We start from the raw sequence: 42027 nt of genomic DNA, 5'->3' as shown, positions 1-42027 counted from the left end.
CCCCCCCCCCCCCCCCCCCCCCCCCCCCCCCCCCCCCCCCCCCCCCCCCCCCCCCCCCCCCCCCCCCCCCCCCCCCCCCCCCCCCCCCCCCCCCCCTCCGGCCTTGTCCAGGGTCCCGCCCTGAGCCTGCGAAGGGTGGGGAGGACAGGGTCCTCTCTCAGAACGGGTAGACGGGCAGGTCGCCGCGGAGGGTGACCCACTGCGTCTCGGTGAAGGCCTCGATGTTGGCCTGCGGACCGCCGTGCCGGGACCCCGTGCCCGACGCCCCGACGCCGCCGAACGGGGCGACCGCCTCGTCGTTGACCGTCTGGTCGTTGATGTGCACCAGGCCCGAGGGGATCCGCTCGGCCAGCTGGAGGCCGGCGTACACGTCACGGGTGAGGATGCCCAGCGACAGGCCGTACTCGGTGCCCGCGGCGAGCTCGGCGACCTCGTCCAGCGACGAGAACGCGGTCACCGGGGCGACGGGGCCGAAGATCTCCTCCCGGTAGGCCGCGGCGTCGACCGGGACGTCGCCGAGCACGGTCGGCCGGTAGTACAGCCCCTCGAAGGTCCCTCCGGTGCGGACCGTGGCCCCGCCGTCCACCGACGCGGTGACCAGGCCGTGCACGCGGTCGCGCTGGGTGGCGTCGATCAGCGGGCCCAGCGCCACCTGCTCGCGGAACGGGTCGCCGACCGGCAGCTTCTCGACCTTCTCGGTGAGGACCGCCGTGTACTCCTCGGCGATCGACTCGTGCACCAGGTGCCGGGACGTCGCCATGCAGATCTGCCCGGAGTGGGAGAACGTGCCCCACGCGCCGACGCTCGCCGCCGCCGTGACGTCGACGTCGGGCAGGACGATCAGCGCGGAGTTGCCGCCCAGCTCCAGGTGCGCCCGCTTGAGGTGCTGTCCCGCCAGCGCCCCGACAGCGCGGCCGGCCTTCGTGGAGCCGGTGAAGGCGATGACCCGCACCGCGGGCTCGACGACCAGCGCCTCGCCGACGTCGGCACCACCGGGCAGCACCTGGAAGACGCCCTCCGGCAGGCCGGCCTCCTCGAAGACCCGCGCGAACACCGCACCGCCGCAGATCGCCGTCCGCGGGTCGGGCTTGAGGACGACCGCGTTGCCCAGCGCCAGCGCCGGCGCGATCGCCCGGATGGCGAGGATGGTCGGCACGTTGAACGGCGCGATCACACCGACCACCCCGGCCGGCACCCGGCGGGCGAAGGACAGCCGCGGGGCGCCGGTGCGCAGCAGCTCGCCGTACGGGTGCGACGGCAGGGCCGCGGCCTCGTAGCACTCCGCGGCGCTGGTGTGCACCTGGAAGTCACCGAAGGGCTGGATGGCGCCGGACTCCCGGGCCAGCCACCCCTTGATCTCCTCGGCGTTGGCCTCGAGGAGCTCGCCGGCGCGGCGCAGCACCCGGGCCCGCTCCTCGAACGGCGCCGCGGCCCACGCCCGCTGGGCCGCCACCGCCCGGACCGCCGCGGTGTGCACGTCCTCCGGGGTGGCCCGGCCCACCGTGCCGATCACGTCCCCGGTCGCCGGCTCCACGGCGTCGTAGGTGCCACCCGAGCCGTCGGTCCAGGACCCGGTCCAGACCTTCCCCTGCCACGCGCCGTCGTCCAGCAGTGCCATGCCACATCTCCCGTCCCGGCCGCCCTGCGCGGCCCGGCTCCGAGGTTACGCACGGGTAACCCGGCGGCTCGGGGGGCCCTCCGTGGCACTCCGCTGACCGACCGTGCCTGGCGCGCCGCCACTCCCCCAGGGACGGACCCCTCCGTCCCCACGGTTGGGGGCACCGGATCGGGTGAACGCGGAACTAGCTTCGGGCTCCGTCGCGGCCGCCACGGCCGCCCGCCCCGGCCGTCGAGGCCGAGGTCCACCTGAACACCGCCGATCCCCGCGAGCGGAGACCCCCATGCGCAGGACCATCATCGCCGCCGGCTCGTTCGCCCTCCTCCTGGGCAGCGCCACCGCGGCCGCCGCAGCTCCACCGGGCAGCGACCCGGTCGACCACGTGGTCGTCGTCGGCGACCTGGACAACCCCCGCCAGCTCTCCTGGTCGGACCGCACCCTGCTGATCGCGGAGAGCGGTCAGGGCGGGGAGGACTGCGCCCCGACCGCGGCCGAGGCACCGCCCGCCGAGGCGCCGGCCGCAGACACCCCGGCGACCGACCCCACCGCTCCCGACACGACCGCTCCTGACACGACGACCCCCGACACGACGGTCGCCGACGACACCGCGACGCCCGGCGACGACGGCACGGCCGACCAGGGCCCCGGCGACACCCCGGTCGCTCCGGACACGACGGACACCGCCACGGACGGCACGACCCCGCCCGACACCACCGTGACCGTGGACGACACCGTGACCGCCGACGACACCGTGACCGCCGACGACGCCGCCGCGGCCGCCGTCGAGGTCTGCGAGGGCCCGACCGGCGGCATCGCCGGGGTCGAGCGGCCCGGCCGGGTCGAGGAGGGCCAGGCCGAGGCGGTCGTCGAGGGCCTCTACTCGGTGGAGAGCCCCGAGGGGTCGGTCGGTCCGGCCGGCGTGGCCGCGACCGACCGCGACGACGTCCTGCTGATCGCCGAGGGCGAGCTCACCCCCGACGCGCTGGCCGCGGAGACCGACGACCCGGCGGCGGCCACGCAGGAGCACCTGCTGGTCAGTTCCGACGGCGAGGTCCGGCCGTGGGTGGACCTGGGCCAGGCCGAGGCCGACCAGGACCCCGACGGCAACGGCATCGCCGACAGCAACCCGAACGCGGTCCTCTTCGTCGACCCCGAGGGCAGCGACGAGGGCAGCGACGACGACGGCGACGACGGCGGCCGCGGCGACGACAGCGACGACGACGACGGCGACAGCGACGAGTACGCGCTGGTCGCCGACGCGGGCGCCAACGCCGTGTGGAAGGTGACCGCCGACTTCGACGCCCTGCGCGACGACGAGCTGCCCGACTACGAGGTGAGCGTCTTCGCCGCCTTCCCCTCCGAGGAGGGCGAGCCGCAGTTCGTGCCCAGCGCGATCACCCAGGACCCGGACGGCAACGTCTACGTCGGCGGCGTCGGCGGCGGTCTGGCCCCGGGCGGCGCCGAGGTCGTGCGCCTCGACGCCGACGGCGAGGAGACCGGCCGCTGGGGCGGGTTCACCGCCATCAACGGCATCGCCGTCTCCCCCAACGGCGAGCACGTGTTCGTCTCCCAGGTCTTCGGCAGCGAGGGTCCGGCCGGCGGCGGCACCGGCTCGGTCGTCCGGTTCGAGACCGAGGACTCCGACGAGGCGACCTACGTCGAGGCCGACGTCCCGTTCCCGGCCGGCCTGGCACTCGGCGGCAACGGCGCGGTCTACGTCGCGGCCTACAGCCTCTCCCCCGGCGACGCCGACGACCCGGCGACCGAGGACGCCGAGGGCGGCCAGCTGTGGCGGTTCTTCTTCCCCGAGGACGCCGACGAGCAGCTGCTGCCGGTGGTGGACACCGAGGCCACCGCACCGGCCGACGACGGCACCACCGTCCCCGCGGACGACGCCGCCACCGTCCCGGCCGACGACGGCACCGCGCTCCCCGACGACGACGGCACCCTCGACCAGGGCAGCGGTGACGTCACCGTCCCCGACGACACGGTGGTCACCGACGACGACACCCCCGACCAGGGCTCGGGCGACGTCGCACCCTGACGTCGTCCGCCGGACCGACCGTGCGGTGCCGCGGTGTGCCCCCGCCGCGGCACCGCACGGTCACGTCCCGGGTCAGTCGCCGCGCAGCTCCGCGAGGATCGGCCCGGCGACCTTGAACGCGTGGTTGGCCGCGGGCACGCCGGCGTAGACCGCGGAGTGCTGGATGACCTCGGCGATCTCCTCGTCGGTCAGCCCGTTGTTCTTGGCCGCGCGCACGTGCAGGGCGAACTCGTCCCAGTGCCGCAGGGCGATGGTGATCGACAGGGTCATCAGGCTGCGGTCCCGCCGGGCCAGGCCGGGCCGCTGCCAGATGTCGCCCCAGGCCACGCGGGTGATGAAGTCCTGGAAGTCGGCGGTGAACGGCGTCGTGTTCGCCACCGCGCGGTCGACCCACTCGTCGCCGAGGACCTGCCGGCGGGTCGCCATCCCCGCCTCGCGGCGGGCGTCGTCGGTGCTGGGCAGGTCGCTCATCGGGCGTCTCCGTCGAAGTGGGCGAGCAGCGCGCCGGTGACCTCCAGCGGCGACTCCAGATTGGCCAGGTGGGCGCCGGGGCTGACCGACACCAGTACGGCGCCCGCGATCCCGGCCGCGATGGCCTGCTGGTGGTCCGGCGGCAGCGCGGGGTCGTCGGCGCCGGACACCACCAGCGTCGGGGCGGTGATGCGGCCGAGGTCGTCGCGCAGGTCGAGGTGCGCGACGACCTCGGCGCAGGAGGCGTAACCCTCGTCGTCGGCCCCGGCCACCATCGCCTCGAGCCGGGCGACCAGGTCGGGGTTCCGGGCGGCGAACGGCGGCGTCAGCCAGCGACTGACCACGGCCGACGCCAGCGGGGCGGTGCCGCCGGACCGGGCGGCGGCCGCCCGGTCGAGGAACCCCTGCGGCTCGGTCTTCGCCGAGGTGCACAGCGCCGCGATCCGCCCCACCCGGCCGGGCTCGCGCGCGGCCAGCCGCATCGCGGTCATGCCGCCCAGCGACAGCCCGGCCACGTGCGCCCGCGGCACCGCGAGCCGGTCGAGCAGCGCGACGACGTCGTCCACCAGGTCGTCGAGGGTGTAGGGCCCCTGCGGCGCCGGCGAGCTGCCGTGCCCGCGGGTGTCGTAGGTGACCACGCGGAACCGCTCGGCCAGCGCCGGCACCTGCGGGTCCCACATGGCGCGGGTGGCGCCCAGGGAGTTGGAGAGGACGACGACCGGCGCGTCGCGCGGGCCCTCCTCGGTGTACGAGACCTCGACGGCTGTCACTGTTCCCCTTCGGTCAACTCGGCGTGCTCGGCCAGGGCGGCGTCCACCTGGGCTCCGGCCTCCCCGACGTCCGGCGCCGCGGCGGCCAGGACGGCCTGCGGGTCGACGTCGGTGCGGGCGGCGACCACCTCGGCGAGCGGGCGGCCGGCGTCGCGGGCCTCCCGGACGGCGGCGGCCGCGGCGTCGTGGGCCGGCCCCTTGCCCATGCTGTCGGTCAGGGCCTCGGCGAGCGCCCCGGCCAGCGGCCCCTCGTTGGCCGCGGCGACGGTCGCCGCCATGCGCGCGACGTCAGGGCGCAGGCCGCGCAGGCTCTCGGCGAGCCAGGCCGCGGCCGACCCGACCGTGGTGAGCAGCTCGGTCAGCGACGGCCACTCGCTGTGCCAGGCGCCGGCGGCCCGCTCGTGCTCCTGCTCCATGGCCGCGAACAGCGTGGCGACCAGGCCCGGCGCGCGGCGGGCGCAGGCCCGCGCGGAGATCGCCGCCACCGGGTTGCGCTTGTGCGGCATGGCCGACGAGCCGCCGCGCCCCTCCCCCACCTCGGCCACCTCGGCGACCTCGGACTGGGCGAGCAGGACGACGTCGACGGCGACCGTGGCCACCGCGCCGGCGGCCGCGCCGAGGGCCCCGGCGAGGTCGGCGATCGGCAGCCGCACGGTGTGCCACGCGACGGCGGTGGTGGCCAGCCCCAGTTCCTCGGCGAGCGCGGCGCGCACCGCCACCCCGGCCCCGTCGCTGGCCGCCAGCGTGCCGACCGCGCCGCCGTACTGCACCGGTAGCGAGGCGACCACCTCGGCCAGTCGCAACCGGGCACCGTCGAGCCCGGCCAGCCAGCCGGCCGCCTTCAGGCCGAACGTGGTGGGCAGGCCCTGCTGCATGAGGGTGCGGCCCATGACCACGTCGTCCCGGTGCGTGCGCGCCAGCCCCGCGGCGGTCTCCGCGGCCGCCGCCAGGTCGGCGTCGATCGCGGCGATCGCGTCGCGGGCGAGCAGCACCAGGGCGGTGTCGAGCACGTCCTGGCTGGTGCCGCCCACGTGGACGGCGACCGCGTCCCGCTCGCCCACGGCGTCCTGCACCGCCCGTACCAACGGCGGCACCGGGTTGCCGGCGTCGGCCGCCTTGGCCACGACGGTGGCCAGGTCCAGCCGGGAGGGGTCGGCGCAGGCGGCGGTGACCGCGTCGGCGGCCGTCGTCGGGACCAGGCCGGCGCGCGCCGCGGCGCGGGCCAGCGCCGCCTCGACGTCGAGCATCGCCCGGAACCAGGCGTCGTCGGAGACGGCGGCCGCCGCCGCGCCGCGGGCGAACGTGCCGGCGAACAGAGCTGTCACGGCGTCCTTCCTACCGTGGCCGCTCACACCGCGAAGAAGACCGTCTCCGCGTCGCCCTGCAGGTGCACGTCGAAGGAGTACCCGTCCTCGGTCCGCCGGGCGATCAGGGTCCCCCGCCGGTCCTCGGGCACCGACTTCAGCACGGCGTCCTCGGCGTTGGCCTCGGCCTCGTCCTCGAAGTAGATGCGGGTGACCACCCGGTCGAGCAGGCCGCGGGCGAAGACGTTGACGTCGATGTGCGGCGCCTGCAGCCCGCCCTCGCCGTCGGGCAGCCGGCCCGGCTTGAGCGTGTGGAGCGCGAACTCGCCGGGCGGGTGGATCGTCTGCACGCGGGCGTAGCCGCGGAAGCCCGGGTAGGACGACGCCCCGCGGGGGTCCTCGGGCGACGGGAGCCCGCCGCGCGGGTCGGCCTGCCAGGTCTCGATCATGGCGTCGGGGACGAGGTCACCGGCGCCGTCGAAGACCCGCCCGCGGATCCAGATGCCGCCCTCGGTGCCCTCGGCGGCAGCCCACGCGCCGTCCGGCCAGGTGAGCCCGATCGCCAGGTAGGGCCCGACGGTCGCGCTCGGCGTGGTGCCCAGCCGCAGCGGGCCGGTGAGGAAGCCGGTGCCGCGCTGCCCCGAGCGCGGCTGGAACGGCGTGGTGGGGTCCGGCGGGACGTCCAGGGGGTTCACGATCCGGGTCACGCGACATCTCCGTCGTCGTCGGTCTCGAACGGGGTCTGCTCCGTGCCGCGCAGCACGATGTCCCACTCGAAGGCCAGCGCCCAGTTGTCCTGGGTCCGCTCGAGGTCGTACCGGCTGATCGCCCGGTGGCGCGCCGCGGCCGGGATGGCGTTGTAGATCGGGTCCTGCTCGAACAGCGGGTCCCCGGGGAAGTACATCTGGGTGACCAGCCGCTGGGTGAAGGCCCGGCCGAACAGCGAGAAGTGGATGTGCGCCGGACGCCAGGCGTTGTGGTGGTTGCCCCACGGGTAGGCGCCGGGCTTGATCGTCAGGAACTCGTACCGGCCCAGGCTGTCGGTGATCACCCGCCCGAGCCCGTCGAAGTGCGGGTCCAGCGGCGCGGGCCAGTTGTCGACGACGTGCCGGTAGCGGCCGGCCGCGTTGGCCTGCCACACCTCGACCAGCGCGTCCGGCACCGGCCGGCCGTCGCTGTCGAGCACCCGCCCGTAGACGAGGATCCGCTGGCCCACCGCCTCGCCGCCGTTGCGGTAGGTCAGGTCGGCGTCCTGCGCCAGGACGCGGTCCTCGCCCAGCACCGGGCCGGTGACCTCGGTCAGCCGGTGCGGCAGGTCGATCGGCGTCCGCAGGGGGGCGCGGAGCGCGGTGCTCCGGTAGTCGGGGAAGCCCACGGGCGTGCGCACCGTGGCGTCCTCGCGCAGGTAGCGCGGCAGGTGCAGCCGGCTCTCGGATGTGGTCCCGGTCATGCAGGGAAGGTACGGCCGGCGGGCTAGGCTGCCCAAGCCGGGACTTCCGGCCAGCAGAAAGCAGGAGACGTGGCCGGTGGAGGTTCCAGGCCCGGGCGCTCGGTCACGTCGCGGGCTCTGGCGGTGCTCGACGCGTTCAGCAGCAGCACGCCGCGGCTGTCGCTGTCGGAGATCGCCGAGCGGTCCGGGACGCCGCTGTCGACGGCGCACCGGCTGCTGGGTGAGCTGACCGACTGGGGTGCGCTGGTGCGGCGGGCCGACGGCCGCTACGAGATCGGCCGCAAGCTGTGGGACCTCGGCCTGCTGGCGCCGGTGCAACTGGAGCTGCGGCAGGTGGCCGCCCCCTTCCTCCTCGACGTGCACACCGCCACCCGCGACACCGTCCACCTCGCTGTCCGCGAGGGGCGCAGCGCGCTCTACGTCGAGCGCATCTCCGGCCGGGAGTCGGTGCCGGTGGTCAGCCAGGTCGGCAGCCGGCTGCCGCTGCACGCCACCGGGGTCGGCAAGGTGCTGCTGGCCGCGGCGCCGGACGACGTGGTAGAGGGCGTCCTGCGCTCGCTGAACCGGGAGACCCGGCACACCGTCATCGACCCCGCCCGCCTGCGCCGCGAGCTCGCCGAGGTCCGCCGCCGCGGGTACTCGCGCACCGCGGAGGAGATGTCGCTGGGCACCCTCTCCGTCGCCGTCCCGGTGCACGCCGAGCGGGCCGGGACGCCGGTGGCCGTGGCCGCGCTCGGCGTCGTCGCACCCAGCCACCGGCGGGACCTCACCCGGCTGGTCCCCGTGCTGGAGGTGGCCGCGCGGGGCATCGGCCGCGAGCTGTCGCGGGCCGCCCACTTCCGCTGAGCGGGAGCGCGCAGTTCCCGGATCGGCGTACCGCCGGTCACACTCGCTGCCGTGCGTACTCAGGTGGGGATCATCGGCGCCGGCCCGGCCGGCCTGCTCCTGTCGCGGCTGCTGCACCTGCAGGGCATCGACTCCGTGGTGCTGGAGAACCGCTCGCGGGAGTACGTGGAGGCCCGCATCCGCGCGGGCATCCTCGAGCAGCACACCGTCGACACGTTGACCGCGGCCGGGGTCGGCGACCGGCTGCAGCGCGAGGGCCTGGAGCACCGCGGCATCTACCTGCAGTACCCGGGCACCCGGCACAAGCTGGACTTCCCGGAGCTGTGCGGGCGCACGGTGTGGGTGTACGGGCAGACCGAGGTCACCAAGGACCTCATCAAGGCCCAGCTCGACGGCGGCCCGCCGCTGCTGTTCGAGGTCTCCGACGTCCGGCCCGAGGACGTCGACACCGACAGCCCCCGGATCCGGTTCACCGACGCCGACGGCGCCGAGCAGGTGCTCGAGTGCGACGTCATCGCCGGCACCGACGGCTTCCACGGCGCCTCCCGCCCGGTCGTGCAGGCCGCCGGCGGGCAGGTGTGGGAGCGTACCTACCCCTACGCGTGGCTGGGCATCCTGGCCGACGCCGCCCCGGCGACCGACGAGCTCATCTACGCCTGGCACCCCGAGGGCTTCGCGCTGTACTCGATGCGCTCGCCGAAGGTGTCGCGGCTGTACCTGCAGGTCGACCCGAGCGAGAAGATCGAGGACTGGTCCGACGACCGGATCTGGGAGAACCTCGCGACCCGGTTCGCGCACGAGGGCTGGGAGATCAACACCGGGACGATCACCGAGAAGTCGGTCCTGCCGATGCGCTCGTTCGTCAGCGCCCCGATGCGCCGCGGCCGGCTGTTCCTCGCCGGGGACGCCGCGCACATCGTGCCGCCGACCGGCGCCAAGGGCCTCAACCTCGCCGTCGCCGACGTGACCCTGCTGGCCTCGGCGCTGGTGCGGCTGCTGCAGGAGAAGCAGAGCGACCTGGTCGACAGCTACTCCGACCGGGCGCTGGCCCGCGTCTGGCGGTGCACGCACTTCTCCTGGTTCATGACGTCGATGCTGCACCGCTCCGGGGACGACTTCGACGCCGAGCTGCAGCTGTCGCAGCTGCGCCGGATCGCCGCGTCCGAGCCCGCCGCCCGCGAGCTCGCGGAGAACTACACCGGCCTGCCGCTCGAACTCTGACCGCGGGAGCGCCTCAGGCGCAGGAGGCTCCGCACCCGTCGTGGGACGTGCCCACGTACGCACCGCCTCCTGTGCCTCGCCCCGGCACGCAGACGCCGCGGGTCAGCGGCCGGCGTCGAGCAGGGTGAGGACGGCGTCCGCGGTGCCCGGCGCGAGCGGCAGGTGCGGCAGGACGGCGGGCAGCTCGTCGGGCTCGAGCCCCTCGGCGACCAGCGCGGCGAGCACCCGGTCGGCCTCCCCCGGCGGCACCGGGCCGGCCAGCCCCGCCTGCGCCAGCGCCGCCCGCGCGAGGAAGACCGCACCCGAGGCGGCCGGGTCCTCCGCGCGCGCCGGTGGCTGGGCCGGCGCGGCCTCCCGGGTCAGCGCCTCGGCGGCGCGGACCAGCGACAGCGGCAGACCCTCGGCCTCCACCTCCAGCAGCGGGACGTCGGCCAGCGCCGCCAGCACGGCGAGCTCGGCCTCGGTCCGCAGCGGCGCCTCCCAGCCCCCGGCGCGGACCACGGCGACCAGGTCGCGGCCGTCCTCGCCGAGGTCGTCGAGCAGCTCGGCCCAGTCCGCCCGGCGGGTGGCCCGCGCCCGCTCGGCGGCCAGCACGCAGGTGGCCAGCACGAACGGCTCGACGACCTCGCTGTCGAAGCGGTCGGCGTAGACCACGCCCTCGGCGTCGACCGCGTTCAGTGCGTCGCGGAAGCTGCCCGGGCGGGCGTCGCCGAGCTCCAGCCGGCCGGCCTCCTCCCCACTGAGCGCCTGCCCGCGGGCGAGCCGGTCACCGTTGGTGCCGCCGGTCTCGACCAGCCGGCCCCGACGCCGCTCGTGGTGCGGCCGGTCGGAGATCCCGACGCTCCACGCGCAGGTCTCGGCGATCAGCGCGGGCACCCGCTCGCGCAGCACCTCCCGGGTCAGCTGGCCCATCCAGTCCACGTCGAACACGCCTCCGAGCGTCCCCCCGCGGGCGCCGCCGTGCACGTGCCGGGCGCACCGGGCAGGGACGTCAGCCGAACAGGCCGTCCAGGAAGGACTGCTTGCGCTTGGACCCGTGCCCGGACGAGGAGTGCTTCTTCCCCTGCACCTGGTTGAGCACCTCGCCGACGACCGCCCCCAGCCCGCCGGCGCCGGCTCCGTAGCCGCCGGAGCCCGATGGCGTCCCGGTCGGTGCGGCGTGCCCGGCGGTGGTGGTGTGCCCGGACGACGCCCGGCCGTGCCAGGCGTTCTCCGCGTCGACGAGCCGCTCGAGCTCACCCCGGTCGAGGAAGATGCCGCGGCAGTCCGAGCACTGGTCGACGTGCACGCCGTTGCGCTCGTAGGTGCGCATCGCGCCGTGGCACTTCGGGCAGGTCAGTTCCATGGCCCGGCAACGGGCGGTGGACCACCCGCGTTCCCCGCCGTGACCCGGGCCGACACGCGCCGAGCCGGCCGCGCCCCGAGAGCTACCGGCCGGTAGCACGTGTGGGATGGTCGGGGTCCCAACCTGCGAGACGGCGACGGCATGAAGGCGGCCGACGTCAGGAGAGAGGCCCGATGCGGTTGCAGCTGTCCCCGGAGCTGGAGGCGTTCCGGGAGGAGATGCGGACGTTCTTCACCACCGAGATCCCCCAGGAGATCCGCGACACCGTCGCCGCCCGCCGGCACCTCGGCAAGGACGACTACGTCCGGACCCAGCGGATCCTCAACCGCGCCGGGCTGGCCGTGCCGCACTGGCCGGTCGAGTGGGGCGGCAAGGACTGGACCCCGCTGCAGCGGCACATCTGGCGCGAGGAGATGCAGCTGGCCTGTGTGCCCGAGCCGCTGGCCTTCAACGCCAGCATGATCGGCCCGGTCATCGCCGCCTTCGGCAACCAGGAGCAGAAGGAGCGGTTCCTGCCGGCGACGGCGAACCTCGACATCTGGTGGTGCCAGGGCTTCTCCGAGCCCGACGCCGGCTCCGACCTGGCCAGCCTGCGCACCACCGCCGTCCGCGACGGCGACGACTGGGTCGTCAACGGCCAGAAGACGTGGACGACGCTGGGACAGCACGCCGACTGGATCTTCTGCCTGGTCCGCACCGACCCGACCGCCGAGAAGAAGCAGCGCGGCATCTCGATGCTGGTCTTCCCGATGGACTCCCCCGGCGTCACCCTGCGCCCGATCGAGCTGGTCGACGGCAGCTTCGAGGTCAACGAGGTCTTCTTCGAGGACGTCCGCGTCCCGGCGGAGAACCTCATCGGCGAGGAGAACCGCGGCTGGGACTACGCCAAGTTCCTCCTCGGCAACGAGCGCGTGGGCATCGCCCGCGTCGGCGCCACCAAGCGGCTGCTGGCCCAGGCCAAGGAGTACGCGCGGGAGGTCACCGTCGACGGCCGTCCGCTGACCGAGGACCCGCGGATGGCCGGCCGGATCGCCGAGCTGGAGAACGACCTGCTCGCGCTGGAGCTCACCGCGCTGCGCGTGGTCGCGCACTCCTCCGACGGCCGGCCGCACCCGGCGTCGTCCGTGCTCAAGCTCCGCGGCTCGGAGCTGCAGCAGGCCGCCACCGAGCTGGTCGTCGACATCGCCGGGCCGCTGTCGGTGGCCTCCTTCGCCGACGGCGGCTCCGACGTCCCCGACTGGGCCCGCGTGGCGACCCCGGAGTACCTGAACAACCGCAAGGTCTCCATCTACGGAGGCTCCAACGAGGTGCAGCGCACCATCATCGCCGGCACGATCCTGGGGCTGTGAGGTAACCGTGGACTTCACCTTCGACAGCGAGCAGAACGACCTGCGCGAGGCCGTGCGCGGCCTGCTGGATCGCGCCTACGGCGACAGCGAGGCCCGTCGCAAGGTCGTGGCCGGCGAGCCCGGCTACGACGAGAAGACCTGGTCGCGGATGGCGGAGATGGGCCTGCTGGGGCTGCCCTTCGCCGAGGAGCACGGCGGCATGGGCGCCGGGCCGATCGAGGTGGCGATCGTCGCCGAGGAGATCGGCCGGGTCCTCGCACCGGAGCCGTTCGTCGAGACGGTGGTGCTGGCCGGTGGGCTGGTCGCCGCCGTCGGCACCGACGCGCAGCGCAGCGAGGTGCTCGCCGGCATCGCCGAGGGCACGACCGTGGCCGCCGCGGCTCTCGCCGAGCCGGGCACCCGGTGGAGCCCGGCGGCGTCGGCGGTCACCGCGGCCCCGTCACCCGGCAGCGGGGACGGCGGCGGCTGGCGGCTGACCGGCGTCAAGGAGCCGGTCCCGCACGGCGCGCGGGCCGACGTCCTGGTGGTCAGCGCGGTGGTGGAGGGCGGCACGGCGCTGTTCCTCGTCCGTGGCGACGCCGAGGGCCTGACCCGCACCGGGTACCGCACCCACGACGGCGGCCGGGCGGCGCACCTGGCGTTCGACGGCACCCCCGCCGAGCTCCTCGGCGAGGGAGCCGGCGACCGGACGGCGGAGGTCGAGCAGGCGCTCGCGCTGGCCCGGATCGCCTACGCCCACGAGGCGGTCGGCGCGATGGACACCGCCCTGCGGACCACCGCCGAGTACCTCAAGACCCGCAAGCAGTTCGGCGTCACGCTGAACAAGTTCCAGGCGCTGACCTTCCGGGCCGCGGACATGTACGTCTCCCTGGAGCTGGCCCGCAGCACCGCGCTGTGGGCGGCGATGGTGGCCGACGCCGGCGGGGACGTCGTCACCGCCGCCGACCGCGTGCGGCTGCAGACCAGCCGCGCCGGCCGGCACATCGGCAAGGAGGCCGTCCAGCTGCACGGCGGCATCGGCGTGACCGCGGAGTACAAGGTCGGCCACTACACCAGCCGGCTGACCGCGATCGACCACCTGCTCGGCGACGGCGACTGGGCCCTGGCCCGGCTCGCCTCCGGCGTCACGGAGTACGAGACGGTCGACCCGCTCGGCGCGCCCTACAGGGGCTGAGCACGGCCGTGCGGCCGGCGTCCCCACCCGGGGCGCCGGCCGCTGTCGTCCGGCCCCTGGGGCGGAAATGGCCATTTCTGCCCCAGAGGCTCAGCCGAGCATCGCCAGGCGGAGCTCCTCGGCCTCGGCAGCGACCTTGTCGGCCACCGCGGCGACGGCGTCCTCCCGCAGCAGGCCGCCGGTGAGCTGCTCCACCGGCACCGGGCGGTAGCCCTCGGTGGTCACCCGCGAGGCGATCTCCAGCGCGGCGCGCAGCAGGGCGCCCTCCGCGGCGGCCGGGTCGTCGACGGCGGTGAGCGGGGCGACCATGCTCGGCGGGAAGCCCCACTGGTCCAGCGCCACCGCGGTCAGCCGGAAGGCGTGGATGCCGTACCGGTGCACCTCCGCGGCGCGGCGGCCGGCGGTGGTGGTCTCGGCGGCGGACAGCTCCGCGTAGCCCTCGGGGTCGTTGTGGTGCAGCAGGGCGATCCCCAGCGGCGCGAGCAGGCCCAGGCAGAGGGTGTCCTGCGGCCGCTCGCCGAACCGGGGGGCAAGCGTGGAGGCGGCCAGGGCGACGCTGGTGCTGCGCAGCCAGAAGTCGTCGGGCAGCCGCGACTCGTCGTCGAGGTCGGTCAGGGCGACGGTGGCCATGGTCCGCACGGTCGTGAAGCCGACGACGGTGACGGCGAACTGCAGCGAGGTCACCCGCCCGCGCATCCCGAAGTAGGCGGAGTTGGCCAGCTTCATCACCCGGCCGGCCAGGGCGACGTCGGCGGCGAGGATCTCCGCCAGCGCCTTCGCGCTCGTGTCGTCGGAGTTGGCCACCGACACGACCTGCGCGGCGACCGGCTTCTGCGCGGCCATGGTGTCGATGCTGGCGAGCACCGACTCCAGGTCGAAGGTCGGTGCGGCGGCCAGGGTGGCGGGCACGTCGGCTCCCGGGAGGTCGAGGCGGGCGGGGGTCACCGGGCGTGCGCGGCGAACCACGCGGCGGTCCGGTGGCCGGTCATCGGCGCGGCGAGGCTGAAGCCCTGCAGGAAGCCGGCCCCGAGGCGGGCCAGCTCCGCGGCCTGCTCCTCGGTCTCCACGCCCTCGGCGACGGTGGTGAGGTCCAGGTTCTTGGCCAGCGCGATGACCGCCGAGGCGATCTCGGTGTGGCCGTGCGCGAGCTCGGCGACGAACGACCGGTCCACCTTGAGGCAGTCCACCGGCAGGTGCCGCAGGTAGGCCAGCGACGAGTAGCCGGTGCCGAAGTCGTCGATGGCCAGCTGGACGCCGAGGTCGCGCAGCTGGGCGAGCACGTCGCGGGCCGAGGCGGGGTCCTTCATGAGCGCCGACTCGGTGATCTCGACCGACAGCCGGGACGGCGGCAGCCCGTGCCGCTCGAGGGCGGCGACCACGTGGCCGTGCAGGTTGCCGTCCAGCTGCAGCGCCGAGACGTTGACGTTGGCCCGCTGCGGCGCGCAGGCGCCCAGCAGCCGGTCCCAGTCGGCCAGCTGCCGGCAGGTCTCGTCGAGGACCAGCAGGCCCAGCCCGCCGATCAGGCCGCTCTCCTCGGCCAGGGCCACGAACGTCGCCGGGCTGATCGGGCCCCGCGTGGGGTGGTCCCAGCGGGCCAGCGACTCCACCGCGACCGGGGTGCCGTCGACGGCGTCGAAGATCGGCTGGTAGAGCAGGGTGATCTCGCGGCGCTCGATCGCCTCGCGCAGGTCGGCGACCAGCCGCAGCTTGTCGCGGGCCTCGGCGCGGGCCTGCTGGTCCAGCACGGTGATCCGGCCCTTGCCGCCGGCCTTGGCCTGGTACATGGCGATGTCGCAGTCGCGGATCAGCTCCTCCGCGGCGACGTGCTCGGCGGTCTGCACGGTGACGCCCACGCTCGCGTGCGGGCGGACGTCGACCCCGCCCAGCCGCACCGGCTCGGCCAGCACGGCACCGATCCGCTCGGCCAGCGCGACCGCCTCGTCCTCCCCCACGTCCTCGCAGACGACGACGAACTCGTCGCCGCCGAAGCGCGCCACCAGGTCGCCGGGGCGCACCGTCGAGCGCAGCCGGGCGGCGATCTCCACCAGCAGCTCGTCCCCGGCGGCGTGCCCGAGGGAGTCGTTGACGACCTTGAAGTTGTCCAGGTCGAGGAACAGGCACGCCAGCCCGCTGCCGCCGGGGGTGAACCGGGCGGTCACGTGGTCGGCCAGCAGCGTCCGGTTGGGCAGCCCGGTCAGCGGGTCGTGGTTGGCCTGGTGCGCCAGCCGCGCCTCGAAGGCCAGCCGGTCGGTGATGTCCTCGATCGTGCCGACGAACCCCGCGCCCACGCCGGGGGTGAACAGGTGGGCGAAGCGGATGACCGTCGTCCGCTCGGTGCCGTCCTCGCGCACCAGCCGCGCCTGCGCCTCGCCGTCCCCGCCGCCGAGGACGGCGACCACCTGCTCGATCACCGCGTCGAGGTCCTCCGGGTGCACGGTGGCCATCCAGCCGGTGCCCAGGAGCTGCTCGGCCTGCAGCCCGACCAGGCTGCAGAAGGCGTCGTTGACGTGCGCGAGGCGCATGCCCTGCTCCGAGAGCAGGGTCGGGATGGGTGAGCGCTCGGTGAGCGTGGCGAAGCGCTGCTCGTGGGCGTCGGCGGTGGCGCGCAGCGCGCGTTCCTGCTCGTTGGACGCCGGCACCAGGCGCAGGGTCCACATCCGGCCGGACGGCGAGGGGGTGCAGACGACGACCGCGTCGACCAGCGCCCCGCTGGCGGTGCGGACCGGCAGGTTCATGCGGGCGGCCCGCTCCCGGCGCAGCAGGAGCTTGATCTCCCCGCCGCGGAGGGTGGGGACCAGCGCGCCGACCGGGAGCGACCGCAGGTCGGCCAGGCCGTAGCCGAGCAGCTGCGTGGCGCCCTCGTTGCACCAGGTCACCCGCGGGGTGCCCCCCACCAGCTCGGCCACGAGGAGGGCGAGGCTGTCGCTCACGGCCGCGCCGTAGAAGATCGACGAGACGATCTCCGGCGACACCACCGGCTCGGCAGGCACGGTCGTCGCTGACACGCTCACCCCTTCGTCCCGGCACCGGCCCGGCTGCCGTTCGTCGTGCCGGCGGTCCCGGCTCACCGATGAGTACGGCAGCCCGGGGCCGCGGCTCCAGCCGGCGGCGGAGGGTGCTCACCCTCCCGGGTGGGGTCCGCCGACCGCGGGAGCCCACCGGCCCGTCCCCGGCTGCGGACCGTCACCGGCCGGCCCCGCGGCGGATCCGCTGCGACCCGGGGGTCCGGGACGGCATGATCAGCCCGGCTGCACCACGCCGTCCCCGGAGGCTCGCCGACCGCGGCGGCCCGGCCTGACCTCGCACCGGACGCCCCGCCGGGGCCGACCCGCCAGGAGGAGTCGCTCGTGCTGATCGGAGTGCCGAGGGAGAGCCGTCCCGGGGAGACGCGGGTGGCCGCGACGCCGGCGACCGTGCGCCAGCTGACCGGGCTCGGCTACGAGGTCGTGGTGGAGGCCGGCGCCGGGCGCGCGGCGAGCTTCCTCGACGAGGCCTACGTCGAGGCGGGTGCGCGGCTGGTGGGGACGGCGGCCGAGGCGTGGGGCGCCGACGTCGTCCTCCACGTCGCCAAGCCGACGACCGTGGAGCTCGGCCTGCTGCGGGACGGCGCGGTGCTGGTCAGCCAGCTGACCCCCGCGCTCGACCCCGACCTGGTCGCGATGCTCGCCGCCCGGCCGGTCACCGCGCTGGCGGTGGACGCCGTCCCCCGCATCTCCCGCGCCCAGTCGCTGGACGTGCTCAGCTCGATGGCCAACATCGCCGGCTACCGCGCGGTGGTCGAGGCGGCGCACGCGTTCGGCCGGTTCTTCACCGGGCAGGTGACCGCCGCGGGCAAGGTCCCGCCGGCCAAGGTGCTGGTGGCCGGCGCGGGCGTGGCCGGCCTGGCGGCGATCGGCACGGCGAGCAGCCTGGGCGCGATCGTGCGGGCCACCGACGTCCGGCCGGAGGTCGCCGAGCAGATCGCCTCGATGGGCGGCGAGTACGTCGGCGTGCCGGCCGACGAGGAGCAGGGCGGCGGCACCGGGTACGCGGGGGTGACCTCCGCCGACTACGACCGCCGGGCCGCGGAGATGTACGCCGAGCAGGTCCGCGACGTCGACATCGTCATCACCACCGCCCTCATCCCCGGCCGGCCCGCGCCGCGGCTGATCACCGAGGAGATGGTCGCGAGCATGCGGCCGGGCAGCGTGGTCGTGGACATGGCCGCCGCGCAGGGCGGCAACGTCGCGGGCTCGGTGCCCGACGAGGTCGTCGTCACCCCGAACGGGGTCACGATCATCGGCTACACCGACCTGCCCGGCCGGCTGCCCGGGCAGTCCTCCCAGCTGTACGGCACCAACCTGGTCAACCTGGTCAAGCTGCTGACCCCGGGCAAGGACGGGCAGCTGGTCCTCGACCTCGACGACGTCGTCCAGCGGGCGATGACGGTGGTGCGGGGCGGCGAGGTGCTGTGGCCGCCCTCGCCGGTGCAGGTGTCGGCGGCACCCCCGCCGGCCCCGGCACCGCCCCCGGCCGCCCCGGCGCCGGTCGAGCGGGGCCGCGCCGCCCGCGTGCGGGCGCCGGTGCTGGTCGCCGCGTCGGCGGTGGCGCTCTTCCTCGTCACGGCGTTCTCGCCGAACCAGCTGATCGGCAACCTCACGGTCTTCGCGCTGGCGGTGGTGGTCGGGTTCTACGTCATCGGGAACGTGCACCACGCGCTGCACACGCCGCTGATGAGCGTCACCAACGCCATCTCCGGGATCATCCTGGTCGGCGCCCTGCTGCAGATCGGCCACACGAGCACGCTGGTCGGCGTGCTGGCGTTCGTGGCGGTCCTGGTGGCCAGCATCAACGTCTTTGGCGGCTTCGCGGTGACCCGCCGCATGCTCGGCATGTTCACGCGGGGCCGGGCGTGACCGCGCTGTCGGCCGCCGCCGCGGCCTACATCGTCGCCGGCCTGCTGTTCGTGCTCAGCCTGGCCGGGCTGTCCCGGCACGAGACCGCCCAGCGGGGCAACGCCTACGGCATCGCCGGCATGGCGATCGCCCTGGCCGCCACGATCGGGCTGGCCGCGCGCAGCGTGGGGGCCGCCGCGATCGCCGCGATCGCCGTCGCGATGGTCATCGGCGCGGTCATCGGCCTGTGGCGGGCCCGCCGGGTGGCGATGACCGGCATGCCCGAGCTGATCGCGATGCTGCACAGCTTCGTCGGCCTGGCCGCGGTGCTGGTCGGCTGGAACGGCTACCTGTCGGTCGAGCAGGCCGGCGCCGAGCAGACCGAGGTGCCCGCCGACCTGCTCGGCATCCACTCCGCCGAGGTGGTCATCGGCGTCTTCATCGGCGCGGTCACCCTCACCGGCTCGATCGTCGCCTTCCTCAAGCTCTCGGCCCGGATCAAGAGCAACCCGCTCATGCTGCCGGGCCGCAACTGGCTCAACCTCGGCGCGCTGGTCGCCTTCGCCGGGCTGACCGTCGCCTTCGTCGTCGCGCCGAGCCTCGGCGTCCTCGCCGTGGTCACCGTCCTGGCCCTTGCGCTGGGCTGGCACCTGGTCGCCTCCATCGGCGGGGGCGACATGCCGGTCGTCGTCTCGATGCTCAACAGCTACTCGGGCTGGGCGGCCGCGGCGTCGGGCTTCCTGCTCGACAACGACCTGCTGATCATCACCGGCGCCCTCGTCGGCTCGTCGGGCGCCTACCTCTCATACATCATGTGCCGGGCGATGAACCGGTCGTTCCTGTCGGTCATCGCCGGCGGCTTCGGCAACGAGGGCAGCACCGCCGCCGGCGTCGAGGGCGAGCACACCGAGATCACCGCCGAGGACGCCGCCGAGCTGCTGCGCACCGCCGACTCGGTGGTCATCACCCCCGGCTACGGCATGGCGGTCGCGCACGCGCAGGGGCCGGTCGCCGAGCTCACCCGGAAGCTGACCGACAAGGGCGTGCGGGTCCGCTTCGGCATCCACCCGGTCGCCGGCCGCCTGCCCGGCCACATGAACGTGCTGCTGGCCGAGGCCAAGGTGCCCTACGACATCGTCCTGGAGATGGACGAGATCAACGACGACTTCGCCGAGACCTCCGTCGTCCTGGTCATCGGGGCCAACGACACGGTCAACCCGGCCGCGCTGGAGGACCCGGGCAGCCCGATCGCCGGCATGCCGGTCCTGGCCGTCTGGGAGGCCGAGCACGTCGTCGTGTTCAAGCGGTCGATGAACACCGGCTACGCCGGCGTGCAGAACCCGCTGTTCTTCCGGGAGAACACCCGGATGCTGTTCGGGGACGCCCGGGAGCGGGTCGAGGACATCCTCCGCGCGCTCTGAACCGGGACTGTCGCCCCGGGCCGGTGACGGCCTAACGTGGCCCCGTGCGCGCCTCAGGACCGATGACCGACCCGGTCGTCACCGGGCCTGCCGACCACGTCTGCTGGGTCCACGACGACGCCGACTCCCTGGCCGGGGCCGCCGCGCGGTTCCTGGCCGACGGGCTCGCTCGGGGCGAGCGGCTGCTCTACGTCGGTGACCACGACGGCATCGCCCTGCTGCGCCACGACCCCGGCCCGCTCGGCCCGCTGGGCGACCTCCTGGCCGACGGCCGGCTGACCCTGCTGGCCCTGACCGACGCCTACACCCCCGACGGCGGGTTCGTCCCCGAGCAGCAGCTGGCCTTCTACGAGACGGCCACCCGGCGGGCGGTGGAGGAGGGCTGCTCCGGCCTGCGGGTCGTCGCCGAGCTCACCGCGCTGGCCGCCGACCCCCGGACCCGGGACGAGCTGGCCCGGTGGGAGCACCTGGCCGACGACTTCATGGCCACGGGCGTCGGCATGTCCGCACTGTGCGCCTACCGCCGCGACGCGCTGGACGCCGACGCGCTCACCGCGGTCGCCACCGTGCACCCGCAGCTGCACGTCCCCGACGGGGCGCTGCCCGACGACGTCGCGCCCTTCTCCGTCTTCGTCGACGACGGCCGGGTGGTGCTGACCGGCTGCGTGGACGCCTTCGGCGCCGACCGCCTGCGCCGGGTCCTGGCCACCTCCCCCGCCGATGCCGCCGACTCCGTCACGCTCGACCTCGCCGGGCTGCAGTTCGCCGACGCGGCCGGCTGCCGGGCGATCGCCACGTGGGCCCAGGACCGTCTCCACCGCGGGCGGGGCGTCGCGCTGGTCGGCGCCTCGCCGCTGTTCGCCCGGGTGTGGCGGCTGCTCGGGTACGACGCGGTGGCCCCGGTCGGGCTCCAGCGAGGGAGCGCGTGAACGCACCCGCGGGATTCCTGCACGAGACCGTCACCTACTCCGGCGACGAGGGCTTCCTCGACGGCGTCCTCGGGTTCGTGCGCGAGGGGCTCGAGCGTCACGAGACCGTCGTGGTCGTCGAGCCGCGCCCCCGGCTGGAGCTGCTGCGCGACGCCCTGGGGTCCGACGCGGCCGCGGTGCAGCTGCTCGACATGACCGAGGTCGGCGCCAACCCGGGCCGGATCATCGGCGTCTGGGCCGGCGCCCTCGACCGCGCGAACCGCGAGGGCCGCGTGCTGCGCGGGGTCGGCGAGCCGGCGCACCGGGCCCGCCGGCCCGCCGAGCTCGCCGAGTGCGAGCTGCACGAGGTGCTGCTCGACGAGGCCTTCGGCGCCGGGCCGGCCTGGCGGCTGCTGTGTCCCTACGACGCCGGGGGTCTCCCACCGGCGGTGTGCGCCCGGGCGCAGAGCACACACCCGTACCGGTCCGGGCCGGACGGCCCCGAGCCCACCGGCCGTCCCCGGTTGACCGCGGCCGAACTCATGGCCGCGCCGCTGCCGCCGCCGGCCGACGTCGTGCTGCGCGGCGAGTTCCGCGCGGCGGACCTGCCGGCCGTCCGGCGCACGGTCGCCACGTGGGCCCGCTCCTGCGCGCTGCCCGACGAGCGGGTGGAGGCGCTGGCCCTGGCCGCCTCGGAGCTGGCCACCAACAGCGTCCGGCACGGCGGGGGCAGCGGGACCCTGGCGATGTGGAGCGAGCCCGACGCCGCCCACGTGGAGTTCTCCGACGCCGGCCGGCTGACCGACCCGCTGGTCGGCCGGCGGCTGCCCGACGCCGCGCGGATCGGCGGCCGCGGCGTCTACCTCGTGCACCAGCTCTGCGACCTGGTGCAGGTCCGCAGCACGCCGGGAGGGACGACGGTCCGCGTCACCACCTGGCGCTGACGTTGCGGCGGGCCGCCGCGTCCCCGACCGTTGCGGCGTGGACCCCTTCCGTGGCCTGGGCATGCCCCGCATCCCCGGACTGTCCGAGCTCATCGCCCAGTTGCAGGCCCAGACCGAGGCGCTGGCGCAGCTGCCGCGGACGATGACCGACCTCAACACCGCCGTCCGGGACCTCATCGCCGCGACCGCCGTCGCCACCGAGACGATCTCCTCCGCGCAGCGCACCGCCGAGCGGCTGGAGACCCTCGTCGAGGAGCTGGAGGAGCCGGTCCGGTCGCTGCGGCCGGGGCTGGAGCGGGTCGGCAAGGTGCTCGACGACCCGGCCATCGACACCGTCCCCGAGACCCTCCGGCGCATCTCGGAGGACCTGCTGCCGCTGGTGCACACCCTGCGCCAGGCCACCACCCGGCTCGGCACGGTCAGCGGTCTGCTGCGCCGCAGGGGACGCCCCGGCGAGGCCGACGAGGCCCCGCCGCAGCCCTGAGGACTCAGCGTTCGCGTTCCAGGAGGAAGGCGAACGGTTCGGGCAGGCCGCGCAGGTCCATCAGCCCGAGCAGCAGGTCGGGCGTGACCTCCCGGAACACGTCGACGATCGGCAGCCGGTCGTAGAGGAGCGCGCCGGTGGCCACGCCGCGGTGGGTGACGACCCGCAGCCGGGCGGCGGGCCGGTCGGTGCGCAGCAGCGGCCGGACGGCGGCGAACGCGGCCCGCGCGGCGCGGCTGCGGGCCAGGCCCGGGCACCGCAGCAGCAGCCCCAGCGGCGCCAGTGCCGGCTCGACCGGCCGCGGGACGCCGTCTGGACCGGCGAACAGCAGCGGGTGGACGGTCTCGGCGTCGACGAGCTCCTTGCCGTACCAGCTGTGCGCGGCCAGCAGCCCGTCGAGCCGGGACCCGGTGGGCAGCTCGGCACCCCGCCAGCGGCCGAGCAGGCCGGCCGGGTCCACCGGCGGCAGCCGGTCGAAGAAGGCGAGGACGTCGGCCGGCGCCGCCCCGCCGCGGTGGCGGGCCAGCCAGCGGGCGGCGTCCTCGCTCATGCCCAGTGCGCCGGGTGCTCCAGGCCGGCGGGGAGGGTCGTGGCGGCGTCCCCGCGGGCCGCGGCCACCTGCGGGCGGGTGAGGAACAGCGCGCCGGTGAGGTCTGCGCCCCGCAGGTCCGCGCCGCGCAGGTCGGCGCCGAGCAGGTCGGTGTCCCGCAGGTCGGCGCCGCGGAGGTCCGCGCCGATGAGGTAGGCGCCCCGTAGGCTCGCCCCGCGCAGGTCGGCCCTCCGCAGGTCGGCGCCCACGAGGTCGGCGTTGCGGCGGTCCCGCGCCCGGCGGCGGGTGCCCGCCCGCGCCAGCTCGCTGACCGACGTGAGCAGCGCCCCGGCCTCCTGGCGCAGGGCGGCGGTGTCGACGGCGGCCAGCTCGTCGGGGTCCGCCGCGGTGAGCCGCTCGGTCCGGTCGCGGGTTGCGGACATCTCGCGGCGCAGCGGTGCCGCGGCCGCCAGTGCGAGGGCCTCGGTGAGGTACCAGAGCAGCTCGTGCAGCTGGCGCTGCACGCCGAACGCGGCGAACACCTCGGTGGCGAGCTCGGGGTGCCCGCGCCAGTCGCGGCCGCCGAAGGTCACCTGCACGGTCTGCTGGCCGGCTCCGAAGCAGTCGAACACCGTGCACCCGGGGAACCCGCGCTCGCGCAGGTCGGCGTGGATCCCGCAGCGGGAGTCGGCCAGCAGGTTCGGGCACGCCCGGCCGGCGGGTTTGTCGATCGCGAAGTCCGCCGACGCGGCGAACGCGGGCGCCACGCAGCACAGGCCGGCGCAGCGGGCACAGTCGGCGCGCAGCCGTGCCCGGCTGTCGACGAGGTCGGGCACGGGAGTCCTCCGCGGGGTCAGCCGATGGGGCGCTCCAGGGTGACCAGCACGCCCTCGACACCCCCGGGGCCGACGCGGCCCTTCACCTCGACCGCCGTGACGGCCCGGAGCTGCCAGCCCTCCCGGGCGTGCTCGTTGAGCACCTTCTCCAGCTTGTCACCCGACATCTTGCCGCCGAGGAGCCCCTCCCGGAGCTCGACGACCTTGTACTCGTAGCGCTGGGCCATGGGGTCCTCCTGCTGTCGCCGGGAGCCGTCCGCCCCGATGATGCCGGGGTGGACGTGCTGAGCAGCCGGATCCTGCTGCGGCCGAGCGATCTCGCCCGCTCCCGGGCCTTCTACCGCGACGTCCTCGGGCTCGCGGTGTACCGGGAGTTCGGGCCGCGCGACGACCCCGCCCAGGTGTTCTTCCTCGGCAACGGCCTGCTCGAGGTGTCCGGCCGCGGCGACGGGGCGCCGCGCGGCCTGGCCCTGTGGCTGCAGGTCCGCGACGCCGCCGGCGAGGTCGAGCGGCTGCGCGCGGCCGGCGTCCCGGTGCTGCGCGAGGCGCGGACCGAGCCGTGGGGCCTGGTGGAGGCGGAGGTGGCCGACCCCGACGGCGTCCGGATCGTGCTCGTCGAGGTCCCGCCCGACCACCCGCTGCGCCGCGACCAGCGCTGACCGGCGGTCAGGCCTCCCCGGCCGAGCGGTCCTCGGGCGGCTGGCGGCGCACGAGGTCGGCCACCGACTCCTCGAGCCGGGCCCAGGTGGCGCTCCACTCGACGAGGGGGTCGAGGATCCGCTCGAAGACGGCCAGCTGCTCGTCGAAGGCCTGCAGCTGGGCCGTCATCGCCTGGATCTGCTGACGCTGACCCCGCACCGCCTTGTCGATCGCCTGCAGCTGGGCCGCCGAGAGGGCGCCCGGCGGGGAGGGCAGCCGTGGCAGCGAGAAGGGGACGGCGCCCGCGGCCAGCCCCCGGGCGCGGTCGGTGAACGCGCGCAGCTGGCTGACGAACTCCTCGACCGACCGGCTCACCCGGTTGCCGGAGCCGGCGTCCCGGCTGCCGTCCGGCTGCTCGCTCATGCGGTCCTCCTCGCGACGTCCCGGCACCTCGTCGGCCGGCCGCCCCAGTCTGCCGCCGCCGGCGTGGCTCCCGCGCTCCCACCCGTGCCACGCTGGTGCCGTGGTCGGTGCCACCGCTGTCGCCGTCGTGCACGCGGCCGTCGTCGTCCTCGTGCTGAGCGGCGCGCTGCTCGCCCTCCGGTGGCCGCGGCTGCTGCTCCTGCACGCGCCGGTGGCCGCCGCCGTCGTCGCGGTGTACCTGGCGGGGGCGCCGTGCCCGCTGACCGAGCTGGAGCTGGCGCTGCGGGCGCGGGCCGGGCTGGCGCCCTACACCGGTGGGTTCCTCGGCCACCACGTCCTCGCCCCCGTCGGCCTGGACGTCGGCAGCCCGGCGGTGCAGGTCGCGCTGCCCCTGGTGGTGCTGCTGCCCAACCTGGTGGGTTACGGGCTGCTCGCCGTCCGGGCGGCGCGCCGCCGGCGGGCCGCCGGGCCGGGCGGGGACCGGTCCGGCCGCGATCCCGCCCGGCCGGACCGCACCGGCAGGCACCGGATCGGGCCCTCGGCCGGCGACCGAGGGGCAGCGCCGCCCCCGGCGCGTGCGGGAGGGTGAGGGGCATGAGCGTCGTCAAGGTCAACGCGATCACGGTGCCCGCGGACCGGCGGGCGGGCTTCGAGGAGCGGTTCCGGAACCGCGCGGGCGCCGTCGAGGGGACTCCCGGCTTCGAGCGGTTCGAGCTGCTCCGCCCGCAGGAGGGCGACGACCTGTACCTGGTCTACACCCGCTGGGAGAGCGAGGAGGCCTTCCGGGCGTGGCACGACAGCCAGGACTTCGACCGCGCCCACCACGGTGGCGAGTCCCGGGCACCGGTGGCCAGCCACTCCCAGCTGTGGTCGTTCCAGGTCGTCGAGAGCGCGGGACCGCGCTCCGCGTGACCGCCGTCCGGGCGGCGGGGAGGGGCTCGGCGCGGCTCGTGGCCGCCACGCGCACCGGACACTGGCAGCGGGGCCGCGGGAGGGCCACCCTGGAGGGGCAGAGCCCCGCCGACCCCGGGAGTCCACCGCCGCACCGTCAGGAGGCAGCCATGGTCGTGGTCAACGAGAGTCCGCACGAGGCGGTCGTCGTCGACCTCCGCCAGGCCTGCGTCGACCTGGCCGAGGCCCGCGCCGTGGAGCGCAGGACCCCCACCCCGGAGTCGGCGGCCCGCATCGACCGCTGCCGGGCGCGGATCGACGAGCTCCTCGACCTGTGGAACGACGTGGCCCGCGACGGGTGAGCCGCGCGGTCAGCCGCCGACCAGGGCCCGCAGCGTCTCGGCGTTGCGGACGGCGTGGCCGTACCCGTCGTTGTTGAAGTACGCGTAGACGTCCCGGCCGGAGGCGGTCCACTCCCCCACCCGGTCGGCCCACCAGCGCAGGTCGGCGTCGGGATAGGAGCCCGCGTAGAGGTGCGCGGCGTCCGGCCCGTGCATCCGGAGGTACACGAACGGCGCGGTCGCCCGCAGCACGCACGGCAGGCCCGCGCCGCTCATCACGCAGTACGCCGCCCCGTGCCGCTCGAGCAGCGCGAACACGCCCTCGTCGTGCCAGCTGGGGTGGCGGAACTCCACGGCGACCCGCATCCAGTCCGGGAGCAGGGAGAGGAAGAAGTCCAGCCGCCGGTCGTCGCGCTCCTGGGTCGGCGCCAGCTGCACCAGCAGCACCGCGCGCTTGTCGCCGAGCTCGTGCCAGCACGCGGTCATCCGGCCGATCCAGGTCTCCGGCGCGTACAGGCGCTTGGCGTGGGTCAGCCCGCGGGGCGCCTTCACCGACAGCTGGAAGCCCGGCGGGAGCCGGCGGCGCCAGCCCGCGAAGGTCGCCGTCCGGGGCCAGCGGTAGAAGCTGGCGTTGAGCTCGACGGTGCCGAAGCGCCGCACGTAGTGCGCCAGCCGGTCACGCGGCGGGGTGCCCGGCGGGTAGAGGACGCCGTCCCAGTGGTCGTAGCTCCAGCCCGACGTCCCGACGTGCACCGCCACGTGCGCTCCCTACCCGTCAGCGGCGGCGGGCCGTCAGGGCGGTGAGCCCGGCCAGGACCCGGCCGTAGGAACCGGGGGTGAGCCGGGCCAGCAGGTCGGGGACGACGGCGCTCCAGCCGACCAGCTGCCGGGGCCGCCGCCGCTCCACCGCGGTGAGGACGACCTCGGCGGCCTTCGCCGGGTCCATGGTGAGCAGCCGCGCGAACTCGCGCTTGCCCCGCTCCCCCTCCTCGGCCGGCACGCCCGAGCCCAGGCGGGCGTCCTCGGCGATCCGGGTACGGATGCCGCCGGGGTGCACGCACGTGACACCGACGCCGTCCTCGGCCAGCTCCGAGCGCAGCGCCTCGGTGAACCCGCGGACGGCGAACTTGCTGGCCGCGTAGGCCGCCTGCCCGGCCGGGGCGATCAGCCCGAACAGGCTGGACACGTTCACCAGGTGCGAGCCGGGATGGGCCTTCAGCGTCGGCAGCAGGGCGGCGGTCAGCCGGACGACGGCCCGGAAGTTCACCTCCTGCACCCAGTCGAACTCCTCGAGGGTCACCTGGTCGAAGCGCCCGGCGAGGGCCACCCCGGCGTTGTTGACCAGCAGGGTGACCTCCGGGTGCGCCGCGGCGACGGCGCCCGCGACCCGGGAGGTGTCCACGGCGTCGGCGAGGTCGGCAACGTACGTGGTGACGGCGAGCGCGGGGTGGGCCGCCCGGATCCCCGCCGCGACCGCCGCCAGCCCCTCGGCGTCGCGGTCGAGCAGCACCAGCGAGCTGCCCCGCCGCGCCAGCCCCTGCGCGAGCGCCGCGCCGATGCCGCCGGCAGCGCCGGTGACGACCGCCGTCCCGCCGGCGAAGCGGTAGGGCGCGAGCCTCACGCGGCGACCTCCTCGGCCGCGCGGGCCGGCCGCCGGGGGGCGAAGCGGACGCCCTCGTCCTCCAGCGGGCCGCGCCGCAGGAGCCACACGTCGCGGACGTAGTTCTGGTGCAGCCGCCACGGCGCCCGGGAGCCCTGCCGGGGCAGGGCGGCGAGGCTGCGCCGGACGTAGCCGGAGTCCAGCCCGATGAACGGCTCGGTGCCGCCGCCGGGCGGCGCGACCGGCGTGCAGGTCGCGTACCCCCTCGCCGCCATGTGCTGCAGCAGCCGGCACACGTAGCGGGCGACGAGGTCGGCCTTCAGCGTCCAGGAGGCGTTGGTGTAGCCGATCGTCATCGAGAGGTTCGGGACGCCGGAGATCATCATCCCCTTGTAGGAGACCCGCTCGGAGAGCTCGACCGGCTCGCCGTCGACGGTGAGGGTCATCCCGCCGATGGGCAGCAGGTTCAGCCCGGTGGCCGTGACGACGAGGTCGGCCGGCAGCTCCGCGCCGGACTCCAGGGCGATCCCGGTCCCGGTGAAGCCGGCGATCCGGTCGGTGACGATCGACGCCCGGCCCTCGCGGACGGCCCGGAACAGGTCGCCGTCGGGGACCAGGCACAGCCGCTGGTCCCACGGGTCGTACGGCGGGCCGAAGTGGGTGTCGACGTCGAAGCCCGGTGGCAGCTGCTTGCCGGCCAGCCGCTGGATGAACCGCCGCATGGCGGCCGGCCGTCGGCGGCTGAACTGGTAGGACGCCGTGGAGGTCAGCACGTTCTTCCACCGGACCACGGGGTAGACGGCGCGGGCCGGGAGCCAGCGGCGCAGCGCATCGGCGAGCGCGTCGCGGCCGGGCAGGGAGATCACGTAGCTGGGCGTGCGCTGGAGCATGGTCACGTGCGCGGCGGTCTCGGCGAGGCTGGGCACCAGGGTGACCGCGGTGGCCCCACTGCCGATGACGACCACCCGCTTGCCGGCGTACTCGAGGTCCTCGGGCCAGTGCTGCGGGTGCACGATCGGGCCGCGGAACCGCTCCTCGCCGGGGAACCGCGGCCGGTACCCCTCGTCGTAGCGGTAGTACCCCGAGCAGACCGACAGCCACGAGCAGGTCAGCCGCACCGGCTCCCCGGTGCCGGTGCGCTCGGCGGTGACCGTCCAGCGGGCCTCGTCGGTCGACCACTCGGCGGAGACCACCCGGGTGCCGAACCGGATGTGCCGGTCTACCCCGTGCTCGCGGGCGGTCTCCTGGACGTAGGCGCGGATCGACGGGCCGTCGGCGATCGCCCGCGCCGAGGTCCAGGGCTTGAACGAGTAGCCGAGGGTGAACATGTCGGAGTCCGACCGGACGCCGGGGTAGCGGAACAGGTCCCACGTCCCGCCGACGCCCTCCCGCGCCTCGAGGACGGCGTAGCTGCGGTCGGCGCACTCGCGCTGCAGGTGGCACGCGGCGCCGATGCCGGAGAGGCCCGCCCCCACGATCAGGACGTCGACGTGCTCGGCGGCGGTCTCGGCGGTCACGCGGGCGACCCTATCCGCGACGCGGGGTCACGGCAGGCGCCAGACCGTCGTCCGCCGCAGACCGGGGCCCTCCGTCTCGGGGATCTCGTACACCGCCTCGGCGACCAGCCGGTCGTGCGGCAGGTACGGCCGGCCCGGGTCGCCCACGTGGACCTCGACCCCGCGGGCGCGGGCGCGGTCGAGGAAGGGCAGCACCCGCTCGGTCATACCGCGGTCGTAGCAGACGTCCCCGGCCAGGACGACGTCGATGCCGCGGAGGTCGCGGCCGAGCACGTCGCCGGTCACGCTGACCCCCGGGACGCCGTTGAGCCCGGCGTTGACGCCGATCGCCGTCCGGCTGAACGGGTCGACGTCGCTGGCCAGCACCGAGCGGGCGCCGGCCAGCCGGGCGGCGATGGCGACCAGCCCGCTGCCCGAGCCCAGGTCGAGCACCGCACGCCCGGCCACCACTGCCGGCCGGTCGAGCACGAACCGTGCCAGGGCCTGCCCGCCCGGCCAGGCCGCGGCCCAGAACGGCGGGGCCTCACCGGCGCCGCCGTCGGCCTCCATCGCCTCCCACAGGGCGACGACGTCGTCGGCCACGTGCAGCCGGACCTCCGGGACGCAGGTCGGTCGCCGGACCTGGGTGTGGGCGCGGACGAACCGGGACGGGACGAGTCTCACGCCTGGGAGTCCACCACCCGCGTCGCGTCCGGCGATCGCGGCTCCCGGCGGGGCAGGTGGTCGCGGCACCACCGCTCGCAGTCGGCCAGCAGGTTGCCGGTCGAGATCGGCCGGTCCCACGCGGCCGGCAGCTCACGAGGCGCCCGCCCGGGTGGCCGGGCGGCGTCCCCGGGCCCGGGAGCCTGCTCGACGGAACGCCGGCCCACGCTGCGTCTCCCTGGTGTCGGCGTCGGTGGACCCACCGACGGTGTCTCGCTCGCGACCGTCCCGTCGCCGACGGGAGCCGGACACCAGGGTGCCCCAGCCCCCGGACGCCGAGAGCCGCACCCCTCCCCCTGGGAGGCGTGCGGCTCTCGGTGCGCGTCGCGGACGACGCTCCTGCTGTTGCCCGTCCCGGACCCGGGACGGGGTGCCGGCTCAGTACCAGCCGGTGGACTGCGAGTGCGCCCAGGCGCCGCACGGCGAGCCGTAGCGCTTGTCGATGTAGATCAGCCCGGCGTCGATCTGGCGGTAGCCGTCGGAGGTCTTGGCGATCCCGGTGCCGGCCCAGGTCGAGTCGAGGAACTGCGGGATGCCGTAGGCGGTGCTGGAGGGGTTCTGCGCGTTGGGGTTCCAGCCGCTCTCCTTGCCCCACAGCTTCTCGAGGCAGGAGAACTGGTCGGCGCTGCCGACCTTGCTCATCGCGTAGTCCTTGAACGACCCGCCGCCGGCCGGGGCGGCCGCGGCGCGGGCGGGGGCGGGGGCGGCGGCCTGTGCGGCCTGCGCGGCCTGCTCAGCCGCCTGGCGCTCGGCGGCCTCGCGGGCGGCCTGCTCGGCCGCAGCCTTCTCGGCGGCGGCCTTCTCGGCGGCGGCCTTCTCGGCGGCCTGGCGGTCGAGCTCGGCCTGGTCCGCCGCGGCCTGCGCCTGGGCGGCGCTCGCCTGGGCGGCCTCGCGCTCGCTGCGCGACGCGGTGAGCTCCTCGAGCGGGGCGAGGTCGTCCGACGGCGCCGCGGCGGAGGAGCCGGTGAGGCCCAGCTGCTCGGCGACGCTCGTGGACGCGCTCACCGTCGCGGCGTCGGCCTCGGCGGCCGGCTGACCGGTGGTCAGCACGCTGACCGCGACGGCACCGGCAGCGGCGGTGGCCAGCAGGATCGCCGGACGGCGACCCCGGGTCGGCAGCCGCAGCCGGCGGCGGGCGGTGGGCTCGGTGGCGAGCTCGGCGGGGAGTTCGGCGGTGGCGGGCTCGGCGGCGGCGAGCTCCAGGGTGGCCGGCTCGGTGCGGACGGTGTCGGCGTCGGCCGGGCGGAGGTCGTGCGACGTGCGGCGGGACATCGGGTGTGGTGCTCCGGGGGCGTGAGGGCGCGCGCGGGACCGGTCCTCGCCTGAGCGAGGACAGCCCGGTGCTGTGGTCGGTGGGGGTGCCGGGCGCGGTCAGCGAGGGACGCGCGGGCGCCGGCGGTCGCGGGCTGGCGGGGTCAGCGGGCCGAGGAGGAAGCGCGAGGGGCGCGCGGCCGGGTGACCCTGCGGGCCTCGAGGGCCCGTGGGTGAGGCAAGCGAGTGCTCTCCGTTCCTTCCGTGGCCGCCTACCGAGTTAGCTGACGGGTTCGGGCGGGAAGGTGCCCTACCTGTCCTCCGAGCGAGGCTCGGCGGGCAGGACTCACCCCAGTACTGCGGTGGGTCCCCGGCTCGCGCCCGCAGCGGTGCGGACACGACTCGGCGGCGTCCAGCCAGGCTCCCGGGATGGGAGACTCGACCGACCGGACGTCAGCCACCGTAGGGGCCGTTACCGTCCCGTGACAATCCCAGCGGTCACATCCGTTGCGTGAGGTACCTCGCGCGCGGGTGTTGCCCGCGGCGGAATAGCCAGGCCGTGGCACTGTTGCACCCAGCAGTAGTTGCGCTCTCAATCACCTGGAGCACGAGATGCAGTTCGGGATCTTCTCGGTCAGCGACATCACGACCGACCCCACGACCGGGCGCACGCCCACCGAGGGTGAGCGGATCAAGGCGGTCCTCCGGATCGCGCAGAAGGCCGAGGAGGTCGGGCTCGACGTGTTCGCCCTCGGCGAGCACCACAACCCGCCGTTCTTCTCGTCCTCCCCCACCACGACGCTGGCGCACGTCGCCGCGCGGACGAGCACCCTGCAGCTGTCGACGGCGACCACGCTGATCACCACCAACGACCCGGTGAAGATCGCCGAGGACTACGCGATGCTGCAGCACCTCGCCGACGGCCGCGTCGACCTCATGATGGGCCGCGGCAACACCGGCCCGGTCTACCCGTGGTTCGGGCAGGACATCCGCAACGGCATCCCGCTGGCGGTGGAGAACTACGCGCTGCTGCGCCGGCTGTGGGACGAGGACGTCGTCGACTGGTCCGGTCAGTTCCGCACCCCGCTGCAGGGCTTCACCTCCACCCCGCGGCCGCTGGACGGCGTCCCGCCGTTCGTCTGGCACGGCTCGATCCGCTCCCCGCAGATCGCCGAGCAGGCCGCTTACTACGGCGACGGCTTCTTCCACAACCACATCTTCTGGCCGAAGGAGCACACCCAGCGGATGGTCGAGTTCTACCGCCGCCGCTTCGAGCACCACGGCCACGGCGCCGCCGACCAGGCGATCGTGGGCCTGGGCGGGCAGGTGTTCATGCGGAAGAACAGCCAGGACGCCGTGAACGAGTTCCGGCCGTACTTCGACAACGCGCCCGTCTACGGCCACGGCCCCTCGCTGGAGGACTTCTCCCGGGAGACGCCGCTGACCGTGGGCAGCCCGCAGCAGGTCATCGAGCGCACCCTCGGCTTCCGGGACTACGTCGGCGACTACCAGCGGCAGCTGTTCCTGGTCGACCACGCCGGCCTGCCGCTGAAGACCGTGCTCGAGCAGCTGGACATCCTCGGCGAGGAGGTCGTGCCGGTGCTCCGCCGCGAGTTCGCTGCGCTCAAGCCGGCGCACGTGCCCGACGCCCCCACGCACGCCTCGCTGGTCGCCGCCCGGGGCGCTCAGGACAGCACCGTGTACGCCGCCGGGGACGACGTCACCGGGCGCACCGCCGAGGAGGTGACCACCCGGTGACCACCCGCACCCTGGCCGTCGTCAGCGCGGGCCTGTCGACGCCGTCGTCCACCCGGCTGCTGGCCGACCGGCTCACCGCGGCCACCGTCGCCGCCCTGCGCGAGCGGGGCGACGAGGCCACCGTGGAGGTCGTCGAGCTGCGCGAGCACGCCCGCGACCTGGCGGACAACCTGGTCACCGGGTTCGCCAACACCGCGCTTCAGGCGGCGGCCGACACCGTCGCCGGCGCCGACGGGCTCATCGCGGTGACCCCGGTGTTCTCCGCCTCCTACAGCGGCCTGTTCAAGACGTTCTTCGACGTGCTGGACAAGGACGCGCTCACCGGCAAGCCCGTCCTGCTCGGCGCCACCGCGGGCACCGCCCGCCACTCGCTGGTGCTCGAGCACGCGATGCGCCCGCTGTTCGCGTACCTGCGGGCCATCACCGTCCCCACCGGGGTGTTCGCCGCGTCCGAGGACTGGGCCGGTGCCGGCGGCGTCGACCAGGCGCTGGCCGTCCGGATCGACCGCGCTGCCGGCGAGCTCGCCGACCTGGTCGCCGGTCGGCCGGCGGCCGCTCGGCGTCCCGCCCACCCGTTCGACGACGTGCCCTCCTTCGAGGAGCTGCTCCGCGGCGCCTGACACCGCCCTCCACCGTTCGGGCCCCCTCCGCGGCTGCGGAGGGGGCCCGACGCGGCTCTCGCGGTCAGGCGGGCGGGGCGCCCGTCCGCCCGGACGGACCCGACGCGGGGCTGCCGACCCCGCCGCGCTCGGTGGAGTGCCGGGCCACCGGCACGCCCTCGGGCGCCTCGGGCGCGCCCTGCGGGACCGGCGCCGACGGCGGGACGGCCGGCTCGGGGCGCCCACGCAGGCGCGGGTACGGCAGCACGAGGCTCAGCGCCAGGACGATGGCGAGGATGACCGCCCACACGCCGCTGTACTGCGCCCACGAGCCGGTCAGGATCAAGAACGCCGGGAGCGCCGTGGTCAGCGTGCCGGCGACGACGGCGATCGCCCCGGTGTACCGGGTGAACTCCTCCCGCTTGAGCCCCAGGACGAGGAAGAACAGCGCCCACAGCACGGCCCAGTAGAGCCAGATGACGCCGAACCCGGGGTCCCGCGGCACGAAGTAGAAGAAGTTCAGGCCCGCGTACACCACCGCGCACACGGCCACGAACGCCGAGAACCAGCCCAGCCCCGTGCCGTCGAGGTTCCCCAGCAGGTTGATCCCGACGTAGAGGTAGGTGAACCCGAACAGGTAGATGCCCCCGGCGGACAGGATCGCGGTGAGGTCCCCGCCCGAGGTGACGATCAGGTACGTGGGGGTGAACACCTGCAGCGCCCCCACGAACAGGTTCAGCGGCGCTGCCGCGCGCGGGTCCACCCTCCCCAGCAGCATCAGGCCGTTGACGATCAGGACGGCTCCGACGTACAGCAGTCCGACAGCTCCCATGTGCACTCATCTCCTCGGGTCCCGCAACGGTGCGGATGTCCCCCGTGACGGATGCCGACGACGCAGCGCGCCGCCGGCGGGCGGCCGGAGCGGCCACTCCTCGCGGCAGTCAGGAGAGCGGGCGCGCGGGCGTCAGGCGCCGGCGCGCCCCGGGACGGCGACCGGTGCCAGGGTCGCCTGCGTCGGGTGCAGGCGCGGAGTCATCGTCGACCTCCCGCGGATCGGGGCGCCGGGGTCCCGCCGGGCGCCGGTCCGATCGATGGCCGGACAACGATCGCGCCGGTCACCGGCGGCGTCAACGGGGCTCGTGCTCACCCCGCCCGGCGGCGTCCGGGCCGCCCTCGTCGGGTTCGGCGAGCGCCTCGTCGAGGAGCGCGGCGAGCCCGTCGAGCGAGCGGTGCGGTCCGTTGCGCCGGACGACGACCGGCTCGGGCACGCCGTCCTCGTCGTCGTCCCTGCCCTCGGTGTCCAGCGCCTCGGTGAGCCGGTGCGCCGCCCGCAGTGCCGCCTTGCCGAAGCGGTCGGCCGCCTCGTGCCGCTCGATCGGCGGTGGGTCGTCGGTCACGGCCGGCCTCTCCCGTCACGGTGGGTGATGCCCGCCCCGGGTTCGGGAACGGCACGCGGGGGTATACCCCGCCGGGCCTTCGAACAGCCGGTGGCCGCGGACGGGCAGAACAGGAGTGATCCGTGGAGCACCGGGTCGAGGTCGTCTGGACGTGCACGCCCTGCGAGGTGGGCGGCCAGGACGTGCAGGAGGGCGGCGATGCCGACCCGACCTGCTGGAACTGCGGTGGGCCGGTCGTCGTGACCGCCCGGCCCACCATCCGGCTCCTCCGGGGGCCGATCCCCGAACCGGACGCCGCCTGAGCACGGCGCCCGGCCCGGGTCACGGTCACCCGGTGCGGGTCGGTGGCCGTCCCGCGGTCATGACGTCACGGCGCACTGCCCCCGGTCGGCACGGACCGGCCCCGACGCCGACGGCTTGACGTCGAAGTCGAAGATCGCCGTCGGCAGGTAGAGCGAGCAGCAGGCGTTCGGGATGTCGACGATGCCGCTGACCCGGCCCTCGATCGGCGCCGAGCCCAGCAGCAGGTAGGCCTGCTCTCCGGAGTAGCCGAACTTCTCCAGGTACCGGACGGCGTTGAGGCACGCCCGCTTGTAGGCCAGCGTCGCGTCCAGGTACTTGTTCGTGTTGCTCTCGTGGTCGACCGAGATCCCGATGAACGTCAGGAACTCCGAGTAGCGCGGCTCGACGTTGCCGGGCATGAACACCGGGTTGGTGGTCACGCCGTAGGTCTCCATACCGCCCTTGATCAGGTCGATGTGGAAGTCGATGAAGCCGCCCATCTCGATGGCGCCGCAGAAGGTGATCTCGCCGTCGCCCTGGCTGAAGTGCAGGTCGCCGCCGGAGAGCTTCGCGTCCTTGACGTGCACCGGGTAGAAGACCCGCGAGCCGCGGGAGAAGTTCTTGATGTCGTGGTTGCCGCCGTTCTCGCGGGCCGGCACGGTGCGCGCGCCGTCCCGGGCGATGCCGTCGAGGGCACTGCCGGTGGCCTGGCCGCCGAGGGTGTTCTGCTCCAGCGGCGGCAGTGCGAGAGGCGGCGTCCGGTCGGGGTCGGTCGCGATCAGCGCCCGCTCCCGCTCGTTCCACCGGGCCAGCAGTTCGGCCGACGGTGCGGTGCCGAACAGCCCGGGGTGGGTCAGGCCGGTGTAGCGGACGCCCGGTATGTGCCGGGAGGTCGCCACCTGGCCCTGGAAGTCCCAGATCGCCTTGTAGGCGTCCGGGAAGTAGTCGGTCAGGAAGCCACCGCCGTTGACCTTGGCGAAGATGCCGGTGTAGCCCCAGCCCTGGCCGGGGGCGTCGCCGAACTCCTGCGGCGCCTGCACCGGGCCGAGGTCGAGGATGTCGACGACGAGCAGGTCACCGGGCTCGGCGCCCTCGACGCCGATCGGGCCGCTGAGCATGTGGGCGTGGGTCAGGTCGACGTCGCGGACGTCGTTGGCCGAGTCGTTGTTGCCGATCTGGCCGTCGGTCCACTCCCGGCACTCGACCCGGATGCTCTGCCCGGGTCGCACCATCGTGGCGACGGGCACGTCCGGGTGCCACCGGTTGTGGCCGGGTACCGCCTGGTCCCGCATGGACTTGGCCTGGTCGACGGTGAAGACGACGTCTGGCATGTCCCCCACTCTCCGATCTGCGTTGACGGGAGGAGCAAGCCCGCGGGTGCGGGCCGTCGGTGGCGGCTCCGGCCGGGAGCCGGCGGGTGGGCGGCGCCCGGGCCCCGGGGCGCCGACCGGTGCTCAGGGGCGGGGCAGTGCGCTCCACCGGGGGTCGCGCGGGGCGGGACGGCGCGCCGCGGGCGGCACCGCCGTCGTCACGGCGGGCTCGTCGCGGCTGGTCTCCTCGCGCAGCCGCGCGGCGGCCACGGGGGCGGGGGTGCGGGCCAGCAGCGGCGCGGTGTAGACCCGTCGCCCGTTGGCCCCGCACGCGGGGCACCGGCTCGTGCTCTCCGCCGTGCCGATGGGACGCCGGACCTCCCAGGGGCCGCACGCGGTGCATCGGTAGAGGTAACCCGCCATCGAGGTCCTCCGGGGGAGTCGGGACCGCTCAGGTTCGGGCGAAGCTAGTGGTCAGGGGATCGCCGTGGCAGGACCCCGGGCTCCCCCGAGCGGCCGTATCGGTTCCCCTCGCGCGTCGCTACGGGCGGCCCACCGGAGGTGACCCGGGGTGCGGAGGTTCAGCCGCCCGCCGGTTGACGGTCACCCGCGACGGCGTCCGCGGACTCCGGGGCCGAGCCGCCCTGCGGCGCGCTGCCGGTCATCAGCCGCACGACCTCGGCCTGGTCGGCCTCGGACGGCAGGCCCCAGTGCGGCTGGTAGCCGTAGACCTCCCCCAGCGGCGTGGAGCTGGTCCGCCCGTCGAGGATCTCCACCGCGTCGACTGGGATCAGCCCCGGGTGCTCGACGCCGCAGGCCTCGGCCACCTTGAACAGGTCGCGCCGCAGCGTCTCGACGTAGTTGGCCGCCCGGACCGACTTCAGCGCCGGGTCCAGCCCGTGAGAGAGCCACGGGTCCTGCGTCGCGACCCCGGTCGGGCAGGTGTCGGTGTGGCACTTCTGGGCCTGGATGCAGCCGATCGCCAGCATCGCCTCGCGGCCCACGTTCACCATGTCGCACCCCAGCGCGAACGCCACGATCGCGTTGTCGGGCAGGCCGAGCTTGCCGGCGCCGATGAAGGTGACCTGCTCCTGCAGCCCGCGGCGGGCGAAGGTCGCGTACACCCGGGCGAAGCCGAGCTGGAAGGGCAGCGACACCGAGTCGGTGAAGATCAGCGGCGCCGCGCCGGTGCCGCCCTCGCCGCCGTCGACGGTCACGAAGTCCACCCCGCGGCCGGTGCGCTCCATGAGGTCGGTGAGCTCGTCCCAGAAGGTCATGTCGCCGACAGCCGACTTGATGCCCACCGGCAGGCCGGTCTCGGCGGCGAGCAGCTCCACCCAGTCGAGCAGGCTGTCGGTGTCGGAGAACTCCGCGTGCCGGGACGGGCTCACGCAGTCCACTCCCTCGGGCACGCCCCGCGCGGCGGCGATCTCGGCGGAGACCTTCGCGCCGGGGAGCACCCCGCCCAGGCCCGGCTTGGCGCCCTGGCTGAGCTTGATCTCCAGCGCCCGCACCGGAGCGCCGGCGACGAGGTCCTTGAGCCGGGCGAGGTCGAACCGGCCCTGCTGGTCCCGGCAGCCGAAGTAGGCGGTGCCGATCTGGAACACCAGCTCCCCGCCGTGCCGGTGGTGCACCGAGATGCCGCCCTCGCCGGTGTTCTGCAGGCAGCCGGCCAGCGCCGCACCGCGGTTGAGCGCCTCGACCGCCGGGCCGGAGAGGGACCCGAAGCTCATCGCCGAGATGTTGACGACCGATGCCGGCCGGAACGCCCCGGCCCGGCCGCGGGGCCCGCCGAGCACCTTCGCCGACGGGACGTGCACGTCGTGCGCCGACGCGGGGTGCGACGGCGGGACGGCGCGGCCGAACGTCCGGTGGTTGATGACCGGGTAGCCCGCGGTGTACTCGAGGTCGTTGTCGGTGCCGAAGCCGAAGTAGTTGTTCTCCTTCTTCGCCGAGGCGTACACCCACCGCCGCTGGTCGCGGGTGAACGGCCGCTCCTCGTTGTTGCCGGCCACCAGGTACTGGCGCAGCTCGGGACCGATCGCCTCGAGCAGGTACCGGGCGTGCCCGATCACGGGGAAGTTGCGCAACAGGGTGTGCTCGCGCTGGAGCAGGTCGCGGGCGGCGACCGCCGCCAGCGCGGACAGACCGGTGACGGCGGCACGCGACGCGCGCTTCATGTGCTCACCCTGGCACGCGCCGGCCGATCACGCCGGGTCGACGGCCGCCGCGACCTCGCGGTCAGAAGAAGAGGCTGAGCACCAGCGCGAAGACGAACCCGATCGTGCCCAGCAGCGTCTCCATCACCGTCCAGGTCTTCAGCGTCGTCTTCTCGTCCATCTGGAAGAAGCGGCTGACCAGCCAGAAGCCGGAGTCGTTGACGTGCGAGAGCACGGTCGCGCCCCCGGCGATGGCGATGACGATGAGCGCGAGGTCGACCGAGGACAGCCCGTCGGTCGCCTCGACGACCGGCGCCATCAGCCCGGCCGCGGTGGTGAGGGCGACGGTCGCCGAGCCCTGGGCCACGCGCAGCAGCACGGAGATGACGAACGCGGCCACGATGACCGGCAGCCCGATGTCGCCGAGGACGTCGGCCAGCGCCTCACCGATGCCGCTGGCCCGCAGCACGCCGCCGAACATGCCCCCGGCGCCGGTGATGAGGATGATCGCGCAGACGGGGCCGAGGGCGCTGTTGACGATGGACTCCACCTGGGCGCCGCTCTCCCCGCGCCGCACGCCGAGCACGACGATCGCGACGAGCACCGTGATGAGCAGCGCCACCGGCGTGGCCCCGAGCAGCTGACCGGCCCGGACGACGAACGACCCCTCGTCCAGCGCGCCCGCGGTGGCCAGCGTGGTCAGTCCGGTGTTCAGGAAGATCAGCACGAGCGGCAGGAGCAGGATGCCGACCACCGTGCCGAAGCGGGGCGGCGCGGGACGGGTCGCGGTCTCGGTGCGCCGTCCGCCGGCCGGCTCGGCGACGGCCGGCGAGGTGCCCTCGACCGACGGGTCGGGCTGGTCGTCCAGCGGCTTCTCGTCCGCCAGGATGTTCGGCACCGCGACGTCGTACCGGCGGCCGGCCCACAGCCCGAACAGGTACGCGCCGAGGTACCAGGTGGGCAGCCCGACGAGCAGGCCGAACACGAGCACCAGGCCGATGTCGGCGCCGATCAGCTCGGCCGCCGCCACCGGCCCGGGGTGCGGGGGCACGAAGGCGTGCATGACGGCGAACGCGCCGGCGACCGGCAGGCCGTAGGTGAGCAGCGAGCCACCCAGCCGGCGGGCCACGGTGAAGACGATCGGCAGGAACACCACCAGGCCGGCGTCGAAGAAGATGGGGAAGCCGAACAGCAGTGCGGCGACGCCCAGCGCCAACGGCGCACGCTGCTCGCCGAACCGGCGGATGAGGCTGTCGGCGAGCACCTGCGCCCCGCCGCTGTGTTCCAGCAGCCGGCCGAGCATCGCGCCGAGGCCGACGAGCAGCGCCACGCTGGCGAGCGTCGTGCCGAAGCCCGTCGTCAGCGTGGAGACGACGTCCTCGAGTGGGATCCGGGTGGCCAGCGCGGTCAGCAGGCTCACGAGGACCAGGGCGAGGAACGCGTGCAGCTTCAGTTTCATGATCAAGAACAGCAGGACGGCGACCGCGGCTGCGGCGATCGCCAGCAGCGGGCCGGCGCCCAGCGCCGGTTCGACCTCGGGCACGGTTCCTCCAGTGGTCAGTCGGGGCCGTCGTCCACCGCGTCGAGGGTGGTGAGGACGTCCGTGAGCGCCTGGGTGGAGCGGTCGACGAGCGGCCGCAGCCGGCGGTAGACCGCGACCTCGTCCGGGTCGGGCTCGACCGGGTCGTTCACGGCGACCAGCCCGGTGGCGGCGTCGAGGTCGGGCAGCGCGCCGAGCGCGTGCAGGCCGAGCAGGCAGGCCCCCAGACCGGTGCCCTCCGGTGAGTCGGCGACCCGCACCGGCAGGTCCAGCGCGGCGGCGAGGGTGCGGACCCACAGCGAGGAGGCGACCGCACCCCCGGTGGCCCGCACCTCGCGCACCGGCAGGTCGGTGGCGGCGAAGGCGTCGCGGACCAGCGCCAGTTGCTGGCAGACCCCCTCGACCGCGGCCCGCACCAGGTGAGGACGGCGGTGCTCGCGGCGCAGCCCGATGTACGCCCCGCGCAGCCCCGAGCGCCACCAGGGCGCCCGCTCGCCGAGCAGGTAGGGCAGGCACAGCAGGCCGGCGCTGCCGGGCGGTACCTGCTCGGCCTCGGCCAGCAGGCGGGCGTCGAGGTCGTCGGCGTCCTCCCCGTGGAGCTCCGGCGCCGGACCGGGCGGCGAGGCGGGCGGCCCCGCGGCCAGCGCCTGGGCAGCCCAGCGGACCGCCGAGCCGCCGTTGTTCACCGCTCCCCCGACCACCCACTGGTCGTCGGTGAGCGCGTAGCAGAACAGCCGGCGGCCGGGGTCCACCGTGGGCGCCGGGACGACGACCCGCATCGCGCCGCTGGTGCCCAGGGAGACCGCGGCCACCTCCGGCCGGACCGCGCCGATGCCCAGGTTGGCCAGCACGCCGTCGGCGGCGCCGACCACCACCGGCAGCCCCTCGGGCAGCCCGGTCGCCCCGGCCGCGTCGGCGCGCAGGCCGGTCAGCACCGCCGTCGTGGGGAGGACCTCGCCGAGCTGGTCGGGCCGCACCCCCGCGATGGCCAGCGCCTCGTCGTCCCACCGGCTGCCGCGGAGGTCGTAGAGCCCGGTCGCCGACGCGCACGACCGGTCGACCACCTGCCGCCCGCCGACGAGCGCGGCGACGACGAGCTCCTTGACCCCGCCCCAGCGCGGCGTCCCGCTCACCAGGTCCGGGTCCTGCGCGCGCTCCCAGGACAGCTTCACCAGCGGGGACATCGCGTGCACGGGGGTGCCGGTGCGGGCGTGCAGGTCCGCCGCCCGCCCATCGGCGACCAGCGCGGCGGCCCACTCGGCTGCGCGGCCGTCGGCCCACGTGATCACCGGGCCCAGCGGCCGACCGTCGTCGTCCATCGGCGCCAGGCCGTGCATGGCGGCGCTCAGGCTGATGCCGACGACCCGGTCGCCGCGGTCCCGCGCGCGGGCAGCCACGGCGGCCAGCGCCTCGACCGCGGCCGCCTGCAGCCGGCCCGCGTCGAGCTCGGCCCGGCCGGGGGCGGGCACCAGCAGCGGGTAGCCGACGCTGGCGACGTCGCGCACCCGCCCGTCGGCGCCGGCGGTGACCGCCTTCGTCGCCGTCGTCCCGGAGTCGAGCCCGACGACGACGTCCACGACACCGGATGGTGCACGGGTCGGCGACCGGGCGCCATCGCAGGCTCAGGAGGCGAGCTGCTCCTCCTCCGCGGGCTCCTCCCGCAGCGGGGATCGCGCCTCGTGCACGCCCCGCTCCGAGTGCGCGCCCCGCTCCTCGGGCACGCCGTCCTCCTCCGAGGGCGCGCCGCGCTCCTGTTGACCGGGCTGCTCGTCGTGCCCGGCCTGCTCCTCCGCGGCCAGCGCGCCCGTGAGCGTCCCGAGCGCGTCGGCGACCTGGCCGCACAGCCGGCGCAGGGCGGTCCGCGCCTCGTCGCGCCGCCGCGCCAGGTCGTCGACCCGGGCCTGGGCCGCGTCGACGCGGGCCGTGCAGGTCCGGCTGAGCTCGGCCAGCGTCTGCTCCACCTCCACGGAGAGCCGTGCCGCGGTCTCGGTCGCCTCCCGGGCGCGCTTCGCCGCCGCCTCGTCGGCGAG

At 75.3% G+C, this 42027-nt stretch carries 45 protein-coding genes and 1 riboswitch (1 of these 46 running past the window's edge); of the genes, 17 read left to right on the top strand and 28 right to left on the bottom strand.

The genetic code is table 11. The features are described 5' to 3' along the window. Positions 1–157: 157 nt before the first annotated feature. Positions 158–1618 (bottom strand): benzaldehyde dehydrogenase, encoded by a 1461-nt coding sequence (locus ACI79D_RS06005; protein WP_456917434.1) that lies wholly within the window; start codon positions 1616–1618, stop codon positions 158–160. Positions 1619–1901: 283 nt separating this feature from the next. Here ACI79D_RS06005 and ACI79D_RS06000 point away from each other — a divergent pair, with 283 nt between their 5' ends. Beyond that, positions 1902–3662 (top strand): ScyD/ScyE family protein, encoded by a 1761-nt coding sequence (locus ACI79D_RS06000; protein WP_456917433.1) that lies wholly within the window; start codon positions 1902–1904, stop codon positions 3660–3662. Between the two features lie 72 nt (positions 3663–3734). Here ACI79D_RS06000 and pcaC read toward each other — a convergent pair whose 3' ends face one another. From pcaC to pcaH, 5 genes are read right to left on the bottom strand one after another with little or no spacing between them, the layout of a single operon-like run. After that, positions 3735–4133, bottom strand: a complete 399-nt coding sequence (pcaC, locus tag ACI79D_RS05995) for a 4-carboxymuconolactone decarboxylase (protein ID WP_456917432.1) — start codon at positions 4131–4133, stop codon at positions 3735–3737. Beyond that, the gene (gene pcaD, locus ACI79D_RS05990; protein ID WP_456917431.1) at positions 4130–4903 is read right to left on the bottom strand and encodes a 3-oxoadipate enol-lactonase; all 774 of its coding nucleotides are present in this window, start codon (positions 4901–4903) and stop codon (positions 4130–4132) included. Before pcaD ends, pcaC begins: the two co-directional genes overlap by 4 nt. Beyond that, complete coding sequence (gene pcaB / locus ACI79D_RS05985; protein WP_456917430.1) at positions 4900–6228, bottom strand: 3-carboxy-cis,cis-muconate cycloisomerase; 1329 nt, start codon at positions 6226–6228, stop codon at positions 4900–4902. Before pcaB ends, pcaD begins: the two co-directional genes overlap by 4 nt. Positions 6229–6251: 23 nt before the next feature. After that, positions 6252–6914 carry a protocatechuate 3,4-dioxygenase subunit alpha gene (gene pcaG, locus ACI79D_RS05980; RefSeq protein WP_456917429.1) on the bottom strand — a complete coding sequence of 221 codons (663 nt, stop codon included), beginning with the start codon at positions 6912–6914 and terminating at the stop codon, positions 6252–6254. Continuing rightward, positions 6911–7657, bottom strand: a complete 747-nt coding sequence (gene pcaH / locus ACI79D_RS05975) for a protocatechuate 3,4-dioxygenase subunit beta (RefSeq protein ID WP_456917428.1) — start codon at positions 7655–7657, stop codon at positions 6911–6913. Before pcaH ends, pcaG begins: the two co-directional genes overlap by 4 nt. A 69-nt stretch (positions 7658–7726) precedes the next feature. On the opposite strand from pcaH, the gene ACI79D_RS05970 reads away from it, so the two are divergent. Further along, a complete protein-coding gene (locus tag ACI79D_RS05970; RefSeq protein ID WP_456917427.1) occupies positions 7727–8503 on the top strand; it encodes an IclR family transcriptional regulator in 777 nt (258 codons plus the stop codon). Positions 8504–8554: 51 nt separating this feature from the next. Further along, positions 8555–9724 carry a 4-hydroxybenzoate 3-monooxygenase gene (locus tag ACI79D_RS05965; RefSeq protein ID WP_456917426.1) on the top strand — a complete coding sequence of 390 codons (1170 nt, stop codon included), beginning with the start codon at positions 8555–8557 and terminating at the stop codon, positions 9722–9724. A gap of 102 nt (positions 9725–9826) precedes the next feature. Here the strand turns inward: ACI79D_RS05965 and ACI79D_RS05960 are convergent, their stop codons facing one another. Beyond that, entirely contained in the window at positions 9827–10654 is an 828-nt protein-coding gene (locus ACI79D_RS05960) for a hypothetical protein (RefSeq protein WP_456917425.1), read from the bottom strand. A 61-nt stretch (positions 10655–10715) separates the two neighbouring features. Further along, positions 10716–11069 (bottom strand): TFIIB-type zinc ribbon-containing protein, encoded by a 354-nt coding sequence (locus tag ACI79D_RS05955; RefSeq protein ID WP_456917424.1) that lies wholly within the window; start codon positions 11067–11069, stop codon positions 10716–10718. Between the two features lie 173 nt (positions 11070–11242). Between ACI79D_RS05955 and ACI79D_RS05950 the strand changes: the two genes are divergently transcribed. Together ACI79D_RS05950 and ACI79D_RS05945 are read left to right on the top strand one after the other, a co-directional pair. Then, entirely contained in the window at positions 11243–12418 is a 1176-nt protein-coding gene (locus ACI79D_RS05950) for an acyl-CoA dehydrogenase family protein (protein WP_456917423.1), read from the top strand. A gap of 7 nt (positions 12419–12425) precedes the next feature. Beyond that, positions 12426–13592 (top strand): acyl-CoA dehydrogenase family protein, encoded by a 1167-nt coding sequence (locus tag ACI79D_RS05945; RefSeq protein ID WP_456917422.1) that lies wholly within the window; start codon positions 12426–12428, stop codon positions 13590–13592. A gap of 90 nt (positions 13593–13682) precedes the next feature. Here the strand turns inward: ACI79D_RS05945 and ACI79D_RS05940 are convergent, their stop codons facing one another. Together ACI79D_RS05940 and ACI79D_RS05935 are read right to left on the bottom strand one after the other, a co-directional pair. Continuing rightward, positions 13683–14501 carry an HDOD domain-containing protein gene (locus tag ACI79D_RS05940; RefSeq protein ID WP_456917421.1) on the bottom strand — a complete coding sequence of 273 codons (819 nt, stop codon included), beginning with the start codon at positions 14499–14501 and terminating at the stop codon, positions 13683–13685. 32 nt (positions 14502–14533) lie between these two features. Beyond that, positions 14534–16597: a putative bifunctional diguanylate cyclase/phosphodiesterase gene (locus ACI79D_RS05935; RefSeq protein WP_456917420.1), complete on the bottom strand. Its 2064-nt coding sequence runs from the start codon at positions 16595–16597 to the stop codon at positions 14534–14536. A gap of 342 nt (positions 16598–16939) precedes the next feature. Here ACI79D_RS05935 and ACI79D_RS05930 point away from each other — a divergent pair, with 342 nt between their 5' ends. Genes ACI79D_RS05930 through ACI79D_RS05910 form a run of 5 tightly spaced genes read left to right on the top strand, consistent with a single transcriptional unit; the run spans position 16940 to position 22223 of the window. Beyond that, a complete protein-coding gene (locus ACI79D_RS05930) occupies positions 16940–18487 on the top strand; it encodes a Re/Si-specific NAD(P)(+) transhydrogenase subunit alpha (RefSeq protein ID WP_456917419.1) in 1548 nt (515 codons plus the stop codon). Further along, on the top strand, positions 18484–19887 hold the full coding sequence (gene pntB / locus ACI79D_RS05925; RefSeq protein ID WP_456917418.1) for a Re/Si-specific NAD(P)(+) transhydrogenase subunit beta: 1404 nt from the start codon (positions 18484–18486) through the stop codon (positions 19885–19887). Before ACI79D_RS05930 ends, pntB begins: the two co-directional genes overlap by 4 nt. Positions 19888–19931: 44 nt before the next feature. Beyond that, positions 19932–20816 (top strand): MEDS domain-containing protein, encoded by an 885-nt coding sequence (locus ACI79D_RS05920; protein WP_456917417.1) that lies wholly within the window; start codon positions 19932–19934, stop codon positions 20814–20816. Beyond that, positions 20813–21739 (top strand): anti-sigma factor RsbA family regulatory protein, encoded by a 927-nt coding sequence (locus ACI79D_RS05915; protein ID WP_456917416.1) that lies wholly within the window; start codon positions 20813–20815, stop codon positions 21737–21739. Before ACI79D_RS05920 ends, ACI79D_RS05915 begins: the two co-directional genes overlap by 4 nt. Before the next feature lie 37 nt (positions 21740–21776). Then, on the top strand, positions 21777–22223 hold the full coding sequence (locus ACI79D_RS05910; RefSeq protein WP_456917415.1) for a hypothetical protein: 447 nt from the start codon (positions 21777–21779) through the stop codon (positions 22221–22223). A gap of 4 nt (positions 22224–22227) precedes the next feature. Here the strand turns inward: ACI79D_RS05910 and ACI79D_RS05905 are convergent, their stop codons facing one another. Genes ACI79D_RS05905 through ACI79D_RS05895 form a run of 3 tightly spaced genes read right to left on the bottom strand, consistent with a single transcriptional unit; the run spans position 22228 to position 23815 of the window. Beyond that, positions 22228–22773, bottom strand: a complete 546-nt coding sequence (locus ACI79D_RS05905; RefSeq protein ID WP_456917414.1) for a GXWXG domain-containing protein — start codon at positions 22771–22773, stop codon at positions 22228–22230. Further along, positions 22770–23588 carry a pentapeptide repeat-containing protein gene (locus tag ACI79D_RS05900; RefSeq protein WP_456917413.1) on the bottom strand — a complete coding sequence of 273 codons (819 nt, stop codon included), beginning with the start codon at positions 23586–23588 and terminating at the stop codon, positions 22770–22772. The genes ACI79D_RS05905 and ACI79D_RS05900 overlap by 4 nt, the downstream gene beginning before the upstream one ends. 17 nt (positions 23589–23605) lie before the next feature. Then, positions 23606–23815 carry a DUF4177 domain-containing protein gene (locus tag ACI79D_RS05895; RefSeq protein WP_456917412.1) on the bottom strand — a complete coding sequence of 70 codons (210 nt, stop codon included), beginning with the start codon at positions 23813–23815 and terminating at the stop codon, positions 23606–23608. 48 nt (positions 23816–23863) lie between these two features. Between ACI79D_RS05895 and ACI79D_RS05890 the strand changes: the two genes are divergently transcribed. After that, positions 23864–24247, top strand: a complete 384-nt coding sequence (locus ACI79D_RS05890; RefSeq protein WP_456917411.1) for a VOC family protein — start codon at positions 23864–23866, stop codon at positions 24245–24247. Positions 24248–24254: 7 nt separating this feature from the next. Here the strand turns inward: ACI79D_RS05890 and ACI79D_RS05885 are convergent, their stop codons facing one another. Continuing rightward, positions 24255–24650 (bottom strand): hypothetical protein, encoded by a 396-nt coding sequence (locus ACI79D_RS05885; RefSeq protein ID WP_456917410.1) that lies wholly within the window; start codon positions 24648–24650, stop codon positions 24255–24257. A 100-nt stretch (positions 24651–24750) separates the two neighbouring features. On the opposite strand from ACI79D_RS05885, the gene ACI79D_RS05880 reads away from it, so the two are divergent. The 3 genes from ACI79D_RS05880 (at position 24751) to ACI79D_RS05870 (ending at position 25903) form a co-directional block, all read left to right on the top strand. Then, positions 24751–25239: a DUF2784 domain-containing protein gene (locus tag ACI79D_RS05880; protein WP_456917409.1), complete on the top strand. Its 489-nt coding sequence runs from the start codon at positions 24751–24753 to the stop codon at positions 25237–25239. A 5-nt stretch (positions 25240–25244) separates the two neighbouring features. Further along, the gene (locus tag ACI79D_RS05875; protein ID WP_456917408.1) at positions 25245–25562 is read left to right on the top strand and encodes an antibiotic biosynthesis monooxygenase family protein; all 318 of its coding nucleotides are present in this window, start codon (positions 25245–25247) and stop codon (positions 25560–25562) included. Positions 25563–25711: 149 nt separating this feature from the next. Beyond that, positions 25712–25903 carry a hypothetical protein gene (locus tag ACI79D_RS05870; protein ID WP_456917407.1) on the top strand — a complete coding sequence of 64 codons (192 nt, stop codon included), beginning with the start codon at positions 25712–25714 and terminating at the stop codon, positions 25901–25903. A 9-nt stretch (positions 25904–25912) separates the two neighbouring features. On the opposite strand, the gene ACI79D_RS05865 is transcribed toward ACI79D_RS05870, so the two are convergent. The 6 genes from ACI79D_RS05865 to ACI79D_RS05840 form a co-directional block, all read right to left on the bottom strand. Further along, complete coding sequence (locus ACI79D_RS05865) at positions 25913–26641, bottom strand: DUF72 domain-containing protein (RefSeq protein WP_456917406.1); 729 nt, start codon at positions 26639–26641, stop codon at positions 25913–25915. A 16-nt stretch (positions 26642–26657) separates the two neighbouring features. Continuing rightward, entirely contained in the window at positions 26658–27503 is an 846-nt protein-coding gene (locus ACI79D_RS05860; protein ID WP_456917405.1) for an SDR family NAD(P)-dependent oxidoreductase, read from the bottom strand. Then, on the bottom strand, positions 27500–28999 hold the full coding sequence (locus tag ACI79D_RS05855) for a flavin-containing monooxygenase (RefSeq protein ID WP_456917404.1): 1500 nt from the start codon (positions 28997–28999) through the stop codon (positions 27500–27502). Before ACI79D_RS05855 ends, ACI79D_RS05860 begins: the two co-directional genes overlap by 4 nt. Positions 29000–29026: 27 nt before the next feature. Next, entirely contained in the window at positions 29027–29662 is a 636-nt protein-coding gene (locus tag ACI79D_RS05850; RefSeq protein ID WP_456917403.1) for a class I SAM-dependent methyltransferase, read from the bottom strand. Next, a complete protein-coding gene (locus tag ACI79D_RS05845) occupies positions 29659–29868 on the bottom strand; it encodes a hypothetical protein (protein WP_456917402.1) in 210 nt (69 codons plus the stop codon). The genes ACI79D_RS05850 and ACI79D_RS05845 overlap by 4 nt, the downstream gene beginning before the upstream one ends. Positions 29869–30079: 211 nt before the next feature. Further along, a complete protein-coding gene (locus ACI79D_RS05840) occupies positions 30080–30973 on the bottom strand; it encodes an aggregation-promoting factor C-terminal-like domain-containing protein (protein ID WP_456917401.1) in 894 nt (297 codons plus the stop codon). 233 nt (positions 30974–31206) lie between these two features. Further along, positions 31207–31370: riboswitch (cyclic di-AMP (ydaO/yuaA leader) on the bottom strand. A gap of 194 nt (positions 31371–31564) precedes the next feature. Between ACI79D_RS05840 and ACI79D_RS05835 the strand changes: the two genes are divergently transcribed. Then, positions 31565–32710: an LLM class flavin-dependent oxidoreductase gene (locus tag ACI79D_RS05835; protein ID WP_456917400.1), complete on the top strand. Its 1146-nt coding sequence runs from the start codon at positions 31565–31567 to the stop codon at positions 32708–32710. Further along, the gene (locus ACI79D_RS05830) at positions 32707–33330 is read left to right on the top strand and encodes an FMN reductase (RefSeq protein WP_456917399.1); all 624 of its coding nucleotides are present in this window, start codon (positions 32707–32709) and stop codon (positions 33328–33330) included. The genes ACI79D_RS05835 and ACI79D_RS05830 overlap by 4 nt, the downstream gene beginning before the upstream one ends. Before the next feature lie 64 nt (positions 33331–33394). On the opposite strand, the gene ACI79D_RS05825 is transcribed toward ACI79D_RS05830, so the two are convergent. Next, entirely contained in the window at positions 33395–34141 is a 747-nt protein-coding gene (locus ACI79D_RS05825; protein ID WP_456917397.1) for an AmiS/UreI family transporter, read from the bottom strand. 295 nt (positions 34142–34436) lie between these two features. Continuing rightward, positions 34437–34706: a hypothetical protein gene (locus tag ACI79D_RS05820; RefSeq protein ID WP_456917395.1), complete on the bottom strand. Its 270-nt coding sequence runs from the start codon at positions 34704–34706 to the stop codon at positions 34437–34439. A 122-nt stretch (positions 34707–34828) separates the two neighbouring features. Between ACI79D_RS05820 and ACI79D_RS05815 the strand changes: the two genes are divergently transcribed. Beyond that, positions 34829–35008 carry a hypothetical protein gene (locus ACI79D_RS05815; protein ID WP_456917393.1) on the top strand — a complete coding sequence of 60 codons (180 nt, stop codon included), beginning with the start codon at positions 34829–34831 and terminating at the stop codon, positions 35006–35008. Positions 35009–35065: 57 nt separating this feature from the next. Here ACI79D_RS05815 and fmdA read toward each other — a convergent pair whose 3' ends face one another. From fmdA to ACI79D_RS05785, 6 genes are all read right to left on the bottom strand, one after another. Beyond that, the gene (gene fmdA, locus ACI79D_RS05810; protein ID WP_456917392.1) at positions 35066–36319 is read right to left on the bottom strand and encodes a formamidase; all 1254 of its coding nucleotides are present in this window, start codon (positions 36317–36319) and stop codon (positions 35066–35068) included. Between the two features lie 123 nt (positions 36320–36442). Further along, on the bottom strand, positions 36443–36721 hold the full coding sequence (locus tag ACI79D_RS05805) for an FmdB family zinc ribbon protein (RefSeq protein ID WP_456917391.1): 279 nt from the start codon (positions 36719–36721) through the stop codon (positions 36443–36445). Positions 36722–36879: 158 nt separating this feature from the next. Beyond that, positions 36880–38478, bottom strand: a complete 1599-nt coding sequence (locus ACI79D_RS05800) for an FMN-binding glutamate synthase family protein (protein WP_456917389.1) — start codon at positions 38476–38478, stop codon at positions 36880–36882. A gap of 61 nt (positions 38479–38539) precedes the next feature. After that, entirely contained in the window at positions 38540–40000 is a 1461-nt protein-coding gene (locus ACI79D_RS05795) for a GntP family permease (RefSeq protein WP_456917388.1), read from the bottom strand. A gap of 14 nt (positions 40001–40014) precedes the next feature. Continuing rightward, positions 40015–41574, bottom strand: coding sequence for a gluconokinase (locus ACI79D_RS05790; protein ID WP_456917386.1), 1560 nt, complete (start codon positions 41572–41574; stop codon positions 40015–40017). Positions 41575–41619: 45 nt separating this feature from the next. Beyond that, positions 41620–42027, bottom strand: partial view of a hypothetical protein gene (locus ACI79D_RS05785; protein ID WP_456917384.1) — the final stretch only. Its footprint extends 732 nt past the window's final position; the window shows 408 of its 1140 coding nt (coding positions 733–1140); its start codon lies beyond the right edge, outside the window — the gene reads right to left on this strand; its stop codon occupies positions 41620–41622.

Source organism: Geodermatophilus sp. SYSU D00708 (assembly GCF_054050115.1).
The sequence above is the reverse complement of the archived record's forward strand: the minus strand, read 5'-3'. Positions and strand labels throughout refer to the sequence as shown.

Bases quoted from the DNA above. Each gene is read 5' to 3' on its own strand.
- ACI79D_RS06005 (WP_456917434.1), bottom strand. From the start codon at position 1,618: ATGGCACTGCTGGACGACGGCGCGTGGCAGGGGAAGGTCTGGACCGGG.
- ACI79D_RS06000 (WP_456917433.1), top strand. From the start codon at position 1,902: ATGCGCAGGACCATCATCGCCGCCGGCTCGTTCGCCCTCCTCCTGGGC.
- pcaC (WP_456917432.1), bottom strand. From the start codon at position 4,133: ATGAGCGACCTGCCCAGCACCGACGACGCCCGCCGCGAGGCGGGGATG.
- pcaH (WP_456917428.1), bottom strand. From the start codon at position 7,657: ATGACCGGGACCACATCCGAGAGCCGGCTGCACCTGCCGCGCTACCTG.
- ACI79D_RS05955 (WP_456917424.1), bottom strand. From the start codon at position 11,069: ATGGAACTGACCTGCCCGAAGTGCCACGGCGCGATGCGCACCTACGAG.
- ACI79D_RS05950 (WP_456917423.1), top strand. From the start codon at position 11,243: ATGCGGTTGCAGCTGTCCCCGGAGCTGGAGGCGTTCCGGGAGGAGATG.
- ACI79D_RS05905 (WP_456917414.1), bottom strand. From the start codon at position 22,773: ATGAGCGAGGACGCCGCCCGCTGGCTGGCCCGCCACCGCGGCGGGGCG.
- ACI79D_RS05895 (WP_456917412.1), bottom strand. From the start codon at position 23,815: ATGGCCCAGCGCTACGAGTACAAGGTCGTCGAGCTCCGGGAGGGGCTC.
- ACI79D_RS05885 (WP_456917410.1), bottom strand. From the start codon at position 24,650: ATGAGCGAGCAGCCGGACGGCAGCCGGGACGCCGGCTCCGGCAACCGG.
- ACI79D_RS05875 (WP_456917408.1), top strand. From the start codon at position 25,245: ATGAGCGTCGTCAAGGTCAACGCGATCACGGTGCCCGCGGACCGGCGG.
- ACI79D_RS05870 (WP_456917407.1), top strand. From the start codon at position 25,712: ATGGTCGTGGTCAACGAGAGTCCGCACGAGGCGGTCGTCGTCGACCTC.
- ACI79D_RS05840 (WP_456917401.1), bottom strand. From the start codon at position 30,973: ATGTCCCGCCGCACGTCGCACGACCTCCGCCCGGCCGACGCCGACACC.
- ACI79D_RS05835 (WP_456917400.1), top strand. From the start codon at position 31,565: ATGCAGTTCGGGATCTTCTCGGTCAGCGACATCACGACCGACCCCACG.
- ACI79D_RS05825 (WP_456917397.1), bottom strand. From the start codon at position 34,141: ATGGGAGCTGTCGGACTGCTGTACGTCGGAGCCGTCCTGATCGTCAAC.
- fmdA (WP_456917392.1), bottom strand. From the start codon at position 36,319: ATGCCAGACGTCGTCTTCACCGTCGACCAGGCCAAGTCCATGCGGGAC.
- ACI79D_RS05805 (WP_456917391.1), bottom strand. From the start codon at position 36,721: ATGGCGGGTTACCTCTACCGATGCACCGCGTGCGGCCCCTGGGAGGTC.
- ACI79D_RS05800 (WP_456917389.1), bottom strand. From the start codon at position 38,478: ATGAAGCGCGCGTCGCGTGCCGCCGTCACCGGTCTGTCCGCGCTGGCG.